Genomic DNA, 54,762 nt, shown 5'->3' with positions numbered 1-54,762 from the left:
GGCCAGCTTATTGTTGACGAGATTCTGCAATGGGCCGGGAGCCGGTTGCCGGTCCAACGCCTGCTAATCAATGACAACAATCTAAAGGTTGTGCAGCGGGCCTTGGCGTCCATGCGGGATAACCGTGAATTTGCCGGGTTGTCCGCATCGGCCGAGGCGCGCAGCGTGGGCGACTTGCTCTATGGCGTGAACATGACCCGCGCTTATACCCTCGCGGCGCAGGCGCGGGGGTTTCAGGGCGTTCTTAGCGTCGGCCGCGTGCAGACCCCTATCTTGGGCCTTGTCGTCCGCCGTGACCGCGATTTTGAGGCGCACACCAAGAGCTATTATTACACGGTTTCGGGCCAGTTCAGTTTCGCCGGGCTGACCTTTCCCGCGCGCTACCAGATCGGGGAGGGCGACCCGGTTGATGAGCAGCGCCGCTTGATCGACCGCAATTTTGCGACGGCGGTAGCCGGGGCGGTGCAGGGGCAACCGGCTCGCATCGCCAGCGCCAAGACCACGGCGAAAGAGGCAGCGCCGCCGCTGCCCTACAACCTCTTGAAGCTGCAAACCGATGCCGCACGGAAATTCGGCTATAAGCCCAATCAGGTGAAGGACATTACGCAGGCGTTGCGGGAGAAGCATCGCCTTATCACCTACAACCGCAGCGACAGCGAATATTTGAGTGATGAGCAGCACGCGGACGCCCCCGGCGTGCTGGCGGCCGTCGCCGCGACGGTCCCGATGCTGGCGGCGATCGCGCAGCGCGCGGACCCGGCGATAAAAAGCCGGGCCTTCAACTCGCAGAAGGTTTCCGCGCATCACGCCATCATTCCGACCGAAGCCACGGCCGATTTTGCCGCGCTGACAGAGCCGGAGCAGCGAATCTATATGCTGATCGCGCGCGCCTATGTCGCGCAGTTCTGGCCCGCGAACCAATATGACCAGACCGAAATCGAGATAGAGGTTGCGGGTCACGCCTTTGCCGCGCGGGGCAAGGTTGTGACCAAGCCGGGTTGGACGGTTCTCTATAAGAACGATGTAGGCAATGAGGACATTGCCGAGGACGAGGACACCCTTGCGGCCGATTTGCGTTCGATCGCGTCGGGCATGGCCGGGCAATGCCTTTCCGCCAGCGCCGACCAGCAGGAAACCAAGCCCAAGCCGCTCTATACGATGGCCACGCTTTTGACCGACCTAACGCGGGTGGCCAAATATGTTCGGGACGAGCGGCTTAGGAAACTCCTGATCGAGAAGGACAAGGGGAAGGCGGGCGAGCATGGCGGAATTGGAACCCCGGCGACCCGCGACAGCATCATAGCCACGCTTTTCGATCGCGGCTTTTTGATCGAGAAGGGCAAGAATATCGTCAGCTCCCCGCAGGCGCGCGGCTTCTATGACGCCTTGCCGGATCAGGCGAAATTTCCCGACATGACCGCCATTTGGCACGAACAGCAGCGCGCGATTGCCGAGGGCAAGAGCGATGCCATGACATTCGTTCGCGGACTGGCCGATTATGTCGGCCGCGAGGTCGCGCGGGTGAAAGAGCAGGGCCTTGCCATAGCGATCGACGCGCCGCCTTGCCCGTCATGTTCCAAGCCGCTGCGCCGGATCAAAGGGAGCAAGGGCTATTTTTGGTCCTGCACCGGCTATGCCGACGGCTGTAAATTCACCGCCAATGACAAGGCGGGCAAGCCGGAGCTGGTGAAGGCTCCCGCGCCCGTGCCGTCGCAGCAGCACAAATGCCAAGCGTGCGGCGCTGGCCTAGTGCGGCGTCCTTCCGCGAAAAAGAAGGGGGCCTTCTGGTGGAGTTGCAGCGCCTATCCCGGCTGCAAACAGACCTATTTCGACAACAAGGGACAGCCCGATTTCAGCAAAGGAGAACGAGCATGACGGATCAACCCAATGCGCAGGACGTGCCCACCCTTGACGAGCTGGTGACGCGCAAACTTGCCGACGCCGAGACGCCCGGCGCGGTTGTGGAGTTCGACCCGGAGGAGGCGGAGCGGGCGGGGGCCTTTGTTGAGGATGCCATGAGCGAGGCCGACGCGCGCGAGGCCGAGGAAGGGCTTGATGGTGACGCGGAGCCGATCGCCACGGGACGCGGCGAATTGATCGCGGCAGCGCGCAACGCCGACTAATCGGGAGGAGGCGAGGATATGGCCGAGGGCAAGATACCTTTTCACCAGCGCGTTGCCGACAAGCTGATAGAGCAGTTGAAGCAGGGCACCGCCCCTTGGCAAAAGCCTTGGGAGGCGACGGGCAGCAGCGGGTTGCCGTTCAACCCCACCACGGGGAAACGCTATCGCGGCGTCAATGTCCTCAATCTCATGTCCGAGGGCCGGGCTGATAATCGCTGGCTGACATACAAGCAGGCCGCAGCCCAAGGCGCACAGGTGCGGAAGGGCGAGAAAGGCTCCCTTGTCCAATACTGGCAGTTCGAGGAGGAGCGGGTAGTTCGGGACGAGAGCGGTAAGCCCGTTCTGGATGCCGAGGGTCGCCAGAGGAAAGAGAAGGTCGAGCTTGAGCGGCCCCGTGCGTTTTATGCCGTGGTGTTCAACGCCGAGCAGATCGACGGGCTTGCCCCGATCGTCACCACTACGCACGAATGGAATCCGGTGGAGCGGGCCGAGGCCATCTTGCGGGCGTCGGGCGCGAAAATCACCGAGGAAGCGGGCGACCGCGCCTATTATCGGCCTTCGACCGACAGCATCACCTTGCCGTTGCGGAGCCAGTTTCCGAGCGCGGATCGGTTCTACGCCACGGCGCTGCACGAGCTGGGGCACTGGACTGGCCACCCCAACCGCCTTGACCGGGATTTGGCGCACCCGTTCGGTTCGGAAGGCTATGCCCGCGAAGAATTGCGGGCCGAGATTGCGAGCCTCATAACCGGGCAGGAATTGCAGATCGGCCACGACCCGGAGCAGCACGCGGCCTATGTCGGATCATGGATCAAAGTCCTTGAGGAAGACCCGCTTGAGATTGTCCGTGCCGCATCGGACGCCGAGAAGATTCACACCTATGTTCTGGCGCTGGAACAAAAACAGGTTCAGCAGGTCGAGCAGGCACACGACCATACGCAATATTTCGTCAGCAACGAAAATACGCTTTGCTATCAGCAGCCGGGCATGGCGATGTTGGGCGTTCTTGCCAGCAATATAGACGGGCGCAACCCGATTAACGGGCCATTCTATGCCAGTCCGCTAGATCAAATCCGGCCTGCCACGCGCGAGGATTTTGACAGGTTCCGCGTTACTCTACCGCCAGACTTCCAGCAGGCGCAGGAGTATCGCCAGAATGATCTTGATGAGGGCGATCGGCTTGCGGTCGCGGACATGGCCAAGACTGTTCAAGCCTATGAGGAGTGGCAGAACGGCCCCCATTTCGAGGGGAACGAGGAAGCGGACCTAGTAATATCCGACGACCTCAATATGGAGCTGGACGAGCGTATAAAGGCCGCCTTCGCCAGACCGGGGCTTGCGGCGGCGCTCAATGCCTCCGGGTTTACGGTCGAGCGGCTGACAGACCATAGCGGCGACAGATGGGCCGCCGCAGCCGGGGCCGTTGCCGCCATAGGCGATCCTATACCGGAGCCGCAGCAGCACTATTCCGACCGCACTTTGCGCGCGCTGATCGACAAGCACGGTTGGGAGCCGGTTGATAGTGGCGGGCCGATGCACACCGTTCGACGGCAATTTGAGGGCGTCGGGCCGATCGGCACGATGATAACCCCGAACGGCGAGCGAAACCTTATGGCGGGCTATTCCGCAGATAGCGAACGCCGCCGCTATATCGCCTTGTCGCTTGGGCCGAACCAGATCACCGATTTTGACGGCCGCGACCAGAACCCGGAGGACGTTGCCCGCCTTGTCAATTTGAAGGCCGAGCAATATGCCGATGAGCGCCGCGAGCGGCAGGGCTTGGCCCCTCTCTATGCGGTCAATTCGCCGCCCTTGGGCATCGCCGCGACCGACCAGCGGGACGCCGCGCCAGAGCCTTCCACCCGCACATATCTTGCGGTCCCCTATCGGGAAAAGGACGAGGCGAAAGCCTTGGGCGCGAAATGGGATAAGGCCGAAAAGTCGTGGTATGTTCCGGCAGGCGCTAATGTCGAGCCGTTCCAGAAATGGCTTTCAAGCGCCGTAGAGGCACCCGCAGGAGATCTAGGCCAATCGCTCCCCGGCGAGCGCGCGCAGCGCCCCACGGCCCCGGAGCAGCCGCAGGAAGGGCAAACGATGCAGGAAACCCCGCGACAGGCACGCGAATATCTGGCGGTGCCTTATGGCGAACGAACCCTTGCCAAAGCCAACGGCGCGAAATGGGATGCCGCTCGCAAGAGCTGGTATGCGCCGGAGGGCGCGGACCCGGAGAAGCTGGCGCGCTGGAAAATAGACAATCAGCCGCGCCAGAAGGAGGCGAAAAGCCCGGAGGTCGAATTTGCCGACGCGATGAAATCTCTTGGCCTTGAGGTTCCCGCAGGGCACCCGATGATGGACGGCAAGACCCACCGCGTTCCGGCACAGGGCGATGGAAAGGGCGAGGCGGCGGGTTTCTATGTCGCCTTCACCGATGGCCACCCAGCGGGCTACATCAAGAACAACCGTTCGGGGCTGGATATGCGATGGAAAAGCACCGGCTACACGTTGAGCGAGGAGGAAAAGGCCCGGTTGAACGCCGAGGCCGCCACCAAGCGAGAGGAGCGCGAGCGGGAGCGGGCGGCGACATATGATGCGACGGCCGAGCGCGTGCAGCAGCGCGCCGCGCAATGCCGTCAGATCGAGCAGGCAACGCCCTACATGGAGAGGAAGGGTATTGCGCCGACGATCGGCGCGCTCGCCAGCGCCAGCGATACTACAATCCACCTTCCGGCGATCGACACCAGCGGCAAGCACTGGACGACGCAATATATTCAGGAAGACGGCACGAAGCGTTTTGCGAAGGAGAGCCACAAGGAAAGCTGTTTCCATGTGGTCAACGGGGGCGTGACGCCGCAGGCCGCACTAGCCGCGCTCGACAAGGCCCCGCGCATTATGATTGGCGAAGGCTACGCGACGATGGCGACCGTCTCTAGCGTGGTGGACCATGCGACCGTCGCGGCGTTCGATTCCGGCAACCTCCCCGCCGTCGCAGCCGCGTTGCGCGAGCGTTACCCCGACAAGCCGATTTTCATCATGGGCGAGGACGATCAGCGCGTCTTGGAGAAATTCGGCTACAATCCCGGCAAGGAGAAGGCGACCCAAGCGGCGCAGGCCGTGAACGGCGTTCCGGTCTTCCCGACCTTCGCCCCCGGCGAGCAGCAGGCCGACCCGGCACGCTTCACCGACTTCAACGACTTGCAGCAGAACAGCCGCTTGGGCCGTGAAGGCGCGGTGCGCCAGATCAGGGCGGCGATCGAGAACCCGCGTCAGCAGGAGCGGGAGGCTCCCCGGATCAAGCTGGACGACGAACGCGAAAGGAAGCGTTCCGGGCCGGTTATCGGAGACGATCAACCGGCCCAGCGCCGCAGCGTTCGACGCTAGATCAAGCGGAAACCAACTTCCTAGAATAGTCGAGGGAACGGAGCGCGGTTTTGAGATGGAAGGCGGTTATGTCGTCGTCCATCTCCACCGCGATAACGAGGCTTTCCCGTGCGAGGTCTATAGCGTGGAGGAGGCGGCGATATTGTTCATCGCTCAAGTCCGTGTCTCGCATTGTTCTCGCAGTTCGCGGGGCCTTCGCTTCATCCACGGTCAGGGTGACAGGCTCCCGATCGTCATGGCCTTCGGCCTCTAGCTCGCTAATGTAATGCAGCGAATGGAGCGCGTGTTTCAGTTGGAAGGCTGATAGATCGTCGCCCAGCTCCGCCGCGATAGCGAGGCTTTCGCGCGTGAGGGCTATAGCATGTTGGAGGCGGTGATATTGTTCGTCGTTCAAGTCCATCATCACCCGACTCCGAAGCAGGTTCCAGAATGGCAATATACCTACGTTTGGACGATATGTGTAGCGGCTCGCAATGATGATCGCCCGGAACTGCAATAGAGGGGGCTTTCGCGCTTGAATTATGTGAGACGCTGGCGATCAGCCGGCGCACGTTCGGTGAGACGCAAATCACATTCGATGCGACGGACGCGAGATGTTCACCGAGCGGCGCGGGATCGCGGACACGGCGGTCAAAGCGGTAATCCTGCCGCGCGCATATCGTCGGTCAGCTCGCGCGCACGAGCCGGATCAAGCCCGCCCCGGAGCAGTTGCCGTATCTCCGCCGGCTTGGCGTCGAACTGGTCCGCCAGGCTCTTCGTATCGTAGCCGTGGCGGGTAAGCTGGGGTTCGAGGTCGTCAATCTGGCGTGACAGCACACCCTCTACGGTAGCGGCATCGATCGGTTTCACGCTGGCCTCGAACCCTGAGAACGGCGGAGCAATATTCGACCACGGTAGCGGCGGGATAGTCCTGCTGCGGGCGGCGTAAAAGTCGTCCACCTTGAAGCCTTTCTGCCGAGTCAGGGAGGTGTGGGGATCTACAGCGTGGAACTTTATCTTCAGGTCCGTCTGGCTTGCGCGGATGGCATGAGCCAACGGGCGGCGGCGAAGCGTTTCAATGTGTCGCGCGAAACGGTACGCAAGATGCTGTCGTTTTCATCGCCGCCGGGTTACCGGCGCCAGTCCGTACCGCAGCGCCCGAAGCTGGACGGGTTTGTGGCGATCATTGATGGATGGCTTGAGGGTGACCGCAGTGTCCCGCGCAAGCAACGCCATACGGCGAAGCGGGTATTCGACCGTTTGCGCACCGAGCATGGTTTCACCGGCGGCTATACGATCATCAAGGATTACATCCGGGAGCGCGAACAGCGCAGCCGGGAGATGTTCGTGCCGCTGGCGCACCCTGCGGGAGATGCGCAGGCCGATTTCGGGGAAGCGCTGGTGGAGATCGGCGGGGTGGAGCAGAAGGCCTACTTCTTCGCGCTCGATCTGCCGCACAGTGATGCCTGCTATGTGCGGGCCTATCCGGCGGCGGTGGCGGAGGCCTGGGTGGACGGACACGTGCATGCCTTCGCGTTTTTCGGCGCGGTACCGCGCTCGATCGTCTATGACAACGATCGCTGCCTTGTGACGAAGATCCTGCCCGACGGCACGCGGCAGCGTGCCACGCTGTTCAGCGCTTTCCTGTCACATTACGTGATCCGCGACCGCTATGCTCGCCCGGGCAAGGGGAACGAGAAAGGCAATGTGGAGGGGCTGGTAGGCTATTGCCGGCGCAACTTCATGGTGCCGATCCCGAAGTTCCCGACCTGGGAGGCGTTCAACCTGTGGCTGGAGGAGCAATGCCGCAAGCGCCAGCAGGACAAGGTGCGCGGGCAGAGCGAGACGATCGGTGAGCGGCTGCAGCGCGATCTCGCGGCCATGCAGCCTCTGCCCGCTACACCCTTCGAGGCCTGCGATCAGAAAGGCGGGCGGGTCTCCTCGCAATCCCTGGTGCGCTACAGGACCAACGATTATTCGGTTCCGGTGGCCTGGGGCCATCAGGAGGTCTGGATCAGGGCCTATGTCGATGAGGTGGTGATCGGCTGCCGCAGCGAAGTCATCGCCCGTCATCCTCGTTGCTATGCCCGCGAGGAGGTTGTCTTCGACCCGCTCCATTATCTCCCGCTGATCGAGCAGAAGATCAACGCATTCGACCAGGCTGCGCCTTTGCAGGGCTGGGACCTGCCCGAAGCGTTCACGACACTGCAGCGGTTGATGGAAGGGCGCATGCACAAACATGGCAGGCGCGAATATGTGCAGGTACTGCGCCTGCTGGAAACGTTCACCCTCGCCGATCTCCAGGCGGCGGTCGAACAGGCCATCGATCTTGGCGCCATCGGCTTCGATGCCGTCAAGCACCTCGTCCTGTGCCGGATCGAACGCGTACCGCCCAGGCTGGACCTGGACGTCTATCCCTTCCTGCCACGCACCACGGTCGAGAAGACCTTTGCCAGAGCCTATCTGAGCCTGCTCTCCGACCGGCAGGAGGCCGCATGAGCGATCAGGCCCCGGAGATCCTTCTCGCTCACCATCTCAAGGCGCTCAAGCTGCCTACGTGCCTGCGTGAGCATCACAATCTCTCGCGGCAATGTGCCGCTGAAGGCGTCGATCATATCCGCTTCCTCGCCCGCCTCGTCGAGATGGAAATGATCGACAGGGAGCGTCGCATGGTCGAGCGGCGCATCAAGGCCGCGCGCTTCCCCGCCGTCAAAAGCCTCGACAGCTTCGACTTCGCCGCCATCCCCAGGCTCAACAAGATGCAGGTGCTCGAGATGGCGCGCTGCGAGTGGATCGAGCGGCGTGAGAACGCCATCGCTCTGGGGCCATCAGGCACCGGAAAGACGCACGTAGCGTTGGGGCTCGGACTGGCAGCATGCCAGAAAGGACTGTCGGTGGGCTTCACCACCGCGGCAGCGCTGGTCAGCGAAATGATGGAGGCCCGCGACGAGCGCCGTCTTCTGCGCTTCCAGAAGCAGATGGCCGGATACAAGCTGCTCATCATCGACGAACTGGGCTTTGTGCCGCTCTCCAAGACCGGCGCCGAACTGTTGTTCGAGCTGATCTCCCAGCGTTACGAACGCGGCTCCACCTTCATCACCAGCAACCTGCCCTTCGACGAATGGACCGAAACCTTCGGATCTGAGCGTCTCACAGGCGCGCTCCTCGATCGCCTGACCCATCACGTCAGCATCCTCGAGATGAACGGCGAAAGCTATCGCCTCGCGCACAGCCGGGCCCGCAAGGCCAAAACCAGACCCTGAAAATTACACCAATGCCGGGGGGAGTGGCCCTCGGGCTACGCCCTCACGCCACTCCCCCCGGCATGTAACACGATGGCCTGGTTTTACGCCGCCGAATGGCCGACTTTTGCTCCGCCGTTGACACTTCAGGCGCTGATCCCGCCCGTGACCTACGGCCCCTTTCCCTATCATCTCGCCTTAACGACGCCATCCGGCGCTCCGCTCCCGCTTGATCGATTCCGGGGTCGTCCCTTCGTGGTCAATCTGTGGGCGACATGGTGCGGCCCATGCCGGCGCGAGCTGCCAATGCTCGATGCTGCTGCGTCGCGCCGTGGAGAGGTGCCGATTCTGCTCGCCGATCAGGGTGAGGCGCCGGCGACCGTTACCCGGTTCCTTACCCGCGAAGGCATCGGTGCTGGCAACGTCGCGCTTGATCCCGACCGTAGGCTTTCCCGAGCCTTCGAGGTCGCCGGCTATCCCGCAACCGCCTTCGTCGCCGCGGATGGCACGATCGTGCAGCTCCAGCTCGGAGAGTTGTCGCGCGCCGCGCTCGCCGATGGAATTGATAAGGCAAGGAAACATCGATGAACCGCCGCAACCTTCTCTTTCCCGGCATTCTAGCCGCGCTTGCTTTTGCCGTGCCGATGACACCTGCGGTCGGGCAGCAGCAGCCTGATTTGTCGCGCAAGGCAGTCATCGACGATCCCGTAGCCCCCAAGCGGGCCGGCACAGCCTATGACGTCACCGTTGTCGAGTTCTTCGACTACAACTGCCCCTATTGCCGTCGCATGGAGCCGGTGCTGAACGCGCTGCTTCGCTCCGACCCGAAGGTGCGGATCGTGTATCGGGACTGGCCGATATTCGGACCCGCCTCCCGCGAGGCGTCCCGGGCGGCCGTCGCGAGCCAGTGGCAAGGCAGGCATGCCGCCTTCCATGGAGCGCTGCTTGCCTCACCGGCGCGGCTCGACAGCGCCGCTATCAGGGCAGCTGCTGTGAAAGCCAAGGTGGATTGGCCGCGTCTGCAACGTGACCTGAAGACGCGTGGCGCGGAGATCGATGCGCTGCTGACGCGCACCAATGGCATTGCCGAGGCGATCGGATTTAACGGGACCCCGGCGCTGATCGTCGGCTCGCAGGTCGTGGCCGGCGCGGTCGATCTACCAACACTGCGCCGCCTCGTCGCAACGGCGCGCAGCAAGCCCGCAGGGCGTTGAGCGTGCCGGGGCCACTCAATCGGAGGCAGGCAGTCGGGCTCGGCGCTGTAGTCGTGGGGGGCTGGGCGGTCGGACAGGTACTGCGACGCACCGCCCCGATTGGGCGTGACGTTGGTCCAACCGCCGACCTGATCCTGGCAGGCGGCAGTTCGCCTGAACACGGTCCTGCCGATGCGACGCTGCGGCTTGCCGTCTTCACCGATTATCGTTGCCCGGCCTGCCGTCACGCCTTCCCCGCGTTGGAAGAGGCCGTGCGACGCGATGGCAAAGTTAGGGTCATCTACAAGGATTGGCCGATCTTCGGTCCACCGTCTGAACGTGCCGCGAGCGTTGCGCTCAGCTGTGCCGAACAGGGCATCTACCCGGTCGTCCATCGCCAGCTGATGGCCGACAACCGTACGATTGACGACGACATGCTGCGGGACGTCGTAATCGGCGCTGGCGGTGACTGGCTGAGCGCAACGACGTGGCTTGCTTCGCATGCACAGGCTGTCGCGGCGCGCCTGCGTGCGAACGGCCAAGAGGCCTATTCGATCGGCTTGGCCGGCACCCCGGGCTTTCTTGCCGGACGCATGCTGGTGATGGGCGCGATCGATCCGGGTGATTTCGAGCGGTTGTTCGCGCGGGCGCGGGCAGAAAGCTAACAGAGCGAAAGGATGAAAACATGATTGAGTATAAGCACGATGGTATGACCGTTGCGTCGCTCCATGACGAACGCACTGGTAGCTTCCAATATGTTGTCGTCGACGACACTACGAAGACGGCCGCGATCATCGATCCAGTCCTGGATTTTGACCCGCGCGCTGGCGCGACCGCGACCCGCAACGCCGATCTTATCCTCGACTATGTGCGCGAGAAGGGGCTGACCGTCGAATGGGTGCTCGACACCCACCCACACGCCGATCATTTTTCGGCCGTTCCGTACCTCGCCGGCAAGACCAGTGGCAAAACCGCGATCGGCAACAAGGTCGTGGAAGTGCAAAAGCTGTGGCGGGACATCTACTGCCTGCCCGATCTCGCCGTCGACGGCAGCCAGTGGGACCGGTTGTTTGCGGATGGCGAGCGTTTCCGGATCGGCACGCTCGATGCTCATGTCATGCTGTCGCCGGGCCATACGCTTGCCTCGATCACTTATGTCGTCGGTGACGCCGCGTTCGTTCACGATACGCTGATGGTTCCCGATAGTGGCACAAGCCGAGCGGACTTCCCGGGTGGTGATGCTCATTCGCTGTGGTGCTCGATCCGCGCCATCCTCGATCTGCCACCCGAAACCGCAACCTATGTTGGGCATGACTATGGCAAGGATGGCAGGGACGTACTTGGTCGCTCGACCGTCGCCGATCAGCGTCGCGACAACATCCATGTTCACGATGGCATCGACGAAGCCGAGTTCGTCGCGACCCGCGAGAAACGCGACGCATCGCTCCCACTACCCGACCTGATGCTCGCCGCGCTTCAGGTGAACATACGTGGCGGCCGGCTGCCGGATGCGGACAAGTGTGGGACGGCGTTTCTCAAGGTGCCTCTGAACCGGTTTGGACCTGGTGCTTCATAGCTCAGTCCGCGCTAGGGCAGCTGCTGTTTCAAGTGTCAGAACCGAACGGTTATGACCCTCGGAGGGCGGCGGTATTCGACCATGCCGGCTCGGAAAGCTGCCCGGGCGCTAACCACCGCTTTTTGCCGTCCGTAAGCCAACGGATCAGCATTGCGCGTCGGTCGCACCGAATGTGGTTTCTGTCTCACGGAGCGTGCGTTCCCCGCATCGATCCGTCTCACGCAATGCGAGCCGAAAACCGCCCTATATTGCAGTTCCGGGCGATCATCATTGCGAGCCGCTACAGATATGGCGCACCCGTTGAGCAAATTATTCGGGAAGCGGTTGAGGGCGCGGAGGCAGGCCCTCAAAATGTCGCAAGCGATGCTGCATGAGCAAACCGGCGTCACGGCTTCCTACATTTCGTTTATCGAGAACGGGAAGGCCAATCCGACCTTGGATGTTATGGCGCAGCTCGCGGACGCGATCGGGTGCCCTGTCTCGGAAATGTTGGCCGCTGAAGCATAGTCGCCGCTGTCTATGTGCTGCAGCATAGCCGCCCGCGTCTATGTCGCCGGTGGCATAGACGTTCCCGTCTATGATGCGGGCCGGTGAAGCCTCCTTGCTGGCTTAGGAGGTTGCAGCATCGAGCCGGAGCCGTAATCATCCGGTGCCATGAAGGAATGGCCCGATCCGAACGACGATACCGGCAGCGACTTGCTTATCCACATCGAGTTTTGGGGATTGCTGGCGCTTACCGGGCTTGCCTTCCTCGCGGGCGTTGGGCCGCCGATCGTCCGCTTTGTCCGTTCAGTCATCGGATAGGCGCGCACGCCTATGATGCTGTCCCGTGGCGGGGAACAATGTAGGCCCATATGCCGCCTTGGCTCGCCCACTCTGGATGCGAATAATTATAGGCCATCATGGCGAGCGTGAACAGCAGCAGCAGAAGCGCCGACAAATCGCCGCGCGAAAAGGGCCTGTTGTTATCGCCGTTCATCGCCTCTTTTGACACAGGAGCGGTAATCGGACCCTTGCCCGCCTTGGTTAAATGTTGGTGGACGAGCTGGGGGCGCAAAAAGATGGACCCGACAGCTAATGCAGCCGGGTCCAGTGAAAGAACCTAAATGATCGAGAAAGGTTCTTCGGGTCGCAGGGCTGATCTAGGATGCTTTGGTTAATCATTTCACAACGGCAACGAGTGCGGTGCTGGCCTGCTATGAGTCCACTTCCAGCAGCGCGGCGAGGATCGCAATTCGCTCGCCCGCAGGCAGCTCGCTAAACATGCGTTTCCAACGTGCCGCCTTGCGCTTGATCCTCTGGCGATCGGTGAAATCCACCCCGGCATGGGTGGCCCAATGCGCCGCATCGGGCGCATAGTTCATCCATAGACATTCGGTGCGCGGCCCGCCTCGCGTCATGGCCTGATAGGACAGGACGCGCCAGCGCGGCGCGGGCAGCAGCTCGCTATACAGGGACGAGGGATAGCCTGAAATCATCACCGAGGCGGGCAGCGCATCGAGGACGGCCAGCAGTTCCCTATGGTCCGCGTCCGTATAGTCATAGCGGTAGCGCGTGCCCGGATGGGAGCGCGTGGCGAGGACATAGGGCGGATCAGCATAGATCAGCACGCGCCCAGCGGCCGAAAAGTCGAAATCGCGCAGGAAGGCGAGGCAATCGACGTTGTAGGTTTCGACGGCCGCGCCATCGAACGCGCTCGATTCCTCTGCCGCGATCGAGCCGAAGCACTCAAAGGTAGCCGGATCAATTTCGAGGCCGATCGAGCGGGCAGCGGGAGGCTTGCGCCGGAGGACGATGCCGGAGCCTAGATGCGTCTCAATGTAGGTATCGTGCGGCGGCATATTGGCAATCACAGCCTGATATGCGCCCGAAACCTGTTTCGAGCCGAGATAGCCGGTCATGGCACCTACTGGAAAAGAAGGGGCAGGCGGGGGAAGCGTCCCCCTGCGATCGGGCCGCCCAGCGTCCCGCTCGACCCCCACAGCAAGGGGCCAGCCCCTCGCAACGCTCCCCGGCTAACACCAAACGGAAGGTTGGGGCTGGGGGCGTTCATCTGGAACGCCGGGGCGACGGCGGCTTAGGCAGGCCGTGGCCGATTTCGTTGGATTTGGTTTTGCCGTCGCCTTCGCTCTGGCCTGTTTTGAGGGCGTCGGAGAGTCCGGCGAGCGAGCTTCCCCGCGCCGCGTTCAGGAGAGACGTTCGGCCACTTTCCGGCGTAGCTTTTCGTCCGTCGCCATGTGCGAGGCTCCCACCAACATCAGGGCCTCCAATCGCGTAAAGTTGCCCGTGGGGAGACTGTCCTTTGAATTGGAGGGCGCAATCGGCGCTGACGCGGCCGAGCTGGTTGAGCCGGTCGAACTCTCTTTCAAGCCTTTCTTGGACAGGTCCATTTTCCAATTCCTTCCGCCAGATATTTACACCGTCCATGCCTTCTAGGCGATGAACATTCGCACGATCGCGCACGTCATGGACCGCAACCGAAATCTGATCGCCAAAGCGACCTAGAAGGGCCTCTAGGCCGTCAGGCGTGCCCTCCTGAATACGCACCATCACGGCCGCGCTCGCGCCCCTGCCCAGCTCCTCAAAGCGTTGGAACGTGTGCGCAAGCGCCTCCTCTGGCCGAGGCAACACCGCTATTACCCCGACTCTGCATCCGGCGCTCAATGCCTGTTCGACCTTGGCGATGCTCGCTTGCGGATCGACAAGCTGGCCCTCAAAGATCGCGCGCACGTCACGGCCGAGCCGGTTTCCTTCATGCAGCGCCGCATACTGGATTTCAGAGGTTTTCCCGGCCCCCGGCATCCCGGTTACGAACAGCACCAGGTTGCGGGCCGGATCGGAGCTATCGGCTACTACGCGCCGGTATTGTTCGGCCGCCAGAACGGCCGCGGCATTGTGGACGGGCGCGTTGTATCGGCCGCGGGCCTCTCTTGAGGCGGTATATTCGGGAAGCAGCTCCTTCATGGCGTCCGCACAGACGTAGCGCCCCCCGAAAGTGCCGGGTCGGGCCGCATAGTCTGTCAGGAACCGTTCGGGCGCAGCTTGCACGGCATCGACCACGCGCCGTTGCACGTCCGCGCGATCGGCGTCCGCGAACTCCAATACCCTGATAGGTTCCAATGCCATCCCGCTTCCTCTGTCAGATCCGGCATAGACGCAGGCGTCTATGAGAACCAGAACTATTTGTTGGAGCGTGGTCTAGCACGAATATAAGAAAGCCCGACACAGGGCCGGGCTTTCGCACTTTCGGACACAACGGCGGGTTGTGCGCGACCCGAAAGCAGAGTTGTTGCAGAACCGTATCGGGCAGGCACGGCGCTGGCAAGGCGAAGGAGCTGCGCCCGCGCGATATGCCCAGCCTTTATCGTCGGCAGGCTGTTAATCATGGTGTGCAACGGAAACTTACCATTCATCGTGCAGCGCGAGATTCATGGATAGCGATCCCGGAGAAGCGCGAAGGCTGCACGCGGTTGAGAACCGCGCGATGGCGCGCCGCATTGAGGCGGAGCGTTGGAAAGCTCTATGGGATGAGGCCCACCCCGCAGCGACGGAGGCCCCGGCCCCGGACCATGCAGCTCCCGACAAACCGAGCCGCTTGCGCTCGATATTAACGCTATTCCGAAGGGATGGCCTCTAGTCTCGCTTTTGACGCTGTTCAGGCTGGCCTAAAATGTGATCGTTGATGGTCACAACGGCAAGCGGGATCAGGTTGAATAGCTGGTAGGCGCAGATCGCGCCGACAAAGAACACCAGAAGCGGGTGTGCCTCAACCAGATCATAGTTGGCCCGGACAAAAACTGTCCCCGCTGCGAAGGCGAGGACATAGAGGATCATCGTCAAAGCCCCGTCGAATAGGCTGCGCATCGTCATGGGCTGATCCTAGCCCCTTTATTCGACAGGGGCGAGGGGCGCGCTGGCGCAATCGTCGCCACCGCACAGGAGCCGCAGCGCGGGCTTGCCCCATGCCTGCACGCCGCATGTAGGGCAGCGATATTTGATCCGGTTCGATCGGTTCCCCGTGGCGGGCTGAAGCACGTCCGCCAGATGGCCGCCGGCAGCGCCGGCGCCGGCGCCGGCGTCGATCGCCGGCGTCGGCATGATGGCCGGGAACCGATCGACCCACGAAATGCGGAAATTCTGCGTCAACAGGGCATCCGTGGCGAGCATGAAGGGGCCGCCCGGAATGGCATAGTCGGCCATTTTCTGCCCTGTCCTAGCGCCTCCGGGCTGGCCCGTGCTGGACGGCATGAGGCCGATCGCTTCCATTTTGTCGGCCCATTCCCGGTTATGATAGCCGGAGCGCGACGGGTTGCCGAAATGGAACTGCCATGCGTGGACCATTTCATGCGCTACGGTTTGGAGGACTTCGAGCAGGGGGACCACGGCGAAATATGCCGGGTTGATGGCGATTTCGTCGGTCTTGCTCTTGTCGTGATGATGCACGAACCGTTCCGATGAGGGCTCTGTTGCAAAGATTGGCGGCAGTCAGAGGTAGGCTGTCGCTCTGCGCCGATCAGGCGGCTGCTGCGAAATGGTGGTTGAGCATGCCCATGGCCTCCGTCAGCGCCGAGGGCCCAATGCCAAAAGCTCTCTCCACAAGGCGCACCTCGCCCCTGATGCCGGGCTGCAGGCACCAGGGGCGAGCCTGTCCTTTGCGCAGGGCTCGCATGACTTCGAATCCCTTGATCGTGGCATAGGCCGTGGGGATCGATTTGAAACCGCGCACCGGCTTGATCAGTATCTTGAGCTTTCCGTGATCGGCCTCGATCACGTTATTGAGATACTTCACCTGCCGGTGGGCCGTCTCCCGGTCCAGCTTTCCTTCGCGCTTCAATTCGGTGATCGCTGCACCATAGCTCGGCGCTTTGTCGGTATTGAGCGTGGCAGGCTTTTCCCAGTGCTTCAGGCCTCGCAGGGCCTTGCCCAGGAACCGCTTCGCTGCCTTGGCGCTGCGGGTCGGCGACAGGTAGAAATCGATCGTGTCGCCCCGCTTGTCGACTGCCCGGTACAGGTAGGTCCACTTGCCCCGCACCTTGACGTAGGTTTCATCCAGGCGCCAGCTCGGATCAAAGCCACGCCGCCAGAACCAGCGCAGCCGCTTCTCCATCTCCGGGGCGTAGCACTGGACCCAGCGATAGATCGTCGTATGGTCGACCGAAATGCCGCGTTCCGCCAGCATTTCCTCAAGGTCGCGATAGCTGATCGGATAGCGACAATACCAGCGCACCGCCCACAGGATCACATCACCCTGGAAATGGCGCCACTTGAAATCCGTCATCGTTCCGTCCGTCCAATCTCCGCCAAGCATGCTCAAGCTTCACGATTTTTGCAACAGAGCCCTTGTTCTCGATTTCGACGATCGTCGAGTTCAGAAACACGTCGAGCAAAAGCGGAATCTCGCCAGATTTCTGGGTTTCGATCATATGAGCGAAGCCTGCGCGATACTCGTCGAATGTGACGTCATGCTTGATCAATTGTTCTCGAATGGCATTCACGATATCCATCGTGATTTCTTTGACTCGATTACCCATTCTCTCTCATCCTTTTCGGCCTTCAATTACGCCACTTTGGTTTGGCGTTCGGACGCAGGCTTCGCCAGAATTCGGGATATCGCCGACATCAGATTATCTTGCGCTCCTTCGCTCCATTCATGAGCCCTCCAGCCCACATAGACATCGGGGCGGACCAACAGAGCGCCGCTATCGGAGACTTCGCGGATCGCGGCGAAATCACCGTAGACATCCTGATAACGCTGACCGGGACCGATAATATGGACGGTAATTGGAACACCGGTCGCTTTCGAAACCGCCTCGGCGGCATCGATCCAACCGCGACCGCTCGGCCCGGTGAATAGGCAGAAGTTTCCATGTCCGGCTATATAGAGCGTCGATACCAGTTTTTGATCTTCCGACACCCAGGCATGCGGTAGACGCGCGCCGGGTTCGCTGCTGATGTGAACGGCGATCTCTGGATTGCCGTTAAAGGTCTGGACCGGCGTGTTTCCTGGCACCACGGCATCGGACTGGTAGCGCTGGTTTAGCTCGATGCCGGGATTGTCGAAGACGTCGTGCGATCCTTCGAGCGCCTGTCGCAGAGCCGAGCGGCGTTCAACGGCCTCGCCAGACGGGTCGGCCAGCGCGTCGATGTTCTTCACCATCTGCGCCGGGTCCTTCGTGTCGAATAGCCCGAGTGCGCCGAGAATCGGCGGGAAGGTGGTCACCGAGCGGTTTGCCCCCAGCACAGTCTGCTTTGCCACGGGAGCGCGTTCGGCCGAATAGGTTTCGAGAATTTCGGGGCCGGCGTCCCCTTTAAGAACAGCGGCCATCTTCCAGGAAAGGTTGTAGGCATCCTGGATCGAGACATTTGACCCGAGGCCTTTTGTCGGGGGATGCCGATGAACCGCATCTCCCATACAGAAAACGCGTCCGTTGCTCAGCTTGGTCGCGTAGAATTCGTTCACTGTCCAGTAGGAGACGGAGTCGATGCGAACATCGACCGAGGCGTCGCCGATCAGATTGTGTACGATCTGGCGCGCGGCATGATCGTCCAAGTCGGGTTGCCCGTCATTCAGATCATACCCCCAGATCGTCAGCCAACGATGCCAGGGCCGAACCATGCGCACGGTGCCAATCCCGAGTCCGCCGACGTCGGAACCGGTTTGAACAACCCAGTAAAGCACACTGGGACGATGCGCGACGAATTTAGTCAAATCCGCATCGAAGACGATGTTGATCGAGCCCGCTTTTCCCATCTGGCCTTCGAACGGCAGTTCGGCTTGTTCGGCGACCTTGGAATTGGCCCCGTCCGCGCCGATCAGGAATTTCGAGCGCACCTTGAATGTTACGCCGGTGGTACAATTGAGCAGCGTCGAGGTGACGCCTTCGCCGTCTTGTTCGAAGGACAGGAACTCGGTGTGGTTCAGCACCTCCGCGCCGCTATGGGCCGCAGAACCGATCAGAATATTTTCCATATAGTTCTGGGGCAAATCAATGAACTTCTCGGGCGAGGCCGAGGCATAGTCCAGTGCGCGATCAGGCTTTACACCCCAGGTCCGAATACGCCCCAGCTCCTCACCGGCAAGGCTGGTGCAGTAGGTGTTCTCGCCCATCAGATCGAAAGGCGTGCCATAAAGCTTGGCATCGTCGCTGACGCCGAGGTCGGTGAGTACCTCCAGCGTACGCGGATTGGTAATATGCGCGCGGGGGGTCCGTGCGGTCCATCCGAATTTATTGATGACCATCGGCTTGATCCCGAGCCTGGCCAATGACAGCGCCGCAGTTGATCCCGCCGGCCCAGTCCCCACAATCAGAACTTCGCGCTGAAGCGTGATATCAGAACCATTCAACGCTTCGATTTTTTCAGGCATTTTTCTCTCCATATTGTGAATTTCTATTTCCTTGTTCGCTGAACGGCTTTCGGATGCGTGACCGCCCCATGACTAGGTGCATCGATTCCAAACACGCATCAGTCACGATAGCTTGCGGACACTTCGACCGGGCGATCGCGGGGTTCTCGACATTTGTCACGTGGGCCGTCTTTCTCGATGCTTTGACAGGGGAAGTTGGACGCGGCGCCCGGCAAGCGAGTTAGCCGGACGCCGGGCCTCGCCAGCTAGAAGTTGAACCCGAACCGGAGATACCATTCACGGGGCCGGCTATAGACGCCCGAGATGGCGCCCGAAGCCGCGATAGCGCTTCCCGACGAGAGATAGCGTTCGTTCGACAGGTTCGTACCGCCGAGCGTAACCGTATAGCGGCTCGAGGCATCCTCGAAAGCTATGCTGGCATTGAACAGGTTCGTGGACGGGCGGTACAGCACGAGAGTCCGCTCGACATTGTTCCACATGTGGGCGGTATAGGTCCAATCTCCGAGAAGCGTGATCTTGGCCCCGCCTGCAAGCGGCAGTTCGAGGCGCGGACTGACGTTGATCTTCCACTCCGGCGTCTTGGGAAGTTCGCCGCCGACCAGTGCCCCGGCCTGAAATCCGGCGATCGCACCGCTCGTGACCGCGACGGCCGGGTCGAGCCGTGTGTAGTAGGCGTCGAGATACCCAACCGACGCGTTGATCGAGAAGCCGTCGAACGGCACCGCATTGGCCTCGATCTCGAAGCCCTTGATGCGCGCATCGCCGACATTGTCGATCGTCGGCGACGTCCCGACCTGATAGTTCAGCTGAATGCCGGAATATTTGGTGGTGAATACGGCGGCGTTGAGTTGAAGGTGCCGATCGAGGAGAGTCGATTTGACTCCCAGTTCGAAGGTCGTCGCCTTCTCCGGTTCGTAACTCGCAGCGGCGGTCTGGGGGGTCGTGAAGCGCGTCGTCCAGCCACCCGTTTTGTAGCCCTTCGACCACGAACCATAGATCATGATGTCGTCGCTCGGGTGGACCTGCACGCCGAGCTTCGGCGAGAAGTTATTGAACGTCAGGCGATTGATTCCGCCGGGGTAGAAGCGCAGCGGGTTGGCATCGCTGGGATAGCCGATTGCGACCCGGCACGATGGCGATCCCGGTCCGGCGATCGGCGCATCCGGCGTGACGTTTCCGTTTGCGTCATAGCAGCCTGCGAGCTTGTATTCGCTTCGCGGCGAGAGACGCTCGACGATCAAGAGCGGGTCGCCAAGAATGAATTCGAAGTCGCGCCTGAGCGCGGTGGGGCGGATGCTAGCCCGCCCCCTTCGCGCGATGTCGACATGCGCATCGCGGAGTTCCGGCACGGTGCCACGTTGAGTGGACTTAAGACCACGTTTCTCTCCCTTGGCGGGACCCGCCGTCCCATCACCGAAATTATTCTGCGGAATGGCGCATGCCTCAAAGCCGCTTTTCATTTTCGCCGAAATTTTAATCAACCTTTTGATATAACGATTAAATATAGTCTCTTCGACGCCCCAAGGCTCGTGCTGCATTGCAGCATAGTTTGCGATTTGATGAAATTCCTCCTCCCAGAACTTGATCAAATGATGAGGTGGAGCCAACGCGCGACTATCTCGATTGATTTCCTCCCGGCTGCACCTCAAACTGGCGGCGGAAACATAAAATGTCGGGACGAGAAAATGGCCAGCGCGACCCAAGCACCGGAACCCAGCACGATCGCACGGTTCAACATCGAGGGCTTATCGGCCCGAATCCGGTTCAATCCCGAGGAGGGGCGGATCTGGCTTCAGGGACAGCGGATGGTGCTGCTCCATCTCTCCGCGCTCGCAAGCCTCCGGCGCGAACTTATCGACCGGCTTGGCAGCGACGCTGCCGATACGGTTTTGTTTCGCGTCGGGTATGCTTCGGGGACGGGCGATGCTGCGGTTGCTTCTGAGGCAAAGCCGCTGATGGACATCAAGGAGGCCTTCATGGCCGGTCCGCTTCTTCACTCGATCGAGGGAATGGCCGGCGTCGAGACGGTACGCGTCGACGTCGACGAGCAAACTGGCGATCTCAGCGGGGAATGGCTTTGGCTCAATTCCGCAGAGGTCGAAGCGCACCTGGACTTTCACGGGATGAGCGCAAAGCCGGTGTGCTGGACCCTTGTCGGCTACGCCTCGGCGTTTACCAGTGCTTTTCTCGGGCGCCCGATCATCTTTCGAGAAGTCGAGTGCAAAGCCATGGGCGCTCCCCACTGCCGCGTCGTTGCACGGCCCGCAGAACAGTGGGATGACAAGGGCGTCACGGACATGCACCTCGACATCGAATTGGCCACGCTGGCCGAGGAGGCGGATGGCGGCTGGAAGATAACCGACGACGACAAGCCGTCAGGCGAGGACAGGCCCGAACGGCTCGTCGGCATTTCGCCTGCTTTCGTTTCACTGATGCAGCAGATCAAGTTGGTGGCACCCACCGACTGCTCGGTACTCCTAATTGGCGAGCCCGGCGTAGGCAAGAAGAGCTGCGCACGCCTATTGCATCAGGAAAGTGCCAGATCGCGAAAGCAGCTGATCTTCTTCAACTGCGCTGCGCAAAGAGGCCAGCAGCTCGACACCGATCTTTTCGGCGTTGAAAAATCGTCTTCCGGCGCCGGAAGACAGGGAAAGATCGAGCGCGCGCATGGCGGTACGATTTATCTGGAGGATGTGCATCATCTCGATCATCTGGCGCAGACGAAGCTGCTGGCCGTGCTGCAGAACGCAAGCGTCGAAAGAATGGGAGCGACCCATGCCCGCCCAGTCGACGTGCGCATTGTCGCGTCTGCCAACGGGGACCTGACGGAAGCCCTTCGTACCGGCAGGTTCCGCGGCGACCTTTACTACCGCCTTGCTGTCATTCCGGTGATCGTTCCGTCGCTCCGCGAGCGCAGGAACGACATCCCGTATCTAATCCGGCATTTCTACGAGCGGTTCGGCCGCAAGTATAAACGCGGTCAGAAGCGCTTCAGCATGGACGCCGCGAGCTTCCTGCTAACGCACGATTTCCACGGCAATGTCAGCGAACTTGAAAGCATGCTCGAGCGAGGGATGATCCTTTCGCGCGAACGTGACATCATCGGCATCAGCGACCTCGCCTCACCAACCGAGACCGAATTGTCATGCTTTCTCAGCCTGTCGAAAAACGGCATTCCGGAGCGCAGACCGGCCCACGATTCGGGCGATCATGGCGAGGCCCTTCTCGACGAACTCCTTGAGCGCGACTTTGATTTCGAGCGGTTCGAACGCGATCTCATCGGACGCGCCGTCGATCGCTCGAACGGGAACTTGAGTCGGGCCGCGAAGTTGATAGGCATTACCCGCGCGCAACTATCGTATCGCTACAAGAAATTGTTCGAGACCGATTGAGCGAAGAATTGAGCGACCAGCGACGCTTCACCCGGTCAGGCATAGTCGAACGGGAACGGACAGCGGACAAAGGTCAATATTAGAATGATGGCGGCCTGCGTATCTGTTACTGCTTCAAAGCGCCAAACACTTGAGTGAGTGTCGCTACGAGAGCTTTTGTCTCCTCTATCGGAACATTGCCGAACGCGCGTTCAAAGGCCCGATGCGAAATGCTCCAGGCGTCGGCTCTCGCTTTCACCCCTAGCGGCGTGAGCCTGACTTCGGTCACGCGTCCGTCACTTTCGCGCGGGCTGCACTCGACCAGTCCTTCTGCTTGCATGCGCTGGATGATCTTGGTCATGGTCGAGAGTTTGGCAATTGCATGGTCGGCGAGCTCGCTGACGCTTGCGCCATGATCCTTGCCAAGGAACATGAGCACGCGCCAACTCGGTATATCGAGACCGATCCGCTTCAACTGTCCTTCGCTCTGGGCCAGATACAGGCTGACGACGCGGGTTAGCCAGTAGATTGGCCATTCCTCGATCTTGAACTTGTCCTCTTCAAGTTCATAAGAATCTTCATCTGTGTTTATACTTGTCGCCATTCATAATCCGATGCGATGTGACCAATTGAGGCAGAAGGCTTCGCCCTCGCAAGAATATGGTAAGTTGGAGCGAATCTGTGATGGACGAGACCATACAGCGAATATCGCCAGATGAGATGCGATAGTTGGTTAACCGTCCGCGGTGCCTGGTCCGGCATTGGGTCGCTTGCTGCAGGCGTTCCGAGAACGTAACGGCGATCGTAGAGAGCGGTTCGCGAGGGCCGGCGTTTGATGTCGTTCCATGGTTCCGGCATGGGTCAGAGGATCATCGTCGGCAACCGCCCGGCCTCATTTAGGAAAGTGGCGTCGATGACCTGGCGCGAACCGCCTTGCCCGTTTCCGGCGTCCAATATCGCGCTACCGATTAGCAGGTTTATTGCCCCGTCTCGCAGATAGCTATGGGGGTCCGTCAGCGCTTCGGCTCGGGCCTCCCCGATGTCGGCCCTATTTACGAGCAGCGGCATCGAATTCCTTTCATTCGGCGACCGGGCGATCGCCGCCCCATGCCCGGCGCAGCAAAGCCTCGATGGCGATGGCATCGGGGGTGCGGGGATTGGCATAGGGGTTGGCAGTGGCTTGCACCACGGCACGGGCGATACCCTCCTCGGGCATGCCGATATCCTTCAAACGGGTCGGTCCGCCCAAAGCGGCGATTTGGTCGAACAAAAAGCCACCGGGCTCGGCGTCGCAGCCGAGAGCCATTCTAATTCGACGATCGATGTCCGGTATGCTTGACGCATTGAATGCCAAAACATGGGGGATGAGCACGGTATGCAGCTCGGCATGGGGCAAGTCGAAACTGCCGCCCAATACATGAGCCAGCTTGTGATGCAGGCCCATGGTGGTTGCGCCCAGACACGCACCACATAACCAAGCGCCACGGAAGAGATCGGCGAGCGCCTGACCATCGCCCGATAACTCGCCCAGCCGCGTCAGCGCCGGAAGCATCAGGCGAATCCCCTCCACCGCCATCAAATCGATGACCGGCGTCGCATCGGGGGCATAAAGCGCCTCGACGGCGTGAGCGAGCGCATTCATTCCGCTCGTGATCCGTGCCGCTTGGGGTAATGTCCGCGTCAGGTCGACATCGTAAATAACCGTCGCTGGCAGGATCGCGTCATCGCGCCGCGTGGTCTTTTGGCCACCCTCGGTCTCGCCGAGAATCGGGGTCATTTCCGACCCCGAATAGGTAGTGGGGATCGTGAGATGCGGCCAGCCTGTTCTTATCGACAGCGCCTTGCCGAGGCCGATCGTCGACCCGCCGCCGATACTCAAAACAGAGTCCGCGCCCAAGGCGCGCGCGGTCGCCATCGCATCGGTTGTGATTTCGACCGGCGTGTGCATTCTTGCCACCGGCAGATGACCAACCGCAGGCGTGCCGATCCGGCGAGCAATAGCTTCACCCGATTGCACCTGTTCCGGCGTGGTGAGAATGACTGTTCGCTTGACGGCGAGTGCCGCCAGCTCGTCTGCGACCCGGTCCAGCACGCCGCTGCCGAACAGCACCCGCTGGGCTTTAAACTGGTGAATGAAGTCGATCATGACAATTCGATCATCACATATTCGCGAAAGGACTCGCGCTGCTGAAGAAGGTCCAACCATCGCCGCAGCTGAGGGGTCGGCGCGCCTCGGTCGAGATCCATTTGGCTCTGTTGCAAAGATTGGCGGCAGTCAGAGGTAGGCTGTCGCTCTGCGCCGATCAGGCGGCTGCTGCGAAATGGTGGTTGAGCATGCCCATGGCCTCCGTCAGCGCCGAGGGCCCAATGCCAAAAGCTCTCTCCACAAGGCGCACCTCGCCCCTGATGCCGGGCTGCAGGCACCAGGGGCGAGCCTGTCCTTTGCGCAGGGCTCGCATGACTTCGAATCCCTTGATCGTGGCATAGGCCGTGGGGATCGATTTGAAACCGCGCACCGGCTTGATCAGTATCTTGAGCTTTCCGTGATCGGCCTCGATCACGTTATTGAGATACTTCACCTGCCGGTGGGCCGTCTCCCGGTCCAGCTTTCCTTCGCGCTTCAATTCGGTGATCGCTGCACCATAGCTCGGCGCTTTGTCGGTATTGAGCGTGGCAGGCTTTTCCCAGTGCTTCAGGCCTCGCAGGGCCTTGCCCAGGAACCGCTTCGCTGCCTTGGCGCTGCGGGTCGGCGACAGGTAGAAATCGATCGTGTCGCCCCGCTTGTCGACTGCCCGGTACAGGTAGGTCCACTTGCCCCGCACCTTGACGTAGGTTTCATCCAGGCGCCAGCTCGGATCAAAGCCACGCCGCCAGAACCAGCGCAGCCGCTTCTCCATCTCCGGGGCGTAGCACTGGACCCAGCGATAGATCGTCGTATGGTCGACCGAAATGCCGCGTTCCGCCAGCATTTCCTCAAGGTCGCGATAGCTGATCGGATAGCGACAATACCAGCGCACCGCCCACAGGATCACATCACCCTGGAAATGGCGCCACTTGAAATCCGTCATCGTTCCGTCCGTCCAATCTCCGCCAAGCATGCTCAAGCTTCACGATTTTTGCAACAGGGCTCTGTTGCAAAGATTGGCGGCAGTCAGAGGTAGGCTGTCGCTCTGCGCCGATCAGGCGGCTGCTGCGAAATGGTGGTTGAGCATGCCCATGGCCTCCGTCAGCGCCGAGGGCCCAATGCCAAAAGCTCTCTCCACAAGGCGCACCTCGCCCCTGATGCCGGGCTGCAGGCACCAGGGGCGAGCCTGTCCTTTGCGCAGGGCTCGCATGACTTCGAATCCCTTGATCGTGGCATAGGCCGTGGGGATCGATTTGAAACCGCGCACCGGCTTGATCAGTATCTTGAGCTTTCCGTGATCGGCCTCGATCACGTTATTGAGATACTTCACCTGCCGGTGGGCCGTCTCCCGGTCCAGCTTTCCTTCGCGCTTCAATTCGGTGATCGCTGCACCATAGCTCGGCGCTTTGTCGGTATTGAGCGTGGCAGGCTTTTCCCAGTGCTTCAGGCCTCGCAGGGCCTTGCCCAGGAACCGCTTCGCTGCCTTGGCGCTGCGGGTCGGCGACAGGTAGAAATCGATCGTGTCGCCCCGCTTGTCGACTGCCCGGTACAGGTAGGTCCACTTGCCCCGCACCTTGACGTAGGTTTCATCCAGGCGCCAGCTCGGATCAAAGCCACGCCGCCAGAACCAGCGCAGCCGCTTCTCCATCTCCGGGGCGTAGCACTGGACCCAGCGATAGATCGTCGTATGGTCGACCGAAATGCCGCGTTCCGCCAGCATTTCCTCAAGGTCGCGATAGCTGATCGGATAGCGACAATACCAGCGCACCGCCCACAGGATCACATCACCCTGGAAATGGCGCCACTTGAAATCCGTCATCGTTCCGTCCGTCCAATCTCCGCCAAGCATGCTCAAGCTTCACGATTTTTGCAACAGAGCCCATCCAGCGAACCACGGTTCTTCAAGGCAGCGTTATATTCGGACCAATTGGTCGTGCGATACTTCGGTGGCGTGGGTCTGGGCATCCCGCCCACCTATGACATCCGATTCCTCATGAGAATCCAGTATGTTCATTATGCAACAAAGCCAGTGGGACTTGTGAACGCCGAAGCACTTACTTTTCCAAGGAACGATGGTTCTCGCGTTCCTTATACTGTGTTCAGCAGTCAGGAAATCTACGATCGAGAGCAGGAGCGCATCTTCCGCGGGCCTGTGTGGAACTTCCTCGGACTCGAAGCCGAAATCCCGAACCCGCACGATTTCAAGCGCACCTTTGTCGGCGACACGCCGGTGGTCATGACGCGCTGCGCGGACGGCAGCCTCGCCGCCTGGGTCAATCGCTGCGCCCATCGCGGCGCGGAAGTGTGCCGCGCCAATCGCGGCAACGCCCAGACGCATGATTGTGTCTATCATCAGTGGAGCTACGCGCCCAATGGCGATCTGATCGGCGTCCCGTTCCGCCGTGGCCAGAAAGGCGCCTGCGGCATGCCGGCCGACTTCAAGCCCGCCAACCATGGGTTGCAGAAGCTTCGCGTCGACAGCTATCGCGGACTGGTCTTCGCGACCTTCAGCGAAGAGGCGGTGCCGCTTCCGGACTTTCTCGGTCCGATCATGCGGCCCTATATCGACCGCCTCTTTCACAAGCCGGTGGTCTATCTCGGCTGCACGCGGCAATATTCCAGCTCGAACTGGAAGCTCTATTTCGAGAATGTGAAGGACGCCTATCACGCCAGCCTCCTTCACCTGTTCCACACCACCTTCAACATCTACCGGGTCAGCGCGAAGCTGGTTCTCAAGCCTGACACCGATGGCCTGAGCAGCGTGTTCTTCGCCGCCAAGGGCGACGAAAACGAAGCGGTCGATGCCTATAAAGCACAGAATATCCGCACCTTCGCCGATGGCTTCCGTCTGGAGGATGATTCCGTGCTCGGCCTCATCAAAGAATATGACGAGGTGACGACCAACCACATCCAGGCGATCTTCCCCCAGCTTGTCCTCCAGCAGATCCACAACACCCTCTGCGCGAGGCAGCTCCTGCCCAAGGGTCCGAGCAACTTCGAACTGGTATTTCACTTCTTCGGCTACGAGGACGACACGCCGGAGCTACGCGCGCTCCGCATCAAGCAAGCCAATCTGGTCGGCCCCGCCGGCTACATCTCCATGGAAGATACTGAGGCGACCGAGCTGGTCCAGCGCGGCACGGCCACGGCGCCGAACGCCTTTTCCGTGCTCGACATGGGGCGCGGCGCCGAAGGGAACGAAAGCTCGACGATATCGGAGCACATGATCCGCGCCTTCTGGCAGGGCTATGCCAAGATCATGGATCTCCCGGTGGAGGATGTCCAATGAACCAGGCGATCGCACTGCGCTCGGAGATCCAGGAGCTGCTCGATTCCTATGTCGAGACGATCGACAATGACGATCTGGAGGCTTGGCCGGACCATTTCACCGACGATTGCCTCTATGAGATCATCCCCAAAGAGAATGTGGATTTCGACCTCCCGGCGCCGCTGATCCGGTGCGAGAACAAGCACATGCTGCGCGATCGTGTCACAGCCTTGCGGAACGCGAACATCTACCCGCCGACGATCTACCGCCATTTCGTGTCGGGACTGAAGATTTCGCGCCATCAGGGCGATGAGGTCGAGTTCACCGCGAACTACCTGGTCATGTCGACCGGCCTCGAAGGCGAGACGAAGATCTATCAGGCCGGCCGCTATGTCGATCGCGCCGTTCGCCTCGACGGCCGATGGCGGTTCGCGAGCAAGCGCGCGATCTTCGACACGAGCCGCGTGGCGACGCTGCTGGCCCTGCCGGTCTAGCGTAGATACGAAATCCGTATGGCTAGGCGATTATAATAGTATTTTCGGTATGCCAGCCGGAGGGCTAGACTCAGACGCGAAGAAGAAGCGTTAGGAGCGGAGAGATGAGCAACAATCGTATTGATGCCGTGGTGTCTGACATCGTGAACGGAATTCGTCAGGCGCTTATCAAGCATGAAGTGACGTTCGATGAATATCGGGCCGGCGTCATGTATGCCGTGAAAACGGGCGAGGCGGGCGAGATTCCGCTTCTACTCGACGTCTTCCTGAACTCGACGATCAGCGACATCGAGAATGCCGCCTACGGCGGCACCGAGGGGACCATCGAAGGCCCCTATTATCTGCCAAACGCCCCGCTCATCCCGAACGGCGGGGAAATTCTCACCTATGACGATGATCGCAACGTCCCGATGATCGTCCGCGGAACGGTCAAGGATCTCCAGGGCAGGCCCGTCGCCGGCGCCACCGTCGATATCTGGCATTCGACGCCGGACGGCTATTATGGCGGCATCCACAACGATATCCCGGCGAACTATTATCGGGGCAAGGTTCTGACGGACGCCGAAGGCCGGTATTTCGTCCGGTCGACCGTGCCCGTTCCCTACAAGATTCCCGACCAGGGTCCGACCGGCGCCCTGCTGGAAATGATGGGCGGGCATAGCTGGCGGCCGGCACACGTCCATTTCAAGGTCCGCGCCGACGGCTATCATACACTCACCACGCAGAGCTATTTCGAGCAGGGCGACTATGTGGACGACGACTGCTGCAATGGCGTCCGTCCGGTCCAGATCAAGCCCGATGTGCAGGAAAATGGCGAGAAGGTGATTGAGAACGACTTCCAGCTCGCGCCCGACGTCATCGCATCGCGCGCGGCCTGACGCCGATCATACCCAAAAGGTTTTCATCATGTGTCATATTGAGCAATGCAGCTCGTTTCCGAGCGGCGATGCGGGCGCGCTGTTTCAGGACCGCGAGATCAGCGGCTATCGGTTCGGAGACGATGCGTCCGACCGTTGCATCGCCGTGTTGCCGGACATTTACGGCTGCACCTCGTTCTACCGGGGCTTTGCAGCCCACCTCGCCGCCCGCGGCGCTGTTGTCGACCTGATCCGCACATTCGAGGATCTTGGCAAGCTCGCCGAGCATACACGCGAAGCGGCATTCGAACGGCGTCATCGGCTGAAGGACCGCACGTTCGTCGATGCATTCGAACGCTACGCACGGCGGCGCGGGATCGGCGGAGTCGTCGGCTTTTGCATCGGCGGCCTGTTTGTCTATGAGTTGGCGCGCCGAAACCTGCCGGCCGCGCTGGTCAGCTTCTACGGCTTCCCGCAGGGGCTTCCAAACCAGGAAGCGGTCGATGTCCCCCTCACCTACCTCGACACGGTGACGACGCCGCATCTGACGCTGTTCGGGGCCGAAGACGATCTGATATCTGAGGAAGTCCAGACGCGGCTGGCGGGCATCGGCCAGCGTCAACCGGCGTGTCAGGTGCGCGTCTTCACCGGATCGGGACACGGCTTCCTGACCGATCTCGACGGCGCCGACGCGGGCCGTCGCGACAATGCCGCCAAAGCGCTCGCGCTCTGCGAGGAGGCGCTGTTTGCAACGGCGCGGACGGCCGCATGAAGCCCTTCGTCTCCGACGTCCCCGCCTCGCGCGTCGTGTTTGGGGCGGGCACGCTGTCGGATTTGCGATCCGAGGTCGCCCGTCTCGGCATTCACCGGGCGTTTTTCCTCTCGACCGCCGCCCAGCGCGAGACGATAGCGGTGGCGCGAGCATCGATGGCCGATCTCTTCGCGGGCGAGTTTGCCGACGCGGCCATGCATACGCCGGTCGCCGTCACCGATACGGCGCTCGCGGCGCTGCGCGCAGCCGATGCCGACGGCCTCGTTTCGATCGGGGGAGGCTCGGCGATCGGGCTGGGCAAGGCGCTCGCCCTTCGCACCGGCCTGCCGCATCTCGCCGTTCCGACCACCTATGCGGGGTCCGAAATGACGCCGATCCTCGGCCAGACCGAAGACGGCGTGAAAACGACGATGCGCGATCCGGCCGTCCAGCCGGCCAGTGTCCTCTACGATGTCGAACTGACGCTGACCCTGCCTGCCCAGATGTCAGGAGTGAGCGGCCTCAATGCAATCGCCCACGCGGTCGAGGCACTCTATGCCCCCGATGCTGACCCGATCATCCTGCTGATGGCCGAAGAGGGTATCCGCGCGCTCGCCGGCAGTCTGCCGCTGATCGCCAAGGATGCACAGAATGGCGAGGCCCGATCGGACGCGCTCTATGGCGCCTGGCTTTGCGCTACATGCCTCGGACGCACGACGGTCGCGCTCCATCACAAGCTATGCCATGTGCTGGGTGGAACATTCGATCTCCCCCACGCCGAGACGCACGCCGCTGTCCTGCCCCATGCCTGGGCCTATAATGCGCCCGCAGTGCCGGAGGCGGCGGCAAAGCTGCGAAGGGCCTTGGCCACCGATCGACCCGCGCAATCTCTCTTCGACATGACGGCCTCGTTCGGCGCGCCGACCGCCTTGCGCGACCTTGGCATGCCGAAGGACGGCATCGATCGGGCGGTCGAGCTGATCTTCAAGAATCCTTATGCGAATCCGCGTCCGCTGGAGCCGGACGCGATCCGTGCTCTGCTCGAAGACGTCTGGGCCGGCCGGAGGCCGAACGCGTGATGGAGCGGGACGATGATCCCGCGGACCGAACCGGCAGCGCGGCGAAGCTCCAGATTTTGGGAAACACTATGAGTTGGATCGATATAGGCCCTGTCGGCATCGTCGACGAAGGTGAGGTTGCCGGCGTCAACGCCAATGGCACGCCGCTCGCCATCTTCTGCAAGGAAGGTCGCTTCTTTGCGCTTCATGACCTGTGCACCCACGGCCAGGCCCGGCTATCGGAAGGGTTCGTCGAGGATGGCTGCATCGAGTGCCCCTTGCACCAAGGTCTTTTCGACATCGAGACGGGCGCGCCGCGCTCGCCGCCGGTGACGGTGCCAGTGCGGACCTATGGCGTGCGCGAGAATAACGGCCGCCTGGAGGTCATGCTGGAAAGTCAGGCCGATGAAGGATGAGGTCTTTGTCGTGGTCGGCGGCGGCCAGGCCGGTGGATGGATCATCAAGACGCTTGGCGCGGAGGGCTTTTCCGGCCGCATCGTCCTGATCGGCGAGGAAAGGCATCCTCCCTATGAGCGGCCGCCGCTCTCGAAAAATGCGCTGCGCGATGCGGAGGCAATTTCCGAGACGGCCCTTTTGTCGATCGAGAGCCTGGCCGAAGCCAATGTCGAGAGCTGGCTGGGCGAAGAAGTCATCGAGATCGATCGCTCCGCGCAAACGGTTCGATGCGCCAGCGGCCGCGAAATCCACTATGATCGGCTCTTTCTGGCAACGGGGAGCCGGCCCCGCGTTCCCGACTGGATGGCCGGGCAGAAATCCGACCGTATCCATCTGCTCCGCACCATCGATGATGCCGCCGCGCTCCGTTCCAGCCTCTCCGGCACGAAGCACCTCCTCATCGTGGGCGGCGGCTGGATCGGCCTTGAAGTCGCGGCCACGGTCCGCAGTCTTGGCATTGCCGTCACCGTGGTCGAAGCCGCGCCCCGGCTGTGCCAGCGCTCGGTCCCGGAGCCGGTCTCCGATTGGCTGAGGGCGCTGCACGAGAGCCATGGCGTCGCCTTTGTCATGGGCCGCTCGGTTGTCCGGCTCGCGGTGCAGCCTGACGGTCTCATGCTCGAACTGGATGACGACACCGCCCGGATCGCGGACCGCGTGCTCGTATGCGTCGGCGCAATTCCCAATGTCGCGCTCGGCGAGCTGGCCGGCCTGGACGTGAGCAATGGCATCCTCGTTGATGAATTCGGTGGAACTTCGGACCCGCGGATTTTTGCTGCGGGTGACGTGGCCTGCTTCCCCTGCTGCTACGCGGGGCAAGTGACCCGGCGCGAAAGCTGGGCCAACGCCCAGAACCAGGCCATTGCCGCCGCGAAGGCCGCGTTGGGCAATCACGTCCGCTACGCCGACCTGCCATGGCTCTGGTCCGATCAATATGGACACAACATCCAGATTGCCGGGCTTCCGGAACGGGCCGCAAGCACGCTCTACAAGGCGGGACCGGCCGCCGGCAGCGGCTGCTGGGTCGGCCTCGATGCACAAAACCATCCGGTCGGGGCCGTCGGCGTGGACGCGCCGAAGCTGTTCCGACCGATTCTCAAGGCCCTTAAGGATAACGCAGACATGGATCTCTCCGACTGGCAACCGACGCATTTCTGCCGCGGAGCTGCCGCATGAGCGCGGAAGTCGCCTTGCTCCAGAAGCGGCGCGCCGCTGCCCTGCCGGCGGCGCTGGTGCGGTCGGTCGAGACCTTCATCGTCGACATCCCGCTGCGGCGCGTCCACAAGCTCAGCCGCGCGGTGCTCACTCACCAGAGTTACCTGATCGTTCGGCTCACGACGGCCGACGGCGTTCAGGGCATTGGCGAGGCGACGGTTCCGGGCGGTCCCTGGTGGAGCGGGGAATCCGTCGAAGCGATGCGCGCCCTGTTCCTCAACCATATCGCGCCGCTGCTCGACGGGCGTGACATATTCTCGGCGAACGCCATAATGGCCGAGATCGATCAGGTTGCCTATGCGAACGCCGCCCTCAAATCCGCGGTCGAAACGGCGCTTCTCGATGCGGCCGCCCGCACCCTGTCGATCCCGATGAGCGGCCTGTTCGGTGGCAGGATCGCAGACGCGTTGCCGGTGCTCTGGGTGCTGGCGACTGGCGAGCTTGAGGCCGATGTTGCCGAAGCGCAGGCAAAAATTGACGCCAGACTGCATCGCCGCTTCAAGATCAAGGTCGGCCGCGGCGATCCCGGCGACGATGCGCGACGCGCCGTCGAGACCGCCAGCGCGATAGGCTGTCCCTGCTCGATCGACCTCAATGAGGCGTGGAGCTTTGCGGATTCCACGCGCGCATTGGCTATTCTTGATGGCTCCGGGGTCGATATCCTGGAACAGCCGCTGCCCCGCGCCGATCTTCCGGGGCTTGCCGATCTCGCGCGGCGCTCCAGCCTCGCGATCATGGCTGACGAGAGCGCCTGCAGCACGAGCGACATGATCGCGATTATCCGGGAACGGGCGGCCAGTTATGTGTCGCTGAAAATCTCAAAAGCCGGCGGCCCCAGCCGGATGCTCGCGATTGCCCGCATGGCGCAGGCCGCTGGCATCAATCTCTTCGGGGGCACTGCCCTGGACAGCTCGATCGGCACTGCCGCCAACATCCAATGCTGCTCGACGCTGCCGCTCGCCGGCGGGACCGAGCTTTTCATGCCCCTCCTGCTGGCGGACGACATTCTGGAGGAGCCGCTGGTCTACCGCGATTTCTGCGTGGACGTGCCGTCGGGCGTCGGCCTCGGTGTGACGATCGATGAAGCCAAGCTGCGCCACTACGAGCGCAAATAAGGAGCCTCCCATGCCATTTTTCGTCGCCACCATCGAGAACAAGCCTGGGACCGAGCAGGCGCGGGCAAACGCCCAGGAAGCGCATCGCGAATATCTTCGCGCACAGGCCCATCGCATCCTTATCGGCGGCGCCGTGCTTGACGAGGCGGAGACAGCGCCGCGCGGCTCGGTCTATGTCTTCGAGGCCGAGACTGCGCGCGAGGCGCAGCGCTTCACCGACGAAGATCCGCTAACTGTTGCGGGAACGCGCAGCGCCATCACCATCCGCCCATGGCGGCAGGCGGTGTTCAATCGCGGCTATGTTCTCGGCACGCCCGAAGCGGGGGCGCCCTTCCCCGGCCCTGTGCGAGATTGAACGCGATCGGCTGCGACGGCCATCGGCGGCAACGCGAATATCACCGGAAAAGACAATCGATCAGGAGGAGCCATGAAATCATCGGCAACAGGAAATCCGGCGGGCTGTGTATTGCCGGACAGGACAATCGTGACGCGGTTGCGAAGGCATGTTCATAAGCAGACCGACGAAAGTCTGAATGATCGTTTCGGTATCAGCTATAATACATGGCGCCGGCTCATAAGCGGCCGGCCGGTAAGGGCGTCCCTTCTCTCACGCCTGGAGATGCGTCTGGATTTGATCGAGCAACGATCGACCGACCTGAAATTGGACTCCTGAACCGGGTCAGTTCGGTCAGTCGCCGCCGATCCACCACGATCGACTGGCTGCACCAACGCTCGCAAATCGATCAGCTCGTTGTTCTCGGCGAGCGGCCGAGCGGTGGCCATCAGGCGTAGGACGACACCTCGACCAAGCTGCCGTCGGGATCGCGGATGTAGACCGAGCGGATCGTGCCGCGCGCGCCGCTTTTGTTGGTCGGACCCGCAATGATCGCAACGCCTAGGCCGCGAAAATGCGCGACAACGTCGTCGGGCGCCATGTCGGTCAGGAAGCACAGGTCCTGGCCTCCTGCTTCGGGGTGATCGGCGGTGAACCAGTCCTCCTGGCTGACGGTTAGCGGCCGCAGGTTGATCTTCATCGAACCGAAAGTCATGCTGGTCCTTGTATCGCCTCTCGGGGACTGTGCATCGTGGCGCTCCATGCCCAGGACGCGGACATACCATGCGGCGGACACCTCGACGTCGCGGACGTTGAAGACAAGATGGTCGATGGCGTTGACTTTCAGCATGGGGACTCCGATTTACCGCGTCAGCCAAATGGGTCGGTTCGCATTCCAATATTCTCCTATTTCATCATTTTGTGAACGACGTCCAGAAATGCCACCGTCGCGGGTCTCAAAGTCTCTTTAGAATACATGATATTGATCGGGATGATTGTGTCTGGTCCCGATATATGCCGAAAGCGAATATGGGGCCAATTGAGCGCAGCGACTGACTCAGGGACGATCGACACGGCAATTCCGCTCGCCACCAGCCCCATCGCCGACGTCACATCGTCCGTTACCTGAATCACATGCGGCGTGACCCCTGCGTTTCCAAGGAAGTGCAGGACTTCATCCGCAAAATTCGGGCGGCCGCCCTGAGGGAACAGGACCAGCGGCTTCGTCGCGACCTCGCCCGGATCGATATCGCCGTTCTTGTCGTCGGCCGACATTGCGGGGAAGGCCGCCATAAGCCTTTCTGTGCCAACCGTTTCGATCTCCATATCGGCTTCAATCGGGTAATAGCGCGCAAACCCGACATCGAGGCGATGCGCGCGCAGGGCCTCGATCTGCTCGGCCTTTCCGACCGTATGCAGCACAATCTCCACATCGGGCACTTCCGAACGAAAGCGCCGCAGAACCTGGGGAAGATAGCCATAGATGCTGGAGCCGTAGAAGCCGATCTGAAGCTGGCCTCGCTCGCCTCGACCGGCGGCGCTGCTCCTATCGACCATCCGCTGCACCTGGGTCAGCGTCTTGCGAGCTTCGGCCAGAAATTCGACGCCCGCGGGCGTAAGGGACACGCCTTTCGTGCTTCGGGTGAACAGCGCGTGACCGACCTCCGCTTCCAGCGCTTGGATCGCTCGTGTCAGCGGCGGTTGAGATACGTTCAATAATCGCGCTGCGGCGGTGACGTTCTGTTCCTCAGCGACTGCGACAAAATAGCGCAGTTGATACAGCTCCATCCAACCCTCCCGGCGATGCGCGAAACGTATGACCTACCCCATCTAATAGTATTTTCCCGCATTGCTACCCGGATTTAAGGTTCAAGATCAGCAGTGGACCTTCGCTCCAAGCGCGTGGGTAAGCCGCCATCAAAAATGAAAACGACAATAATCGCAGGTGGAACAGGTAGATGTTCTGAAAAAGGGGACTGGGAAATGAAAAGCAAAGCTATCGAAGTTCAATCACGCGCGCAGTGTTTATCAAAGGCAGGCTACAGATCATCGTCTGCGCTCGGCCTGGTTCTGGTTGTTGTCGGTTGTCTCGTTTCCCAGCCGGCATTTGCCCAGGCAGAGCCTGACGCAACGCCGGAGCACGCGCCAGTGACAGACACGCAAAGCGCGACCGGCAATGCCCGCAATGCTGACGCTTCCGCTGATATCGTCGTAACCGCGAACAAGCGCGAACAGTCGCTGAGGGACGTCGGCATGTCCATCAGCGCGGTCGGTGGCGACCAACTCCGCTCGCAGGGCATCACCGACGTCAAAGATCTGGTTCGTGTCGTTCCAGGCCTCACCTTCGCCGTCAGCCAGAAGGGCGCCCCCGTCTATACGATACGCGGCGTCGGCTATTATGAGGAATCCCTAGCCGCTTCGCCCGCCGTGAGCGTCTATGTCGACCAGATCGGCTATTCCTTCCCGATCGAGGCGAAGGCCGCCGGTCTCGATCTCGAACGCGTCGAGGTGCTGAAGGGGCCGCAGGGAACCCTCTACGGGCAGAGTTCCACCGGCGGCGCAATCAACTACATGGCGTCACCTCAAGCTTTGTACGCTGAACAACGATTTTCCGGACATAATGTGAACATTGGTGTCAGGCAGCGGCGCGAAGGTACTGGTAGAGGGTTTCGCGGCTGATGCCCATGTCGCGCGCGATGGTCGCCTTGCGTTCACCGGCGGCAACGCGGCGGTGCAGATCGGCAATCATCTCATCCGAGAGCGACCGTTTCCGCCCCCGATAGGCGCCGCGCTGCCGAGCGATCGCAATGCCTTCGCGTTGCCGTTCGCGGATCAGGGCGCGCTCGAACTCAGCAAACGCACCCATGACCGAGAGCATCAGATTGGCCATCGGGGAGTCCTCCCCCGAGAAGGACAGGCTTTCCTTCTCAAACTCGATCCGGATACCTCGCTTGGTGAGGCCCTGGACCAGCTTGCGCAGGTCATCCAGATGGCTCTGTTGCAAAGATTGGCGGCAGTCAGAGGTAGGCTGTCGCTCTGCGCCGATCAGGCGGCTGCTGCGAAATGGTGGTTGAGCATGCCCATGGCCTCCGTCAGCGCCGAGGGCCCAATGCCAAAAGCTCTCTCCACAAGGCGCACCTCGCCCCTGATGCCGGGCTGCAGGCACCAGGGGCGAGCCTGTCCTTTGCGCAGGGCTCGCATGACTTCGAATCCCTTGATCGTGGCATAGGCCGTGGGGATCGATTTGAAACCGCGCACCGGCTTGATCAGTATCTTGAGCTTTCCGTGATCGGCCTCGATCACGTTATTGAGATACTTCACCTGCCGGTGGGCCGTCTCCCGGTCCAGCTTTCCTTCGCGCTTCAATTCGGTGATCGCTGCACCATAGCTCGGCGCTTTGTCGGTATTGAGCGTGGCAGGCTTTTCCCAGTGCTTCAGGCCTCGCAGGGCCTTGCCCAGGAACCGCTTCGCTGCCTTGGCGCTGCGGGTCGGCGACAGGTAGAAATCGATCGTGTCGCCCCGCTTGTCGACTGCCCGGTACAGGTAGGTCCACTTGCCCCGCACCTTGACGTAGGTTTCATCCAGGCGCCAGCTCGGATCAAAGCCACGCCGCCAGAACCAGCGCAGCCGCTTCTCCATCTCCGGGGCGTAGCACTGGACCCAGCGATAGATCGTCGTATGGTCGACCGAAATGCCGCGTTCCGCCAGCATTTCCTCAAGGTCGCGATAGCTGATCGGATAGCGACAATACCAGCGCACCGCCCACAGGATCACATCACCCTGGAAATGGCGCCACTTGAAATCCGTCATCGTTCCGTCCGTCCAATCTCCGCCAAGCATGCTCAAGCTTCACGATTTTTGCAACAGAGCCCGGGTGAGCGTCACCACCTTGTCGAGGACGGGAAAATTCTGAGGGAACTGACACTTGCCGACCTGTCGCTGCGAGTGCGGCAACGCATGATGTACGAATACGACTTCGGCGATTTCTGGGAGCACGAGATCCGCGTCGAAGCGCGTGAACAACCGAGCGCAGACAAGCCCTGGCCGGTCTGCACCGATGGTGCTCGCGCCGGTCCGCCTGAGGATATCGGCGGACCGGGTGGATATGAGCGATTGCTCGAACGTCTCGATGAATTGCGCTTCGATCAGGGAAATGGCCTGGATGACTTTCTGGATGAAAACGATACCAGCGACGGCGAGGAAGATGACGGCGAAGAGTGGACGCCAGCTGACCGCGCCGGGTTCGACGGTCCAGATGATCCGCTGCTGCGCTACGATCCAGATTCCATCGATCGCCGCGCCATCAATCTCGCGTTGAAGGCTGAGTTTGTCGGCAAGGACCGGCCAATGTCTGTGGACTGATGCTCAGGCAAGCTCGGCTTGAGCGCGTCTGTCATCGCGTACCCGCATGATCGTCTGCCGGCTTGTCGAGAACGCCTTGCTGAGCGCGGACACGGTTTCGCCGCTTTCAAGGCGGCGCTCGACCTCGGCGCGCTCGTCTGTTGTAAGGCTCGCAGGCCGTCCGATGGCCTTGCCCTCCGCCCGCGCGCGGCGTAGCCCGGCCTGGGTGCGTTCGATCAGCAGGTCGCGCTCGAATTCGGCGACCGCGTTGATAACGCCCATCGTGAGCTTGCCTGTCGACGAGGTGAGATCGACGCCGCCCAGCGCCAGGCAGTGGACGCGAACGCCCATGCGATCGAGATCGGCGACGGTGCTCGCCACATCCATCGCGTTGCGGCCGAGCCGGTCGAGCTTGGTGACGACGAGGACGTCGCCATCCTCTAGCCGGTCAAGCAACCGGGCAAAACCCTTGCGTTCTTTCGCCGCAACCGACCCGGAGATGGTTTCGGCGACGATCCGCCGCGGCTGCGCTGCAAAGCCAGCGGCCTCAATCTCGTGCAACTGGTTGTCGGTCGTCTGGTCGACGGTCGAAACGCGCAGATAGGCAAAGGTGCGTGACATGGATCCGGCCTCGATTGTCCGGAAGGGGTGTCCAGTAAAATTGGTGTGTCCGCAAGATGGTAAGGCTATTTTATGGACAGGGTTAGCTGTAGGTGACCGTAACCGGTCGGTTTCGGACGGCGGCACCGATGTGCCGGCCAATGAGTTCCCTTCTTCATGGAGGAATGAGCTCATGCGCTTCACCATCACCCTCACCGCAGCAACGGACGACAGGCCAACCAGCGGCATATCCATCGCCGTCATCGAACGCGACGACGACACGCTTACGATCGATGATCTCGGTCTCAGGATCGCGGAGAGCAAGCGACTGCTGGCCGCGCTGCAGCTCGCTGTGGTTCAGACCCAGGCGCTCGACTGGTGTCGCCGCCAGCGCGCTTGTCCGTGCTGCGGATCAGCAAGGCAAATCAAGGATCATCGTTCGATCATGGTGCGCACGCCGTTCGGAAAGATCGCCGTGCCAAGTACCAGGTTCCGGCGATGTACATGTAAACCCACAGCGGGTATCGCGGCGCCGATCGTGGCGGCGCTGCCCGAACGCGTCACGCCGGACCTTCTCGAGCTAGAGGCGCGCTGGGCTTCGCTCGCGTCCTACGGCATCACCGCGGAACGCCTTGCCGACGTCCTTCCGATCGGTGACGCGATCAACGCGACGACGATCCGGCAGGACACCCTACGCGTCGCGGAGCGTTTGGAAGCCGAGCTTGGCACCGAGCGACGCTGTTTCATCGAAGGCTGCGAGGCGGACTGGACCGATGGTCCGCTGCCAGGACCGCCTGTCACTGTCGGGATCGATGGAGGCTATGTACGATCATGGTACGATCGGCCGAACAATTTCGAGGTGATCGTGGGTAAGTCCGTCGTCGATCCGGGCGAGGATGGCGAAATTAGCGAGCCAACGCGCCGGTTCGGCTTCGTGGTCGGACATGACGACAGGCCGCGTCGTCGCCTTCATGAATTGCTGCTGGAGCAAGGCGTCGGGATGGACCGTGAGATCACCTTCATGTCCGATGGTGGCAGGAACGTCCGCAATCTTCAATGGGACATGCGGCCGAACGCCGAGCATGTCCTCGACTATTTCCACATCGCCATGCGGGTGACGGTCATGCAGCAGATCGCGCGCGGATTGCCGCCCCCATCCGAGACGGATAAAGACGTGGCCGTCGCCACTCTCGAGCGAGTTCGGCACTTCCTCTGGCACGGCAACTGGCGCCGTGCTCTCGACCTAATCGGCGACGTCGAGACCAGAATGCTTGGTGCGACAGATCCGGATGTCACCGACGAGCCGATGAGCCACCCACAGGTCTCGCCGCAAGCTCGCAATCTCCTCAAGCATTTGCGGGAGTTCGAAAGCTATATCAGCGCCAATGCCAGCATGATCCCGAACTATGGCGAGCGACGACGATATGGCGAAGCAGTCTCGACCGCCTTCGTGGAATCGACCGTCAACCAGGTCGTCGCAAAGCGCTTCGCAAAGAAGCAACAGATGCAGTGGACGCCCAGAGGGGTGCATCTGCTTGTGCAACTCCGCGTCCGTACCCTTGATGGCACGTTGGCCAATGACTTTCAGAGGTGGAGGGACGAACGGAAGGCGGCATGACCCCCAACTTTCTCATGCTCCCCATTTACGGAATGGACGCCAAAGAGAATTACGCGGAAGCCTGATCTTGTCTCTCGCGCGTCACTTTCTTCTTTCAATCCGTTCGCTGCCACCCGTTATGCGCGCTCGCGCGCTCGGCCCGGCTCGTCCAAAAATGATGCTATAAACAATCATATTCGGCGTCATACCGCTTCCTTTCTCGCGCGCTCCGGCATATCCTCCGCAGCTACCCGGAATTTTAGCGGCTAAAACCAACCCCCTTGCGGAAGAAAGAAACCGAACCTGTGTATCGGAAGGTTCTCGCGATTAACATTAACCGCTTCTTGGCCTTAAGACGGCTCAAGAAAAAAGACCTCGCGGAGAACGCGGGGCTGTCTGTGTCCTTCGTATCTGACGTTACAGCCGGTAAGGGAAACCCGTCGCTCGAAACAATCGCCGCCATCGCAAATGCTCTGGAAGTCCCGCTCGTCGCGCTACTGGAACCGCCGCCTATCGGCACCGATGGCTGGGACGCCAGCCTAGCTGATACCTTATCAAAAGAAGATAAAAAGCTGGGGCTTCCTCCCGGTTATAAGCGCGTTTCCGCTATCGTCACGGATCATCAAGCGTTTCAGATAGCACAATGGCACAAGGCTGCCCACGCTAAGTTGCGTCGGTCCTGACAATCCCCCCAATCTGAACCTAATTCTTTGCAATCGTTCTGGTTGCCTCCATGAAAATTCCGGTATATCCCTTGCGTCCATTTTGTTTTGGCAGGGACGGTGCTTCATGGAGGCCAAGGGGGAACCCGCTCAAGATACGGTAAAAGAGCGTGCGAAGGAGATGCTTCGCCGCTCCATGCAACCGCTTATGTTGGATGCGCTTGCCGACCCCAAGACCGTTGAGCTGATCCTGAACGCCGATGGCAAGCTATGGCTGGAACGCCTTGGCGAACGCATGATCTGCATCGGTAAGGTCGCCCCAAGCCGGGCCGAGGCGATCATCAAGGCGGTCGCTGGCTATCATAACAAGGAAGTGACGCGGGCCTCCCCGGTTCTGGAAGGCGAGTTTCCTATAGATGGCTCGCGCTTCGCCGGACAGATGCCCCCGGTCGTGCCCGCGCCGACCTTCGCCATCCGAAAACGCGCCGTGGCGATCTTTACCCTCGAACAATATGTGGAGGGCGGGATTATGACGGCGGAGCAATGCAGCCTCATCCATGAGGCTATCCGCGCGCACCGCAACATTCTGGTGATTGGCGGCACCGGCAGCGGCAAAACAACGCTAGTGAATGCCATTATCAACGGGATGGTGGACGCGGACCCGACCGAACGGCTCGTAATCATTGAAGATACCGGCGAGATTCAATGCGCCGCTGAAAACTACGTCCAGTTCCACACGTCCCCGCAAATCACCATGACGGCGCTGCTCAAAACCACGCTGCGGATGCGGCCCGATCGTATCCTAGTGGGCGAGGTGCGCGGCCCGGAAGCCCTCGACCTGCTCATGGCGTGGAACACCGGCCACGAGGGCGGAGCGGCCACGCTGCACGCCAACAACGCCGAAGCGGGCCTTAGCAGGCTCCAAATGCTCATCAGTATGCACCCCGATTCACCACGGCCGATTGAGCCGCTGATTGGTGATGCGGTGCATTTGATCGTCCACATCGCGCGCACGCCAGAGGGTCGCCGCATTGAAAGCCTGCTGGAAGTCGGGGGCTTCGTGGATGGGAAATACATTTTGCGCAAACTGTGAAGGAGCATGACATATGACGTTGTTTTGGAATGACGCCGCCGCCCGCCGTAAGGCGCTCATATGGGGTATGCTGGGGCTGGCGCTCGTCATGCTCCTGCTCTGGCCTCACGCGGCTTGGGCCTCGGATACCACGGGCGGCCTGCCTTACGAATCCTATCTGACCAAGGTGCGCCAGTCGATGACCGGCACCGTCGGTTATACCTTCGCCCTCGTCGGCATCGTCGTTGCCGGTGGTGTCCTGATCTTCGGCGGCGATCTCAACGGCTTTGTGCGAACGCTGTTGCTGATCGTCCTCGTCGCCTCGATGCTCGTCGGCGCTAACTCGGTCCTGTCCTCCATCACGGGCGGCGGTGCGGTGATTACCGGCACCGCTTCGCCCGCGCTGGCAGGCTAAAGGGGAGGGCCGGTCAACATGGCTCTGCGATCAGTGCCTATTCGCCGCTCTGGCGTCCGCAACAATCTGTTTTTGGGTGGGGACCGCGAGCTGGTCATGCTCACGGGCCTAGCGTCGATGGCGCTGATCGTTCCGGCCATCAATTCCTTGAAGGCGTGGGCCGCTGGCCTGCTGATCTGGTTTGCAGGCGTGTGGGCCTGTCGTCTCATGGCGAAATCGGACCCGCTGATGCGGTTCGTTTACATGCGGCACCGCACCTATCGCCCCTACTACCCGGCTCACTCCACGCCCTTCCGCAAGAACGGCCGCCTGCAATTCCGCCGCTACCGGCAACCGGGGAAGAAAAAATGATCCAGACAATCGCTGTCGTCATAGCGATCTTCGGGGCGGCCCTGCTCGCGGTCCTCGCCTTTGCGTCCTTCGCCAACGCGGCCGAACGCAAGCTGGCCCGGTATCGCTCCAAGGATGAAGGGCTTGCCGATCTGCTCAACTATGGGGCGATGGTCGATGATGGCGTAATCGTCGGCAAGAACGGCTCGTTCATGGCCGCGTGGATTTATGAGGGCGACGATAACGCCAGCTCCACCGACCGCCAGCGCGATATGGTCAGCTTTCGGATCAACCAAGCTCTCGCCGGGCTGGGCAATGGCTGGATGATCCACGTTGACGCGCCGCGCCGCCCTGCTGCCGCCTACTCGGCTGCGGGTCTGTCACATTTTCCTGACCCGGTGACGGACGCCATAGATCAGGAAAGGCGCGAATTATTCCAGTCCCTCGGCACCATGTATGAGGGCTATTTCGTCATTACCGCGACCTATTTCCCTCCGGTCATAGCGGAGCAAAAGTTTGTCGAGCTGATGTTTGACGACGATCGGGAGCGGCCGAACAACAAGCAACGCACGGCCGACCTGGTTGAACGCTTCAAGCGCGAAATCACCACATTTGAAAGCCGTCTGTCCTCGGCCGTGAAGCTGACCCGCCTTCGCGCTCACAAGGTCGAAAATGAGGACGGCTCGACCGTGACGCACGACGACTTTTTGCGGTGGCTGCAATTCTGCGTCACCGGCAAAAATCAGCCGGTCGTGCTGCCCTCGAACCCGATGTATCTCGATTCCATCATCGGCGGTGTCGAAATGTGGACGGGCGTAATCCCGCGCATCGGCAACAAGTTCGTCCAGACGGTAGCGATCGAAGGTTTCCCGATGGAATCGACGCCGGGCATCCTCTCGGCGCTGGGCGAGCTGCCGATTGAATATCGCTGGTCCACGCGGTTCATATTTATGGACCTCCATGAAGCTGTGAAACACCTTGAGGATTTCCGCAAAAAGTGGCGGCAAAAGGTTCGCGGCTTCTTCGATCAGGTTTTCCAGACCAACAGCGGCAAGATAGATCAGGACGCCCTTTCGATGGTGGCCGATGCCGATAATGCGCTGGAGGAAGTCAACTCCGGCCTTATTGCACAAGGATACTATACCGGCGTCGTCGTCCTAACGGACGAAAGCCGCGATAAGGTAGAACAGGCCGCGCGCCAGCTTGAAAAGGCTATCAACGCACTCGGTTTCGCGGCCCGTATCGAGACGGTGAACAACCTAGAGGCGTTCTTGGGCACGCTGCCGGGGCATGGCGTCGAAAACGTCCGCCGCCCGATCATCAACACCATGAACCTAGCCGACCTGATGCCGACCAGCTCGATATGGACCGGCCTCGATCATGCGCCGTGCCCGATGTATCCGCCCAGCTCGCCCCCGCTCATGTCTGGCGTCACCAACGGCTCCACGCCGTTCCGGCTCAATCTCCACGTCCGCGACGTGGGGCATAGCTTCATCTTCGGCCCCACGGGCGCAGGCAAGTCAACGCTGCTCGGCCTGCTCGCCGCCCAGCTCCGCCGCTATCCCGGCATGTCCATTTTCGCGTTCGACAAGGGCCTGTCGCTCTACCCGCTGGCGAAGGCGGTGGGCGGGGCGCATTTCACTGTCGCCGGGGATGACGAAAAGCTCGCCTTCTGCCCGCTCCAATTCCTCGAAACCAAGTCCGATCGCGCATGGGCAATGGATTGGATCGACACAATCCTAGCCCTCAACGGCGTGGCGACCACGCCCGCGCAACGCAACGAAATCGGCAACGCCATCGTCAACATGCACGCCAGCGGGGGCAAAACCCTCTCTGAATTTGTGGTCACGATTCAGGATGAAACGGTGCGCGAGGCGATCCGCACCTACACGGTGGACGGCTCTATGGGCCATCTTCTCGATGCGGAACATGACGGCCTGAGCCTGTCGGAATTTACCGTGTTTGAAGTCGAGGAGCTGATGAACCTCGGTGAAAAATACGCGCTGCCGGTCCTCCTCTATCTTTTCCGGCGTATCGAGCGATCTTTGAAGGGCCAGCCTGCCGCGATCATCCTTGATGAAGCATGGATTATGCTGGGGCATCCCGCCTTCCGGGCCAAAATCCGCGAATGGCTCCGGGTGCTGCGCAAGTCCAACTGCCTTGTTCTCATGGCAACGCAAAGCCTGTCTGACGCCGCAAATTCGGGCATCCTTGACGTTATCGTGGAGTCCACCGCGACCAAGATTTTCCTGCCGAACGTCTATGCGCGCGATGACGATACCGCCCAACTCTACAGACGCATGGGCCTCAATACACGCCAGATTGAAATCTTGGCGACGGCCATCCCCAAGCGCCAATATTACTATCTCTCGGAACAGGGGCGGCGGCTCTTTGAGCTGGCGCTAGGCCCCGTGGCCCTGTCCTTCGTCGGCGCGACCGACAAGGAATCCATCGCCACCATTAAGGCCCTTGAAGCGGCCTATGGCCCGGCATGGGTCAACGAGTGGCTGGCCATCCGTGGCGTCGAATCCACCATCAATATCGGCCGCGCGGCGGCGGCCCCCTATACCTCGGAGAAGCTGCATGAGTCTGTTTGACAAGCTGCGGGGGCGGCGAGCTGCGGAAAGCGCCCCGGTTGATCCCAACCCCTACCTGAACGCGCGGCGGCAATGGAATGAGCATGTGGGCGGCATCGCTGCCTCGCGGCGCTTGTGGCAGACTATGGCAATCCTTTCGATGCTGATCGTCCTCGCCGCTGTCGGCGGCATCATAGCGATTGGCAGTCAGTCGAAATTCATCCCTTACGTGGTCCGCGTGGACTCGCTGGGGGACGCGATAGCGACCCAGCGGGCCGATGTGGCTTCGCCGGTCGATGCGCGCGTGGTGCAAGCGCAAGTCGGCTCCTTCATCCAGTCGGCCCGCATGGTGACGGCTGACGTTGAACTCCAAAAGCAAGCCATTTTCCGGGTCTATGGGATGCTCGCGCCGAACGATCCGGCGTTGGCAAAGATGACCGACTATCTCAACGGCAATCCCGACAATACGCCTTTCGCCCGCGCGGCGCGGGAAACCGTGTCGGTCGAAATCGCCTCGGTAATTCAGCAAACCAAGACCTCTTGGCAGGTCGATTGGACCGAGACGGAGCGCGATCGGCAAGGCCAGCCTATCCAGCCTCCGGCGAAAATGCGCGCGCTCGTCACGATCCGCGTTGCGCCGCCCAGCTCGGCCACCACGGAGGAACAAATTAAGCAAAACCCCTTGGGCGTGTTCGTCCAAGATTTCTCTTGGTCGCGCACACTCTGATGGGAGGGACAATCAACATGAAGAAGATCGCCTATTTCGCCGCCGCCCTCGCGGCGCTGCCTTCGATCGCGTCCGCGCAGGACGGCCCGCCGCTTCCCGACGACATGCCGCCCGCGAACGCGCCCATGCCTGCCGGGGGAGGGGCGCAAGTAGATCCCAATGCCTATATCAGCCCGCGCAATCCGAACCTGACGCGCACCCAGCGCGAGGGTCTGTCGATCGCGCGGCGCTGGCAGGCGGAAAGCGCCGAAGGCATCAAGCCGGTGCCGGGCACCGAAGGCGCGGTATTGTTCGCCTTCGGCACCTCCGAACCCTCCGTGGTCTGTGCTGTGCTGCAAATCTGCGATGTGCAGTTGCAGCCGGGCGAGAACATCAATTCGGTCAACGTGGGCGATAGCGCCCGCTGGCTGATCGAACCGGCCGTTTCCAATTCCGGGCCGAACGAAACCCAGCATCTTATCATCAAGCCGCTCGATGCGAACTTGAATACAACGCTGATCGTGACGACCGATCGCCGCACCTACCATATCCGGTTGGTGTCGCACCGGACGCAATTCATGTCGCGGGTGGCGTTCACCTATCCCGATGAAGCGCAAGCCAAATGGGCCGCTTTCCGCGCTCGATCGGACACGGCGCGCGCCGAAAACACGATGGCGGTGCCCGATGGCGCGCGCGGGACGGGCAGGGGAGGGAGCGAATATCTCTCCAATCTCGATTTCCACTATAGCGTTGACGGCCGCGCACGCTGGAAGCCCGTCCGGGTTTACAATGATGGCGTCAAAACCATCATCGAAATGCCGCACGCGATGGAGCAGACGGAAGCGCCATCGCTGCTGATCGTCCGGGCCGGGGGCAGCGTCTCCAAGGCGGCTGATACCTCCATCGTCAATTACCGGCTCCAAGATGGCCGCTACATTGTCGATCAGATTTTTGACCAAGCGGTCCTCATCTCCGGTGTCGGCAAGCGCCAAGAGCGCGTCACCATCACAAGGGGGGGCTGATCGTGCGCGGTGCGATTTTTGTATCAGTGGCTTTCCTGCTTACGAGCTGCGCGGGCGTTTCGCACCGGGACAGCTTCGCCGTTCCGGCTCCTCCCGATCAGGCCCAAGCCCTCGTTGACGATTCCGTGGCGGAGCTGGTGAAACTCTACCCGCCTGCGATTAGCCGGGTGCTGATCCCGACTACCGGGGGCGGGGCCTATGGTGACGGCTTGCGCTCCGCGATGCGCCAAGCAGGCTATGCGGTGATTGAGGCGGGCAAGGGCGTGAAGCCCGATCCTGCGGCCACGCCGTTGCGCTATTACGTCGATCAGCCAATTGCCGATTCCTACCGCGTGACGCTGCGGGTCGGCGCGCAAACTTTCTCCCGCATCTATGGCGTGGATGAAAAGGGTATCTACCCGTCTGCCGGGTGGGCGCTCGATCTGACCGGCGCAACGCCGGAGCTGATCGAACGGGCGAACCGGCCCGTAGCGCCTGCCGCACCTCCTCCCGTTCCGTCGCCCGTCGCCAGCACGCAACCCGGCTTCGGCGGCAATGGAACAGAGGCCGGAACGTGGTCTGTCAGCCTGACGGGCTTCTCCTCCGAAAGCGCAGCACGCGCCTATTGGCGCGCGACGGCGCGCCTTCGCCCTTCGTGGGCGAGCGTGACGCCGCGCTTTGTCCAAAACGGACGCTCTCACGGCATCCAATTCGGACAGTTTCAATCCAGCGCGACGGCGCGCGCCAAGTGCAAGGGCATCCGTGCCGCGCGCTGTGGCGTCGTCAAGGCCGGGTAAGGGGATAGGTTTATGTCTGATGCTGATAGCATGTCGCCGGAAGCCTCGCCGGGCGGTGCAGCGGACGGGAACAGCGGGCGCTTGGTGACGGGAGTTCGCAGGGTCAATAATGCGCCGCTGCTGATCGTCCTCGGCATTGTGGCGCTGTTCATCGCCATCGTGGTGTCGATTATGATTGATCGCTCCTCGGACAATGCGGCGACCAAGGTTCAACCGGCTGTCGGTCAAAGCTCGGCCGATGTTGCGAACAAGGTTGCGGGGACCGCTCCAAGCGGTGCTGCGGAAGTCATGGCGAACGCGCCCCCGCTGCCGCCTGCCGATGGCATCCCGGTCGCGCCGGTCGATCCCAATGCGCCGCCAACCGTCACCGCCTCGCCAGCGCAACCCAACGGCCCCACGGCGGCCGATCTGCGCCGGGCACGCATGGAAGCGATACGCGAAGCACGCCTTGCCCAATTTGGCAGCGCCGTGCGCTCTCCTACCGCCCTGAAATGGCAGGACGGCCGCAATGGGGCATCCTCTGGCGCTGGCGGCATGAGTGGCGGCGCTGATCCGGCAACCCAGCTCGTCGCCCTGCAACAGCAAATGGCCGCTGCAATGGCGCAGGGCCGCCAGCCCTCGGCCTCCGACATTGCCACCCTTACGGCCCTGTCAAACCAAGTGGCCGGGGGAGGAGCCGGAGCCGGGCAGGGTGCCGCCAATGCCCGCCCGCCTGCCAACTATGGCCAGTTCGCCAACAATGCGGGTGGCAATCGCTGGGCCTCGAACAGCCAAGTAGAAGCGCCCTCCCGCTACCAGCTCCGCGCGGGCTTCGTAATTCCCGGCACGCTGATCTCCGGCATCAACTCGCAAATACCGGGGCAGATTGTCGCGCAAGTTTCCCAAAACGTGTTCGATACCGCGACGGGCCGCTATCTCCTGATCCCGCAAGGCTCCCGCCTTGTCGGCGCGTATGATTCCAACCCGGTCTTTGGGCAGACGCGCGCGCTCATCGCGTGGCAACGGATCATCTTTCCTGACGGCAAGGCGATCGACCTTGGCGCTATGCCGGGGTCGGACAGCGCGGGCTATGCCGGGTTCCATGACCAAGTGAACGCGCATTGGTTCCGTATCTTCGGCTCCGCTCTGCTCATGTCTGGTGTGACCGCTGGCGTAACCCTTAGTCAGCCGCAAACCGGCCTCAACGCCAATGGCACCATGTCCGCCAGCCAAGCCCTTAGCCAAGCTCTCGGCCAGCAGCTCGGACAGACCACGGCGATGATGATTGAGCGCAATCTGAACATATCGCCCACGCTGATTATCCGGCCCGGCTTCCGCTTCAATGTGGTCGTCGTGAAAGACCTCACATTTTCAAAGCCTTACCGCTCATTCGATTATTGACGCCAGATGAAAGGGAGCAAGCAAAATGAAGTCTCGAATTTTAGCCGCTAAAATTTCTTTGGCGATCACTCTCGCGCTGGCGGCCCCGTCCGCCAATGCGCAAATCTCGGTTATCGACGTTGCGAACGTCCGCCAGACAACCGTTTCCGCGCTGCAAAACGTCGCCACGGTGGCGAAGCAAATCCAGCAGTATCAGACGCAGCTACAGCAATACCAAAATATGATTCAGAACACGGTCGGCGCGCCGGTCCAGCTCTGGCAGCAGGCTACGCAAACGATCGACAGCCTCCAAGGGCAGGTCAATCAAATCAGCTCGTTCGCTCGTCAAGCTGGCGACGTGAACACCTACATGAATCAATTCAAAAATCCGTCTTACTATCAGACCAATGCTTGCACGTTCGGGAACTGCACGGCGGCGCAGCGCGCGGCGGCTCTGTCCGCTACTCGCGCCCGCACGACAAGCCAGATGGCCGCAAATGCCGACGCTATGAACGGCATCAACAGCGCCATGACAACGCTTGCGTCTGACGGCCAGCGCCTCGACCAGTTGCAGGCCAATGCCACGGGTGCGAGCGGGCAAATGCAAGCCCTGTCCTACGCCAATCAATTTGCGGCCCAACAAGCCAGTGAGTTGCAGAAAATTCGCGGCGTCCTGCTCGCGCAAAGCGCCGCGCTGACGGCTCAATCGCAATATCAGCTCGATCGCGATGCTGCGGCAACAGAGGCATCGGCCGCAATGCGGAAAACCAAACCGACGCCGATCGGAACCTATCAGAATTAAGGAAAGCCCATGCCGAAATTGCGTCAACTTATCGCCGCGTCCTGCTGCACCGCTACACTTCTTCTCGCGGCCTGCGGCAAGTCCGAGGCCGAACCGAAAACGATGCTCTATTACTCTCAACACCTAGACGAAGCCCGCGAGAAGGTCGCCCGATGCAAATCCGGCGTCGAAACCGACGCGGAGTGCCAAGAAGCGGGCAGCGCACTAGCGCACGAAACCAAGCCGACGCCGATCGGAACCTATCAGAATTGAGGATAGCACTATGAAGGCTCTGGCTCGCCTACACCTGTCCGCCTTGGGGGTGGCGCTCACGCTCGCCGCGACTCCCGCCTATGCGCAATCGCAAGGTATGCTCGATAATGTTCTGAACAAATATAAGAGCATGGCGGCGGCGTGGGCGAGCGTCTTCACAACGCACGCGACAATTCTATTCGGCACACTAGCGGCGGTCAGCCTCATTTGGACGTTCGGGGTAATGGCGTTGCGCCGCGCCGATCTTGGCGAATTTGCTTCGGAAGCAATTCGCTTCGCCATCTTCTGCGGCTTCTTCTGGTGGCTGCTCATCAACGGCCCGGCGATCGGCTTGGCGATCATTGAAGGGCTGCGCTCGTTGGGTGCGCAGGCATCCGGCCTGCCTAACAATCTCGCGCCATCGGGTATTGTGGACATTGGTTTCGACATTTTCCGCCAAGCTGTCGAAGCGTCCAGCGTCCTAACTCCGGTCGATTCCGCTCTTTCTATCTTGGTTTCGCTGGGCATCCTGATTGTTTTGGCTCTCGTCGGCGTGAATATGCTGCTGCTGTTGGCCTCCGGCTATGTCCTCGCCTATGCCGGGGTTATCTTTTTGGGCTTCGGCGGCGCGCGGTGGACCAGCGATATTGCGCTGAACTATTTCAAAACGGTGGTCGCGGTGGGCGCGTCCCTGATGACGATGGTTCTTATCGTCGGCGTCGGCAAAACCTTCCTTGACCAATATTATGCCGCAACGGGCGAGGGTTCGTCTCTCCAAGATTTAGGGACCATGCTTGTCTTCGCGGTCGTCCTTCTGGCGCTCGTAAACAAGGTTCCCGCGATGGTCGGGGGCGTTATAAGCGGCGGCTCGATCCACGCGGCGGGCGGTATCGGAGCCTTTGGGGCAGGGGCCGCGCTGGGTGCTGCCGGGATGGCCGCTGGGGCGGCGGCCACGGGTGGGGCTATGATCGCTGCTGGCGCGATGAACGCTGCGGGTGGAGCCAGCGCGATCAAGGCCGCCTTCGCTGCCGCTGGTGGGAGCGGTGGTGAAGGCGGCCAAACCGGCATGGGAGGCGGGCAACCGCTTTCGTCGGCGGGCGACATGCCGGGAGGCGGCGATAACGGCGGCGGCGGTGGCGGTGGGGGCGGCGGCACGCCCCTTAGCGTCGCTATGGGCGGCGATGGCGGTTCCCCCCCGGCCAATGACAACAGCGGCCTTCAAGGCGGCTCGGAAGCCGCCAGCGCGGGCGGCGGCACGGCTGCAAGCGCCGCTGCGGGTAGCGAGGCGGCCGATCGTGAAGACGGCAACGGCGGCGGCGCTGCCGGTGGCTCGCCTGCGGGGGAGGGGGAGGCCAGCTCCGCCAGCTCGCAAGGTGAAGGCGCGCCCGAAAGTGGCGACACTGGCGGCACGCAACGCACCGGCCTTAGCCGTGCGGCGAAAACCGCAAGCATCCTCGGCGGCGCTGCCGCTGGTATGGCGGTGGGCGCTTTGAAAGAGCGGGTGGGAAATACGGTGGGCGGCCGACTGGCGGCCAATATCCGCGCGTCGGCCGCCTCGGCATCGTCGGGAAGTGAAACGCTCGCTCCCGCGACCGGCGCGGGCAGTCCCGCCAGCTCGTCCGATTCATCGCCACCCCCCACGGCGCAATTCGCGGGCGATACCATTTCGGCCGCCCGTGATGCGGGCGACATGGAGACGCCAGAGGATGAAGTTGCGGCCTTCGTCCAGAGAAGGGGGGACAGCTAATCATGGCCGCTGATCTGCCTCCGGTTGTCATAGAAGAACGGGTGCAATGCTCGATCGCGGCGGCGCTGCGCTATAACATTCCGGCGAACGTCATGCTGGCGGTCGCGGAACAAGAGAACGGTCGGCCCGGCGCGCGCGTCCAGAACACCAATAACACCGCCGATCTTGGCTCGATGCAGCTCAATTCCAGCTATATTCAATCGCTGGCACGCTACGGCATCCGGCCCGAATATGTGCTTGCGGCGGGGTGCTATCCCTACAACCTCGCTGCATGGCGTATCAGAAACCATATCCGGGATGACAAGGGCGACCTGTGGACGCGGGTTGCCAATTATCATTCCCGAACGCCGGTCCATAATGCCCGCTATCGGGCGCTGATTATGGCGAAAGGTGCGCGCTGGGAGGCGTGGCTTTCCTCGCGCTATAATACCTACAGCGTGAACGGCATCCCGGTAAGCGGCGGCGCTCCTGCTGCGCGATCGGCCTCGATCCCGCTCACGATCACGGCGGCCGACGCGACGGGCGGGGGCCAGCTCGCGGCGCAACCGGCGATCGTCCAGCCCCAAGGCAGCGCCGACGCCTCGGCGGGCTATGTCGCCTCGATCTTGGCCGCTGCGTTCAATGCTCGCATAACCGATACGTGGCGGGCGCTGGAAGCCAATTACGGGGCCGCCAACAGCTTTCACAAATATGGGCAGGCGGTGGATTTCGTGCCGCGTGCCGGGCTGCACACGATCACGCGCGAGCAAATCCGCGCCGTGATGGCGCAACATGGTGTTCGCGTGGCGGAGCTGCTGGGGCCGGGGGACCGGGGCCATGCCGATCATTGGCATCTGGCTTTCTATACCGGCGATCAGACTCGGCCGCTCGATCGCGCTCAAATTGTCGTCGCCAGAGCGGAACGCGGGGTAGGGGGCCTAACCTCGGCGGCCGTGCAGCCGATGGCCAGCTATGAGGCTGCGCCAGCTCCACAAGCCCGCGTCATGGCGGCTCGGCCGAACGCCGCGCCTATTTCCGTTGCGGTGAATTTCCGGCGCGACATGCTGCATCCTTCGCCTACCGATCCCACGGCGGACCCGCGATTTATTCCGCGCACAATCACCGCCAGCAATTGAAGCGACGGCGCGCTAGGCGCTCAATTCGGCAAGCCGGTGTGGGCGCTGATCCCCATCCCGGCCAGCTCCTCAATGAGCCAGTCTCGAAAGTCCGAAATGGATTTCGCGCCTTCGGCCCTCAAGGCGGCAACGTCTTCCTCTTTGAAACTCCAATCGTCCTTGCCGATGTGGCGCAAGGCGCGCCAAACGCAATGCTTCTGATAGCTGTAGATCGCGCAACGGAGATACCCGCGAACGATCTTTTCCATAGCCGCATCGTCATTGCGGTGGCGATCTAGCAATGCGTCAAGGTCGGCTACGGACGGATTGGGATCAAGCATGGTCGGCCTCGATCTGTAGGGCGAGCTGGGCGAGGCGATCGGGAGCAAGCAAGTCGTCGGCCGCAAGGTCGATAGCGAAGGGTTCGCCGGGTTCGGGCGGCCGTCGATCGGCGGCGAAAGCGGCAAGATAGGGTTGCGCCGCGTCGGTTTCGATCCAGCGCCAGAAGGCAGGCCCTTGGCCGAATAGCCCGGCCTCGAACATATCGAGCCGGGCTTGCGCGAAATCATCGCACATTAGGCGAAGTGGATCACGGCCGATTCAGTGGTCCGCCCCTGCGGGCGCACGACAATATCGACCTTGCAGCCAAGCCGGGTGAGCATGGCTAGAAGCCGCTCAACCGAGACGCTGCGGAACTGGCCTCGCAGGATGCGCGACAATTCCGGTTGGGTAGATCCCGTAACCTTGGCGGCGGCGATCTGCGTCAACTTCCGCTCCTGCATGGCCTCGGCCACACGGGTAACGAGCTGGGCTTTCAAAAGGTGGGTGTCGGGGTCGGCAAAGCCTAGATCGGCAAAGACATTGCCGCTGCCTTCCTCAATGATTTCGTCCTGTGCGCTCATGCTGTGCCTCGCGGGGTCTGGTGTTGCCGGTGATGCTCCTCGGCGGATTTCAGCCGCGTTCGGATCAAATCCATATCGGCCTGCGGCGTGGCCTTGCCCTGCTTGGATTTCTTCTGGAAGGCGTGCAGGACATAGACCGCCTCCGCGAATTTGACTGTATAGACCGTGCGGAACGTATCGCCTTGGTGGTCGTCTATGATCTCGACCACGCCAGCGCCGCCAAAGCCCTTCAACGGCTTAGTGCTGGCGTGCTGCCCGCCTTGCTGCGCAAGGTGCAGGGCATAGCCCATTACGTCCTGCACATCGTCCGGGAACTCCCGAAAATCGCGCTTTGACGATGCCACCCATCGAACCGGCCGTTCCGTATCCATCGCGGCTATTATGCACAAATATACATAGCCCGCAAGCGGAAATTATGCGCGTATGTGCATATTGCCAGCTCGCTATGCCGATTGAGGCGACCGCGATCGGGGCGGCTCAATCGAGCGCCCTGCGCGACGAATGTATCAACGCCGGGGATGCAGGGCCGTAATTTTATGCTAGAGGCCCGGCGCGGCCCACGCCCCCCAATTTGTGCGGCCGTCCACTTCCGACGATGGCCCGCAAGGACTAGCCATCGTCGGAAGACCAAC

Annotated in this window: 59 protein-coding genes and 3 pseudogenes (1 of these 62 only partly in view); 38 read left to right on the top strand and 24 right to left on the bottom strand. The window is 61.5% G+C overall.

Going from position 1 to position 54,762, the window contains the following annotated elements:
* The 3 genes in view from NP825_RS23360 to NP825_RS23350 are tightly spaced (at most 18 nt apart) and all read left to right on the top strand, a layout consistent with a single transcriptional unit that may run on beyond the window.
* A protein-coding gene (locus tag NP825_RS23360; RefSeq protein ID WP_019053936.1) for a DNA topoisomerase 3 crosses the window boundary here: on the top strand, positions 1–1,875 show its 3' portion. It extends 306 nt beyond the left edge of the window; the window shows 1,875 of its 2,181 coding nt (coding positions 307–2,181); its start codon lies beyond the left edge, outside the window; its stop codon occupies positions 1,873–1,875.
* Positions 1,872–2,123, top strand: coding sequence for a hypothetical protein (locus NP825_RS23355; RefSeq protein ID WP_006954184.1), 252 nt, complete (start codon positions 1,872–1,874; stop codon positions 2,121–2,123). The genes NP825_RS23360 and NP825_RS23355 overlap by 4 nt, the downstream gene beginning before the upstream one ends.
* 18 nt (positions 2,124–2,141) lie before the next feature.
* Complete coding sequence (locus NP825_RS23350; protein WP_145206857.1) at positions 2,142–5,501, top strand: zincin-like metallopeptidase domain-containing protein; 3,360 nt, start codon at positions 2,142–2,144, stop codon at positions 5,499–5,501.
* Position 5,502: 1 nt separating this feature from the next.
* On the opposite strand, the gene NP825_RS23345 is transcribed toward NP825_RS23350, so the two are convergent.
* Positions 5,503–5,901 (bottom strand): hypothetical protein, encoded by a 399-nt coding sequence (locus NP825_RS23345; RefSeq protein WP_158011144.1) that lies wholly within the window; start codon positions 5,899–5,901, stop codon positions 5,503–5,505.
* A gap of 230 nt (positions 5,902–6,131) precedes the next feature.
* Positions 6,132–6,350: pseudogene (locus NP825_RS23340) on the bottom strand (AAA family ATPase); the annotation flags it as partial.
* 177 nt (positions 6,351–6,527) lie between these two features.
* Here NP825_RS23340 and istA point away from each other — a divergent pair.
* The 8 genes from istA (at position 6,528) to NP825_RS23300 (ending at position 12,295) form a co-directional block, all read left to right on the top strand.
* On the top strand, positions 6,528–7,979 hold the full coding sequence (gene istA, locus NP825_RS23335; protein ID WP_206378527.1) for an IS21 family transposase: 1,452 nt from the start codon (positions 6,528–6,530) through the stop codon (positions 7,977–7,979).
* Positions 7,976–8,743 carry an IS21-like element ISSsp5 family helper ATPase IstB gene (gene istB, locus NP825_RS23330; RefSeq protein WP_063142326.1) on the top strand — a complete coding sequence of 256 codons (768 nt, stop codon included), beginning with the start codon at positions 7,976–7,978 and terminating at the stop codon, positions 8,741–8,743. Before istA ends, istB begins: the two co-directional genes overlap by 4 nt.
* Before the next feature lie 72 nt (positions 8,744–8,815).
* Complete coding sequence (locus NP825_RS23325; protein ID WP_257551876.1) at positions 8,816–9,310, top strand: TlpA disulfide reductase family protein; 495 nt, start codon at positions 8,816–8,818, stop codon at positions 9,308–9,310.
* Complete coding sequence (locus tag NP825_RS23320) at positions 9,307–9,936, top strand: DsbA family protein (RefSeq protein WP_048939562.1); 630 nt, start codon at positions 9,307–9,309, stop codon at positions 9,934–9,936. Before NP825_RS23325 ends, NP825_RS23320 begins: the two co-directional genes overlap by 4 nt.
* 53 nt (positions 9,937–9,989) lie before the next feature.
* Complete coding sequence (locus NP825_RS23315) at positions 9,990–10,580, top strand: DsbA family protein (RefSeq protein ID WP_234415796.1); 591 nt, start codon at positions 9,990–9,992, stop codon at positions 10,578–10,580.
* A 44-nt stretch (positions 10,581–10,624) separates the two neighbouring features.
* Positions 10,625–11,491 (top strand): MBL fold metallo-hydrolase, encoded by an 867-nt coding sequence (locus tag NP825_RS23310; protein ID WP_257551875.1) that lies wholly within the window; start codon positions 10,625–10,627, stop codon positions 11,489–11,491.
* A gap of 288 nt (positions 11,492–11,779) precedes the next feature.
* The gene (locus NP825_RS23305; RefSeq protein ID WP_226998764.1) at positions 11,780–11,998 is read left to right on the top strand and encodes a helix-turn-helix domain-containing protein; all 219 of its coding nucleotides are present in this window, start codon (positions 11,780–11,782) and stop codon (positions 11,996–11,998) included.
* 147 nt (positions 11,999–12,145) lie between these two features.
* Positions 12,146–12,295, top strand: coding sequence for a hypothetical protein (locus NP825_RS23300; RefSeq protein ID WP_006954178.1), 150 nt, complete (start codon positions 12,146–12,148; stop codon positions 12,293–12,295).
* A gap of 10 nt (positions 12,296–12,305) precedes the next feature.
* On the opposite strand, the gene NP825_RS23295 is transcribed toward NP825_RS23300, so the two are convergent.
* From NP825_RS23295 to NP825_RS23255, 9 genes and pseudogenes are all read right to left on the bottom strand, one after another.
* The gene (locus NP825_RS23295; protein ID WP_019053931.1) at positions 12,306–12,470 is read right to left on the bottom strand and encodes a hypothetical protein; all 165 of its coding nucleotides are present in this window, start codon (positions 12,468–12,470) and stop codon (positions 12,306–12,308) included.
* Positions 12,471–12,687: 217 nt separating this feature from the next.
* Positions 12,688–13,392: a DNA adenine methylase gene (locus tag NP825_RS23290; protein ID WP_014194362.1), complete on the bottom strand. Its 705-nt coding sequence runs from the start codon at positions 13,390–13,392 to the stop codon at positions 12,688–12,690.
* Positions 13,393–13,540: 148 nt separating this feature from the next.
* On the bottom strand, positions 13,541–14,617 hold the full coding sequence (locus tag NP825_RS23285) for a hypothetical protein (RefSeq protein WP_014194363.1): 1,077 nt from the start codon (positions 14,615–14,617) through the stop codon (positions 13,541–13,543).
* Between the two features lie 507 nt (positions 14,618–15,124).
* Positions 15,125–15,361: a hypothetical protein gene (locus NP825_RS23280; RefSeq protein WP_041734157.1), complete on the bottom strand. Its 237-nt coding sequence runs from the start codon at positions 15,359–15,361 to the stop codon at positions 15,125–15,127.
* An 18-nt stretch (positions 15,362–15,379) separates the two neighbouring features.
* A pseudogene (locus tag NP825_RS23275) lies at positions 15,380–15,949 on the bottom strand (SprT-like domain-containing protein); the annotation flags it as partial.
* A gap of 55 nt (positions 15,950–16,004) precedes the next feature.
* Positions 16,005–16,769 (bottom strand): IS6-like element IS6100 family transposase, encoded by a 765-nt coding sequence (locus NP825_RS23270; RefSeq protein WP_001389365.1) that lies wholly within the window; start codon positions 16,767–16,769, stop codon positions 16,005–16,007.
* The gene (locus NP825_RS23265; RefSeq protein ID WP_257551901.1) at positions 16,735–17,022 is read right to left on the bottom strand and encodes a dioxygenase; all 288 of its coding nucleotides are present in this window, start codon (positions 17,020–17,022) and stop codon (positions 16,735–16,737) included. The genes NP825_RS23270 and NP825_RS23265 overlap by 35 nt, the downstream gene beginning before the upstream one ends.
* Before the next feature lie 26 nt (positions 17,023–17,048).
* Positions 17,049–18,857: an FAD-dependent monooxygenase gene (locus NP825_RS23260; protein ID WP_257551899.1), complete on the bottom strand. Its 1,809-nt coding sequence runs from the start codon at positions 18,855–18,857 to the stop codon at positions 17,049–17,051.
* 245 nt (positions 18,858–19,102) lie between these two features.
* Positions 19,103–20,560 (bottom strand): TonB-dependent receptor, encoded by a 1,458-nt coding sequence (locus NP825_RS23255; RefSeq protein ID WP_257551897.1) that lies wholly within the window; start codon positions 20,558–20,560, stop codon positions 19,103–19,105.
* Between NP825_RS23255 and NP825_RS23250 the strand changes: the two genes are divergently transcribed.
* On the top strand, positions 20,543–22,249 hold the full coding sequence (locus tag NP825_RS23250) for a sigma-54-dependent Fis family transcriptional regulator (protein WP_257551896.1): 1,707 nt from the start codon (positions 20,543–20,545) through the stop codon (positions 22,247–22,249). The genes NP825_RS23255 and NP825_RS23250 overlap by 18 nt on opposite strands.
* A gap of 106 nt (positions 22,250–22,355) precedes the next feature.
* Here the strand turns inward: NP825_RS23250 and NP825_RS23245 are convergent, their stop codons facing one another.
* The 4 genes from NP825_RS23245 to NP825_RS23230 all read right to left on the bottom strand — a co-directional run bounded on the left by NP825_RS23245 (position 22,356) and on the right by NP825_RS23230 (position 26,172).
* Positions 22,356–22,832 carry a MarR family winged helix-turn-helix transcriptional regulator gene (locus tag NP825_RS23245; protein WP_257551895.1) on the bottom strand — a complete coding sequence of 159 codons (477 nt, stop codon included), beginning with the start codon at positions 22,830–22,832 and terminating at the stop codon, positions 22,356–22,358.
* A 474-nt stretch (positions 22,833–23,306) separates the two neighbouring features.
* Positions 23,307–24,374, bottom strand: a complete 1,068-nt coding sequence (locus NP825_RS23240) for a maleylacetate reductase (RefSeq protein ID WP_257551894.1) — start codon at positions 24,372–24,374, stop codon at positions 23,307–23,309.
* Positions 24,375–24,531: 157 nt separating this feature from the next.
* The gene (locus tag NP825_RS23235) at positions 24,532–25,296 is read right to left on the bottom strand and encodes an IS6-like element IS6100 family transposase (protein WP_001389365.1); all 765 of its coding nucleotides are present in this window, start codon (positions 25,294–25,296) and stop codon (positions 24,532–24,534) included.
* Positions 25,297–25,407: 111 nt separating this feature from the next.
* Positions 25,408–26,172 (bottom strand): IS6-like element IS6100 family transposase, encoded by a 765-nt coding sequence (locus NP825_RS23230; protein ID WP_001389365.1) that lies wholly within the window; start codon positions 26,170–26,172, stop codon positions 25,408–25,410.
* Positions 26,173–26,346: 174 nt separating this feature from the next.
* Between NP825_RS23230 and andAc the strand changes: the two genes are divergently transcribed.
* From andAc to NP825_RS23180, 10 genes are all read left to right on the top strand, one after another.
* The gene (gene andAc, locus NP825_RS23225) at positions 26,347–27,642 is read left to right on the top strand and encodes an anthranilate 1,2-dioxygenase large subunit AndAc (protein ID WP_257551905.1); all 1,296 of its coding nucleotides are present in this window, start codon (positions 26,347–26,349) and stop codon (positions 27,640–27,642) included.
* Positions 27,639–28,115, top strand: a complete 477-nt coding sequence (gene andAd, locus NP825_RS23220; RefSeq protein WP_072598895.1) for an anthranilate 1,2-dioxygenase small subunit AndAd — start codon at positions 27,639–27,641, stop codon at positions 28,113–28,115. Before andAc ends, andAd begins: the two co-directional genes overlap by 4 nt.
* A gap of 104 nt (positions 28,116–28,219) precedes the next feature.
* Entirely contained in the window at positions 28,220–28,993 is a 774-nt protein-coding gene (locus NP825_RS23215) for a chlorocatechol 1,2-dioxygenase (RefSeq protein WP_257551893.1), read from the top strand.
* A gap of 28 nt (positions 28,994–29,021) precedes the next feature.
* Entirely contained in the window at positions 29,022–29,744 is a 723-nt protein-coding gene (locus NP825_RS23210) for a dienelactone hydrolase family protein (protein ID WP_257551892.1), read from the top strand.
* Positions 29,741–30,802 carry a maleylacetate reductase gene (locus NP825_RS23205; RefSeq protein ID WP_257551891.1) on the top strand — a complete coding sequence of 354 codons (1,062 nt, stop codon included), beginning with the start codon at positions 29,741–29,743 and terminating at the stop codon, positions 30,800–30,802. Before NP825_RS23210 ends, NP825_RS23205 begins: the two co-directional genes overlap by 4 nt.
* 68 nt (positions 30,803–30,870) lie before the next feature.
* Positions 30,871–31,197 carry a non-heme iron oxygenase ferredoxin subunit gene (locus tag NP825_RS23200; protein ID WP_257551890.1) on the top strand — a complete coding sequence of 109 codons (327 nt, stop codon included), beginning with the start codon at positions 30,871–30,873 and terminating at the stop codon, positions 31,195–31,197.
* A complete protein-coding gene (locus NP825_RS23195) occupies positions 31,187–32,410 on the top strand; it encodes an NAD(P)/FAD-dependent oxidoreductase (RefSeq protein ID WP_257551889.1) in 1,224 nt (407 codons plus the stop codon). Before NP825_RS23200 ends, NP825_RS23195 begins: the two co-directional genes overlap by 11 nt.
* A 56-nt stretch (positions 32,411–32,466) precedes the next feature.
* Positions 32,467–33,564 (top strand): muconate/chloromuconate family cycloisomerase, encoded by a 1,098-nt coding sequence (locus NP825_RS23190; RefSeq protein WP_257551888.1) that lies wholly within the window; start codon positions 32,467–32,469, stop codon positions 33,562–33,564.
* A gap of 10 nt (positions 33,565–33,574) precedes the next feature.
* The gene (locus tag NP825_RS23185; protein ID WP_257551887.1) at positions 33,575–33,919 is read left to right on the top strand and encodes a YciI family protein; all 345 of its coding nucleotides are present in this window, start codon (positions 33,575–33,577) and stop codon (positions 33,917–33,919) included.
* A 72-nt stretch (positions 33,920–33,991) separates the two neighbouring features.
* Positions 33,992–34,237 (top strand): hypothetical protein, encoded by a 246-nt coding sequence (locus NP825_RS23180; protein WP_257551886.1) that lies wholly within the window; start codon positions 33,992–33,994, stop codon positions 34,235–34,237.
* 109 nt (positions 34,238–34,346) lie between these two features.
* Here NP825_RS23180 and NP825_RS23175 read toward each other — a convergent pair whose 3' ends face one another.
* Entirely contained in the window at positions 34,347–34,748 is a 402-nt protein-coding gene (locus tag NP825_RS23175) for a VOC family protein (protein WP_257551885.1), read from the bottom strand.
* A gap of 56 nt (positions 34,749–34,804) precedes the next feature.
* On the bottom strand, positions 34,805–35,686 hold the full coding sequence (locus NP825_RS23170) for a LysR family transcriptional regulator (protein ID WP_072598887.1): 882 nt from the start codon (positions 35,684–35,686) through the stop codon (positions 34,805–34,807).
* Positions 35,687–35,881: 195 nt separating this feature from the next.
* On the opposite strand from NP825_RS23170, the gene NP825_RS23165 reads away from it, so the two are divergent.
* A complete protein-coding gene (locus NP825_RS23165) occupies positions 35,882–36,577 on the top strand; it encodes a Plug domain-containing protein (protein ID WP_257551884.1) in 696 nt (231 codons plus the stop codon).
* Here NP825_RS23165 and NP825_RS23160 read toward each other — a convergent pair.
* Both NP825_RS23160 and NP825_RS23155 read right to left on the bottom strand, forming a co-directional pair.
* Positions 36,534–36,890 (bottom strand): annotated as a pseudogene (locus tag NP825_RS23160) (recombinase family protein); the annotation flags it as partial. The gene NP825_RS23165 and the pseudogene NP825_RS23160 overlap by 44 nt on opposite strands.
* Before the next feature lie 53 nt (positions 36,891–36,943).
* Positions 36,944–37,708: an IS6-like element IS6100 family transposase gene (locus NP825_RS23155; RefSeq protein WP_001389365.1), complete on the bottom strand. Its 765-nt coding sequence runs from the start codon at positions 37,706–37,708 to the stop codon at positions 36,944–36,946.
* A gap of 48 nt (positions 37,709–37,756) precedes the next feature.
* Between NP825_RS23155 and NP825_RS23150 the strand changes: the two genes are divergently transcribed.
* Entirely contained in the window at positions 37,757–38,260 is a 504-nt protein-coding gene (locus NP825_RS23150; protein ID WP_257551883.1) for a plasmid pRiA4b ORF-3 family protein, read from the top strand.
* 3 nt (positions 38,261–38,263) lie between these two features.
* Here NP825_RS23150 and NP825_RS23145 read toward each other — a convergent pair whose 3' ends face one another.
* Positions 38,264–38,860: a recombinase family protein gene (locus NP825_RS23145; RefSeq protein WP_061772305.1), complete on the bottom strand. Its 597-nt coding sequence runs from the start codon at positions 38,858–38,860 to the stop codon at positions 38,264–38,266.
* A gap of 172 nt (positions 38,861–39,032) precedes the next feature.
* Between NP825_RS23145 and NP825_RS23140 the strand changes: the two genes are divergently transcribed.
* The 14 genes from NP825_RS23140 (at position 39,033) to NP825_RS23075 (ending at position 53,249) form a co-directional block, all read left to right on the top strand.
* Complete coding sequence (locus tag NP825_RS23140; protein ID WP_066488601.1) at positions 39,033–40,457, top strand: ISKra4 family transposase; 1,425 nt, start codon at positions 39,033–39,035, stop codon at positions 40,455–40,457.
* A gap of 260 nt (positions 40,458–40,717) precedes the next feature.
* On the top strand, positions 40,718–41,119 hold the full coding sequence (locus NP825_RS23135; RefSeq protein ID WP_019053950.1) for a helix-turn-helix domain-containing protein: 402 nt from the start codon (positions 40,718–40,720) through the stop codon (positions 41,117–41,119).
* 106 nt (positions 41,120–41,225) lie between these two features.
* The gene (gene trbB / locus NP825_RS23130) at positions 41,226–42,191 is read left to right on the top strand and encodes a P-type conjugative transfer ATPase TrbB (protein WP_026149853.1); all 966 of its coding nucleotides are present in this window, start codon (positions 41,226–41,228) and stop codon (positions 42,189–42,191) included.
* Between the two features lie 13 nt (positions 42,192–42,204).
* Positions 42,205–42,585 (top strand): TrbC/VirB2 family protein, encoded by a 381-nt coding sequence (locus NP825_RS23125; RefSeq protein ID WP_006964400.1) that lies wholly within the window; start codon positions 42,205–42,207, stop codon positions 42,583–42,585.
* An 18-nt stretch (positions 42,586–42,603) separates the two neighbouring features.
* A complete protein-coding gene (locus NP825_RS23120) occupies positions 42,604–42,936 on the top strand; it encodes a conjugal transfer protein TrbD (protein ID WP_026149854.1) in 333 nt (110 codons plus the stop codon).
* On the top strand, positions 42,933–45,512 hold the full coding sequence (locus NP825_RS23115) for a VirB4 family type IV secretion/conjugal transfer ATPase (RefSeq protein WP_006964396.1): 2,580 nt from the start codon (positions 42,933–42,935) through the stop codon (positions 45,510–45,512). The genes NP825_RS23120 and NP825_RS23115 overlap by 4 nt, the downstream gene beginning before the upstream one ends.
* A complete protein-coding gene (locus NP825_RS23110) occupies positions 45,499–46,218 on the top strand; it encodes a VirB8/TrbF family protein (protein WP_006964394.1) in 720 nt (239 codons plus the stop codon). Before NP825_RS23115 ends, NP825_RS23110 begins: the two co-directional genes overlap by 14 nt.
* Before the next feature lie 17 nt (positions 46,219–46,235).
* Complete coding sequence (gene trbG, locus NP825_RS23105) at positions 46,236–47,219, top strand: P-type conjugative transfer protein TrbG (RefSeq protein WP_006964392.1); 984 nt, start codon at positions 46,236–46,238, stop codon at positions 47,217–47,219.
* A gap of 2 nt (positions 47,220–47,221) precedes the next feature.
* Positions 47,222–47,995 carry an SPOR domain-containing protein gene (locus tag NP825_RS23100; RefSeq protein WP_145206860.1) on the top strand — a complete coding sequence of 258 codons (774 nt, stop codon included), beginning with the start codon at positions 47,222–47,224 and terminating at the stop codon, positions 47,993–47,995.
* A gap of 12 nt (positions 47,996–48,007) precedes the next feature.
* Positions 48,008–49,375, top strand: a complete 1,368-nt coding sequence (locus tag NP825_RS23095) for a TrbI/VirB10 family protein (RefSeq protein ID WP_026149855.1) — start codon at positions 48,008–48,010, stop codon at positions 49,373–49,375.
* Between the two features lie 25 nt (positions 49,376–49,400).
* The gene (gene trbJ, locus NP825_RS23090; protein WP_022675885.1) at positions 49,401–50,156 is read left to right on the top strand and encodes a P-type conjugative transfer protein TrbJ; all 756 of its coding nucleotides are present in this window, start codon (positions 49,401–49,403) and stop codon (positions 50,154–50,156) included.
* Positions 50,157–50,165: 9 nt separating this feature from the next.
* The gene (locus NP825_RS23085) at positions 50,166–50,408 is read left to right on the top strand and encodes an EexN family lipoprotein (RefSeq protein ID WP_145206861.1); all 243 of its coding nucleotides are present in this window, start codon (positions 50,166–50,168) and stop codon (positions 50,406–50,408) included.
* Positions 50,409–50,418: 10 nt separating this feature from the next.
* Positions 50,419–52,134 (top strand): P-type conjugative transfer protein TrbL, encoded by a 1,716-nt coding sequence (gene trbL / locus NP825_RS23080; RefSeq protein ID WP_030092735.1) that lies wholly within the window; start codon positions 50,419–50,421, stop codon positions 52,132–52,134.
* A gap of 2 nt (positions 52,135–52,136) precedes the next feature.
* Entirely contained in the window at positions 52,137–53,249 is a 1,113-nt protein-coding gene (locus NP825_RS23075) for a transglycosylase SLT domain-containing protein (protein WP_145206862.1), read from the top strand.
* A gap of 20 nt (positions 53,250–53,269) precedes the next feature.
* Here NP825_RS23075 and NP825_RS23070 read toward each other — a convergent pair whose 3' ends face one another.
* From NP825_RS23070 to NP825_RS23055, 4 genes are read right to left on the bottom strand one after another with little or no spacing between them, the layout of a single operon-like run.
* Entirely contained in the window at positions 53,270–53,569 is a 300-nt protein-coding gene (locus tag NP825_RS23070) for a hypothetical protein (RefSeq protein WP_013041567.1), read from the bottom strand.
* Positions 53,562–53,804 carry a hypothetical protein gene (locus tag NP825_RS23065; RefSeq protein WP_013041566.1) on the bottom strand — a complete coding sequence of 81 codons (243 nt, stop codon included), beginning with the start codon at positions 53,802–53,804 and terminating at the stop codon, positions 53,562–53,564. Before NP825_RS23065 ends, NP825_RS23070 begins: the two co-directional genes overlap by 8 nt.
* Entirely contained in the window at positions 53,804–54,130 is a 327-nt protein-coding gene (locus NP825_RS23060; RefSeq protein WP_006964370.1) for a helix-turn-helix domain-containing protein, read from the bottom strand. The genes NP825_RS23065 and NP825_RS23060 overlap by 1 nt, the downstream gene beginning before the upstream one ends.
* Positions 54,127–54,501, bottom strand: a complete 375-nt coding sequence (locus tag NP825_RS23055; protein WP_013041565.1) for a type II toxin-antitoxin system RelE/ParE family toxin — start codon at positions 54,499–54,501, stop codon at positions 54,127–54,129. Before NP825_RS23055 ends, NP825_RS23060 begins: the two co-directional genes overlap by 4 nt.
* Positions 54,502–54,762: the final 261 nt, after the last annotated feature.

The sequence above is a fragment of the Sphingopyxis sp. DBS4 genome (assembly GCF_024628865.1).
Lineage (GTDB): Bacteria > Pseudomonadota > Alphaproteobacteria > Sphingomonadales > Sphingomonadaceae > Sphingopyxis.
Note: the sequence above shows the minus strand (reverse complement) of the source record. Positions and strands in the feature narration are given on the sequence as shown.

Excerpts from the sequence above, each read along its gene's own strand:
- NP825_RS23215 (WP_257551893.1), top strand. The coding sequence starts at position 28,220 with ATGAGCAACAATCGTATTGATGCCGTGGTGTCTGACATCGTGAACGGA.
- NP825_RS23120 (WP_026149854.1), top strand. The coding sequence starts at position 42,604 with ATGGCTCTGCGATCAGTGCCTATTCGCCGCTCTGGCGTCCGCAACAAT.
- trbG (WP_006964392.1), top strand. The coding sequence starts at position 46,236 with ATGAAGAAGATCGCCTATTTCGCCGCCGCCCTCGCGGCGCTGCCTTCG.
- NP825_RS23345 (WP_158011144.1), bottom strand. The coding sequence starts at position 5,901 with ATGGACTTGAACGACGAACAATATCACCGCCTCCAACATGCTATAGCC.
- NP825_RS23245 (WP_257551895.1), bottom strand. The coding sequence starts at position 22,832 with ATGGCGACAAGTATAAACACAGATGAAGATTCTTATGAACTTGAAGAG.
- istB (WP_063142326.1), top strand. The coding sequence starts at position 7,976 with ATGAGCGATCAGGCCCCGGAGATCCTTCTCGCTCACCATCTCAAGGCG.
- NP825_RS23125 (WP_006964400.1), top strand. The coding sequence starts at position 42,205 with ATGACGTTGTTTTGGAATGACGCCGCCGCCCGCCGTAAGGCGCTCATA.
- NP825_RS23195 (WP_257551889.1), top strand. The coding sequence starts at position 31,187 with ATGAAGGATGAGGTCTTTGTCGTGGTCGGCGGCGGCCAGGCCGGTGGA.
- NP825_RS23065 (WP_013041566.1), bottom strand. The coding sequence starts at position 53,804 with ATGTGCGATGATTTCGCGCAAGCCCGGCTCGATATGTTCGAGGCCGGG.
- NP825_RS23185 (WP_257551887.1), top strand. The coding sequence starts at position 33,575 with ATGCCATTTTTCGTCGCCACCATCGAGAACAAGCCTGGGACCGAGCAG.
- NP825_RS23285 (WP_014194363.1), bottom strand. The coding sequence starts at position 14,617 with ATGGCATTGGAACCTATCAGGGTATTGGAGTTCGCGGACGCCGATCGC.
- NP825_RS23280 (WP_041734157.1), bottom strand. The coding sequence starts at position 15,361 with ATGACGATGCGCAGCCTATTCGACGGGGCTTTGACGATGATCCTCTAT.
- NP825_RS23265 (WP_257551901.1), bottom strand. The coding sequence starts at position 17,022 with ATGGGTAATCGAGTCAAAGAAATCACGATGGATATCGTGAATGCCATT.
- NP825_RS23155 (WP_001389365.1), bottom strand. The coding sequence starts at position 37,708 with ATGACGGATTTCAAGTGGCGCCATTTCCAGGGTGATGTGATCCTGTGG.
- NP825_RS23310 (WP_257551875.1), top strand. The coding sequence starts at position 10,625 with ATGACCGTTGCGTCGCTCCATGACGAACGCACTGGTAGCTTCCAATAT.
- trbJ (WP_022675885.1), top strand. The coding sequence starts at position 49,401 with ATGAAGTCTCGAATTTTAGCCGCTAAAATTTCTTTGGCGATCACTCTC.
- NP825_RS23170 (WP_072598887.1), bottom strand. The coding sequence starts at position 35,686 with ATGGAGCTGTATCAACTGCGCTATTTTGTCGCAGTCGCTGAGGAACAG.
- NP825_RS23355 (WP_006954184.1), top strand. The coding sequence starts at position 1,872 with ATGACGGATCAACCCAATGCGCAGGACGTGCCCACCCTTGACGAGCTG.
- NP825_RS23270 (WP_001389365.1), bottom strand. The coding sequence starts at position 16,769 with ATGACGGATTTCAAGTGGCGCCATTTCCAGGGTGATGTGATCCTGTGG.
- NP825_RS23175 (WP_257551885.1), bottom strand. The coding sequence starts at position 34,748 with ATGCTGAAAGTCAACGCCATCGACCATCTTGTCTTCAACGTCCGCGAC.
- NP825_RS23295 (WP_019053931.1), bottom strand. The coding sequence starts at position 12,470 with ATGAACGGCGATAACAACAGGCCCTTTTCGCGCGGCGATTTGTCGGCG.
- NP825_RS23110 (WP_006964394.1), top strand. The coding sequence starts at position 45,499 with ATGAGTCTGTTTGACAAGCTGCGGGGGCGGCGAGCTGCGGAAAGCGCC.
- NP825_RS23240 (WP_257551894.1), bottom strand. The coding sequence starts at position 24,374 with ATGATCGACTTCATTCACCAGTTTAAAGCCCAGCGGGTGCTGTTCGGC.
- NP825_RS23300 (WP_006954178.1), top strand. The coding sequence starts at position 12,146 with ATGAAGGAATGGCCCGATCCGAACGACGATACCGGCAGCGACTTGCTT.
- NP825_RS23085 (WP_145206861.1), top strand. The coding sequence starts at position 50,166 with ATGCCGAAATTGCGTCAACTTATCGCCGCGTCCTGCTGCACCGCTACA.
- NP825_RS23200 (WP_257551890.1), top strand. The coding sequence starts at position 30,871 with ATGAGTTGGATCGATATAGGCCCTGTCGGCATCGTCGACGAAGGTGAG.
- NP825_RS23075 (WP_145206862.1), top strand. The coding sequence starts at position 52,137 with ATGGCCGCTGATCTGCCTCCGGTTGTCATAGAAGAACGGGTGCAATGC.
- NP825_RS23320 (WP_048939562.1), top strand. The coding sequence starts at position 9,307 with ATGAACCGCCGCAACCTTCTCTTTCCCGGCATTCTAGCCGCGCTTGCT.
- trbL (WP_030092735.1), top strand. The coding sequence starts at position 50,419 with ATGAAGGCTCTGGCTCGCCTACACCTGTCCGCCTTGGGGGTGGCGCTC.
- NP825_RS23115 (WP_006964396.1), top strand. The coding sequence starts at position 42,933 with ATGATCCAGACAATCGCTGTCGTCATAGCGATCTTCGGGGCGGCCCTG.
- NP825_RS23210 (WP_257551892.1), top strand. The coding sequence starts at position 29,022 with ATGTGTCATATTGAGCAATGCAGCTCGTTTCCGAGCGGCGATGCGGGC.
- NP825_RS23060 (WP_006964370.1), bottom strand. The coding sequence starts at position 54,130 with ATGAGCGCACAGGACGAAATCATTGAGGAAGGCAGCGGCAATGTCTTT.
- NP825_RS23250 (WP_257551896.1), top strand. The coding sequence starts at position 20,543 with ATGGCCAGCGCGACCCAAGCACCGGAACCCAGCACGATCGCACGGTTC.
- NP825_RS23140 (WP_066488601.1), top strand. The coding sequence starts at position 39,033 with ATGCGCTTCACCATCACCCTCACCGCAGCAACGGACGACAGGCCAACC.
- NP825_RS23070 (WP_013041567.1), bottom strand. The coding sequence starts at position 53,569 with ATGCTTGATCCCAATCCGTCCGTAGCCGACCTTGACGCATTGCTAGAT.
- andAc (WP_257551905.1), top strand. The coding sequence starts at position 26,347 with ATGAGAATCCAGTATGTTCATTATGCAACAAAGCCAGTGGGACTTGTG.
- NP825_RS23165 (WP_257551884.1), top strand. The coding sequence starts at position 35,882 with ATGAAAAGCAAAGCTATCGAAGTTCAATCACGCGCGCAGTGTTTATCA.
- NP825_RS23235 (WP_001389365.1), bottom strand. The coding sequence starts at position 25,296 with ATGACGGATTTCAAGTGGCGCCATTTCCAGGGTGATGTGATCCTGTGG.
- NP825_RS23350 (WP_145206857.1), top strand. The coding sequence starts at position 2,142 with ATGGCCGAGGGCAAGATACCTTTTCACCAGCGCGTTGCCGACAAGCTG.
- NP825_RS23230 (WP_001389365.1), bottom strand. The coding sequence starts at position 26,172 with ATGACGGATTTCAAGTGGCGCCATTTCCAGGGTGATGTGATCCTGTGG.
- NP825_RS23325 (WP_257551876.1), top strand. The coding sequence starts at position 8,816 with ATGGCCTGGTTTTACGCCGCCGAATGGCCGACTTTTGCTCCGCCGTTG.
- NP825_RS23180 (WP_257551886.1), top strand. The coding sequence starts at position 33,992 with ATGAAATCATCGGCAACAGGAAATCCGGCGGGCTGTGTATTGCCGGAC.
- NP825_RS23290 (WP_014194362.1), bottom strand. The coding sequence starts at position 13,392 with ATGACCGGCTATCTCGGCTCGAAACAGGTTTCGGGCGCATATCAGGCT.
- NP825_RS23305 (WP_226998764.1), top strand. The coding sequence starts at position 11,780 with ATGGCGCACCCGTTGAGCAAATTATTCGGGAAGCGGTTGAGGGCGCGG.
- NP825_RS23095 (WP_026149855.1), top strand. The coding sequence starts at position 48,008 with ATGTCTGATGCTGATAGCATGTCGCCGGAAGCCTCGCCGGGCGGTGCA.
- NP825_RS23260 (WP_257551899.1), bottom strand. The coding sequence starts at position 18,857 with ATGCCTGAAAAAATCGAAGCGTTGAATGGTTCTGATATCACGCTTCAG.
- trbB (WP_026149853.1), top strand. The coding sequence starts at position 41,226 with ATGGAGGCCAAGGGGGAACCCGCTCAAGATACGGTAAAAGAGCGTGCG.
- NP825_RS23145 (WP_061772305.1), bottom strand. The coding sequence starts at position 38,860 with ATGTCACGCACCTTTGCCTATCTGCGCGTTTCGACCGTCGACCAGACG.
- istA (WP_206378527.1), top strand. The coding sequence starts at position 6,528 with ATGAGCCAACGGGCGGCGGCGAAGCGTTTCAATGTGTCGCGCGAAACG.
- andAd (WP_072598895.1), top strand. The coding sequence starts at position 27,639 with ATGAACCAGGCGATCGCACTGCGCTCGGAGATCCAGGAGCTGCTCGAT.
- NP825_RS23055 (WP_013041565.1), bottom strand. The coding sequence starts at position 54,501 with ATGGATACGGAACGGCCGGTTCGATGGGTGGCATCGTCAAAGCGCGAT.
- NP825_RS23205 (WP_257551891.1), top strand. The coding sequence starts at position 29,741 with ATGAAGCCCTTCGTCTCCGACGTCCCCGCCTCGCGCGTCGTGTTTGGG.